Origin of the sequence: Streptomyces sp. NPDC101237 (assembly GCF_044767465.1) — a bacterium.
GTDB classification, from domain to species: domain Bacteria; phylum Actinomycetota; class Actinomycetes; order Streptomycetales; family Streptomycetaceae; genus Streptomyces; species Streptomyces gramineus.
The window spans coordinates 1-54324 of the sequence record NZ_JBIWNY010000006.1 but is presented as its reverse complement, the minus strand read 5'-3'; the positions used below and the strand labels follow the sequence as shown (position 1 = coordinate 54324).

Below are 54324 nucleotides of genomic sequence, written 5' to 3'. Positions count from 1 at the left end.
TTCGAGCTGCCGCACGCCGCTCCGCTGCCCGACCTGCTCGACTCGATCCTGGCGGGCGGCACGCTCACGCTCTGCACGCAGTGCGCGGCACGCCGGGACATCACGGAGAAGGACGTCGTCGAGGGCGTGCGGATCGCGGGTGCGCAGGTCTTCGTGCAGGAGGCGATGGCCGAGGGGACGCAGGCGCTCGTCTACTAGGGCCTGTCTGACCATTCCCGTCGTCGCCCGGCAGACGGGAATGGTCAGACAGGTCCTAGGCGCGCGGGGAGCCCGCGTCGTCGTATCGCTGCCGGGCCGCCTCGACGTGGTCGAGGTGGTCGCCGCCCCATGCGGCGAGGTGGGCGAAGAGCGGGGCCAGGGTGGCACCGAGGTCGCTGATCTCGTACTCGACGCGCGGCGGCACCTCGGGATAGTAGGTGCGTACGACCAGCCCGTCCCGTTCCAGCCGGCGCAGCCGCTGGGTGAGCACCTTCGGCGTGATGCCCTTGATCCGCCGCTCCAGCTGGACGAACCGCTGGCGGCCGAAGGTGTGCAGGGACCAGAGGATCGGCGTGGTCCACCGGCTGAACACGATGTCCACGACCGGGGAGACCGGGCAGGCCAGCTCCGGGTCGGACAGGGCGTCGGGCGCCGGGCGCCGGGTCCGGGCCGTCATGAGCCACACCCCTCCGAGGTAGTCACTTTCCTCTGGGTACCTACTATACCGACCCTGTTAGCGTCGCCGTCGTCGCGGAAGACCACCGGAGAGTACGGGAGTTGGACATGATCGTGGTGACGGGTGCGACCGGGAACGTGGGCCGGTCGCTGGTGGCGGCCCTGGCGCGGACCGGGGAACGGGTGACGGCGGTGTCCCGGGGGATCGCCTCGGCGGAGCTGCCGGACGGGGTCGTGCGGGTGCGGGCCGATCTGGCCGAGCCGGAGAGCCTGCGGCCCGCGCTCGACGGCGCCGGGGCGCTGTTCCTGCACGACGGCGGCACCGGCGGGCACGGGCTCGACGCGCGGGCGGTGCTGGCGGTCGCCCGGGACGCCGGAGTGGCGCGGGTGGTGCTGCTCTCCTCGCAGGCCGTGGTGACCAGGCCGCAGTCGCCTTCGCACGGCGGAGCGATGCGGGCGGTCGAGGACGCGGTGCGCGGATCGGGCCTGGCCTGGACGGTCCTGCGGGCCGGTGGCTTCGCGTCCAACGCCTTCGCGTGGGCCGGTTCGGTGCGCGCCGAGCGGACCGTGGCCGCGCCGTTCGGTGACGTCGGGATTCCCGTGGTCGACCCGGCGGACCTCGCGGAGGTCGCCGCGGTCGCGCTGCGCAAGGACGAACACACCGGCCGGACCTACGAGTTGACCGGACCCGCGGCCGTCACGCCCCGGCAGCAGGCGGCGGCCATCGGTGCGGCCCTCGGCGAGCCGGTGCGGTTCGTGGAGCTGACCCGGGACGCGGCGCGCGCCCGGATGGCCGCGTTCATGCCGGAGGCGGTGGTGGACACGACGCTGGCGGTGCTCGGCGAGCCGACCGCGGCCGAGCTGCGGCTCAGCCCGGACGTCCAGGACGTGCTCGGCCGCGCGCCCGGGACCTTCGCCGCGTGGGCGCGGCGCAACGCCGGGGCGTTCCGGTAGGCCGCGACGGTCGGGCCTCAGGAGCGGGGGCGCTTCTTCCCGTCCAGTTCGTCCCACCACTCGTCGGACTTGGGATCGCCGGACGGGTCGTCCCACCAGCGGTCGTCCGGGCCCCGGCGGTTCGCGACCATCGCGGCGACGGGCGGGATGACCATGGCCACCACGCACATTCCCACGGCGGCCGGGACCGACCAGATGCGCACGACTCCCCAGGCCAGGACGAAGAGACCGATGCAGATCCCCATCATGACGAAGTAGACGCGACGCCGCCGGGCCAGCATGCATCCAGGGTAGGCCGGGCGGGCGGACACGGCGAAGGGCCGCACCCCGGGTCCTCGGTCCCCAGGTGCGGCCCTCGTGTCCGTCCGGCAGGTCAGACGGCGATCGCGACCTCGGCCAGGCCGCCCTGCTGGGCGACGACCGTGCGGTCGGCGGTGGCGCCGGGGACGAGGGCGCGGACGGTCCAGGTGCCCTCCGCCGCGTAGAAGCGGAACTGTCCGGTGGCGGAGGTCGGGACCTCCGCGGTGAACTCGCCGGTCGAGTCGAGCAGGCGGACGTAGCCGACCACGGGCTCGCCGTCCTTCGTCACCTGCCCCTGGATCGTGGTCTCACCGGGCTTGATCGTCGAGGCGTCCGGGCCGCCGGCCTTCGCTCCACACATACCGAAACTCCAGAGGTCTTGAAAGGGCGGGGCTTACTTGGCGGCGCCGAGCTCGATCGGGACGCCGACGAGGCTGCCGTACTCGGTCCAGGAGCCGTCGTAGTTCTTAACGTTCTCGACACCGAGCAGCTCGTGCAGGACGAACCAGGTCAGCGCCGAGCGCTCGCCGATGCGGCAGTAGGCGATGGTGTCCTTGGCGAGGTCCACCTGCTCGGCGGCGTACAGCTCCTTGAGCTCGTCGTCCGACTTGAAGGTGCCGTCGTCGTTGGCGTTCTTCGACCACGGGATGTTCCGGGCGGACGGGACGTGGCCCGGACGCTGGGACTGCTCCTGCGGCAGGTGGGCCGGGGCGAGCAGCTTGCCGGAGAACTCGTCGGGGGACCGCACGTCGACGAGGTTCTGGCTGCCGATGGCGGCCACGACGTCGTCGCGGAAGGCACGGATCGCGGTGTTCTGCGGCTTGGCGGTGTAGGTGGTCTCGGTGCGCTCCGGGACCTCCTCGACCAGCTCGCGGGCGTCCAGCTCCCACTTCTTGCGGCCGCCGTCGAGAAGCTTGACGTTCTCGTGGCCGTAGAGCTTGAAGTACCAGTAGGCGTAGGACGCGAACCAGTTGTTGTTGCCGCCGTACAGGATCACCAGGGTGTCGTTGCCGATGCCCTTCGCCGACAGGAGCTTCTCGAAGCCCTCCTGGTCGATGAAGTCGCGGCGGACCGGGTCCTGCAGGTCCTTGGTCCAGTCGATGCGGATCGCGCCACGGATGTGGTTCTTGTCGTAGGCGGAGGTGTCCTCGTCCACCTCCACGATCGCGATGTCGGCGTTGTCCAGGTTGTCCTGGACCCAATCGGCGTCGACCAGGACGTCGCTGCGGCTCATGCTCGTTCTCCTCCGGGGCAGGTGCGGCGGTGCGTGCGAGTGCGGGGTGCGCGCGCGGACGCGCGCACGGGTCCCTCGGCAAGGGAGGGCAGGGGGGATGCGGAGGCAGCGGCCTCCACCGTCAGAAGGGGCGACAGAGCATGGCGGCGACGCGGCACAGGTCGACTGCCCGCCGCTTCGTGAGATCCGCCTGACGCTTCATGGGCTCGATCGTAGGGACGGATGACCGGGCATGTCACCGGCATGTCGCATGATGAGACACGATCGTCCGGATTGTGGGACGCACAACGGCCCCGAGGCGTGACCGGGCCGCGGCGGCCGCATCGCGACGGGTGTCGCTTCTGCGGTACGGACGCCTTCGTCTCGGCAGATGGACAGGTGCCGCCGGTCGCCGCCGAGCCGCCTTCTACCCGGCCAGCCGGACGTTCGAACCCGTCACCCCGATCTCCACACCGTCGGCCGCGGCCTCCACCTTGTCCAGCCGGATGCCGCCGGGCAGCTTGTCGATCGCCTGCTGGAAGTCGGACGCCTGCCGGAACCGGTCCTCGATCAGGCTGACCCCGGCCAGCTTGGGCAGGTTGTCGGCGTGCACCTGCACGGAGTCGTTCTTGACGGCGACCGTGCTGACGAGGTCCACCTTCTGGTGCGCGTTCACGCCGGGGACGGTGATGTCGAGGGTGACCTTGATCTTGCCGTTGCCGCCGTCGGCGAGGCCCACGACCCTGCCGGTGAACCCGAGACCGAGGTCGGTGGGCTCGGTGTCCACGTTCTTCAGCAGTTCGGCGTAGGGGATGAGCGCGCTGCCGGTGGCGGTCCGCGCGGTGGCGGAGCTGTAGTCGCCGGTGAAGGTGACGCCCTTCATGTCGGCCTTCAGGTCCTGGATCCGGATCGTCCTGCCCGCCGTACCGGTGCTGGCGTCGTAGTCCTTGATGCCGACCCGCACGTCGTCCAGCGTGCCGCCGGCGACCTGGGTGAGGAACGGGAACCCCTCGATGGAGACGTCGGGGTCGCTCGCCAGGCCCTCCGTCGTCTTCAGCTTGCCGGCGGCCTCGCCCTCGGCGAAGTGCACGGCCACCCGGTCCACGACCACGAAGAGCACGCCGAGGATCACGACGACGATCAGGAAGATACGCAGGGCTCGCATGGTGATGGGGTCCCCCGGGTCGGCGTTCGATAACGACGGGTTCACGCTAACCCCGCCACGGACGCCGACCGGGACTTTGTCGAACACCTGTGACAGGCGCCGCTAGCGCCCCAGGATCCACACCGCCGGGGCCGCCGCCGCCAGCGGCAGTGCCACGCCCGCCGTGAAGTGGACGAACCGCGACGGATAGTCGTAGCTCGCCGCACGGTGACCGGCCAGCGCGCACACCGCGGCCCCGGCCCCGATCAGCGCGCCCTTGGTGCCCACTCCGGTCATGCCGCCCACCGCGATGCCCGCTCCGGTCGCGGCCAGCACCGACACGGCCACCGAGGCCGCCGTGGGCAGCGGCAGCGCGCGGGCCACCACCGCCACCGCGACCGCCGCCGCGCCCACCGACGCCGCGTCCGGGTCGGCGCCGAGGAAACCGGTCGCGATGATCGCCAGCGCGGAGGCGGCGACCGTGGCCATCAGGCCGTACATCCGGGTGTCGGGGTCCGCGTGCGAGCGCAGCTGGAGGACCAGGGAGAGCAGGACCCAGATGCCCAGCGGGCCGAGGATCGCCGCCGGCGCCTGGTCACGGCCGGCCACCAGGACCGCGGCGTCCGCCGCCAGCGCGCCCAGGAAGGCGAGGGCGATGCCCTGCCGGGCCGGCCACATGCCGTTCAGCCGGAACCAGCCCGCCGCCGTCACCGCCTGGAGGACGACCAGCGGGACCGCCAGGACATACGGGGAGACCGGCGCCGCCACCGCCAGCAGCAGGCCCAGCAGGCCCGTCAGCAGGGCCGGCTGCATCCCCGGCTCGATGACGGGCGAGCGGCCCTCCAGGCGGGCCCGCTGCGCGTCGGTGACGCGCGCGTTGCCGGCCAGGGTGGCGGGACCGTAGCCGCTGCCGGACTCGCCGGGACCCGCCCCGGCGGCCGGAGGCGGTGTGTGCACCGGCTGCTGCGGCTGCTGGACGTGGCCGGGCTGCTGCTGGACCGGAGGCTGCTGCTGGGCCGGCGGATACGCCGACTGGGGCAGGTACGCCGTCTCGGCCGCCGGCGGCTGGGCCGCCTGCACCGGTGCGTGCGTCTGCGTCTCCCAGGTCTGGCCCTGCCACTGCTGCGTGGCGTACTGCTGCTCCTCGTAGCCCCACTGGGGCTGGGCGGGAGGCTGCTGGTACGGGTCGTAGCCCTCGTACGGCTGGTTGCTCATCGGTCTCGCTCACCCTCCTGCGAACGGCGGGAGCACCTCGACCGTGCCGCCCTCGGCCAGCCGTACCGTCTCATGTTCGCGCGTCCCCGCGGGGTCACCGTCGACGAGGAAGGAGCATCGCCGCAGAACGCGCGCGAGTTCTCCGGGGTGTCGCGCACGCACCGCGTCCAGCGCCTCGGCGAGGGTGTCCGCGTCGTACGGCTCCTCGGCGACGCCGGCCGCGGCCTTCGCGGCGGCCCAGTAGCGCACCGTGACCTTGGGCATCAGCTTCCTCTGAAGACTCGGCGGGAACCGGTGGGAACATTCGATCGGCTGTGTGGCTGTACGGGCTCAGGCTAGCCCGCCCGGGAAACCGCCCAGTCGCCGATCCTGGCGAGCAGCCGGTCGTCCGCGGCGTGTTCGGCGTGGCCCATGCCCGGTTCCAGCCAGAGTTCGGCCGCGTCACCCGCGGCGTCGGCGAGCATCCGGGGGTGGTCGACCGGGAAGTAGCCGTCGCTGTCGCCGTGCACGATCAGCAGGGGCGTGGGGGCGATCCGCGGCACCGCCTGCACCGGGGAGAGCGGCACCGGGTTCCAGTCGCGGTGGTGGATACGGGTGCGGAAGCCGTAGCGGCCGACCAGCCGGCCCGCCGGACGGGTGACGAGCCAGTGCACGCGGCGCATCGGGGCGGTGCCGCGGTAGTACCAGCGGGCCGGCGAGGACACGGAGACGACGGCGTCCGCCCCCGCGGCGTCGAGCGCCGCGTGCCGCAGCACCACGGAGCCGCCCATCGAGAAACCGACGGTCACCACCCGGTCGTGCCCGAGGCCGCGCGCCCAGCGCACCGCCGCCGCCAGGTCGAGGACCTCCCGGTCACCGACCGTGGTGCGGCCGCCGGAGCGGCCATGGCCCCGGAAGGAGAAGCTGACCACCGGGGCGAACCGGTTCAGCGCGGCCACCACCCGTCGAACATGCGGCCGGTCCACGTCGCCGGTGAAGCCGTGGGCCAGGACGAACACCAGGTCACGGGAAGGTGGCCGGGAGCCGTCGTATACAACGGAGGCGGGATCGTATACGGAATCGATGGAAATCCCGTCTTCCGTGCGCAGAAACGTCCGGATAGGGGCGCTTCTGCTCGTCTCACAGTTCGGACGAATGACGGAACGTGCCACATGACCTGCCGGACCGTTGCTCATGTGGGCTATTCTGCTGTGCAGAGGACTCGGGCAGCGCCGCCACCGGGTCCTTTTGTGCTTTCGGAAGCTCTGTATACAAAGCGGGAACCTCCAGGTGACCGCGGACGTACGGGGGCTCGGGAGCGCAGCGCAGTGTCATTGCACACAGTCCTCGCAGGGACCGAGGAGGAACCAGTCGTATGAGTTCTCTGCTGCTCCTGACCAACGCCCTCCAGCCGTCGACAGAAGTACTGCCCGCGCTCGGGCTGCTCCTGCACAATGTGCGGGTCGCCCCCGCCGAGGGCCCCGCCCTCGTCGACACCCCCGGCGCCGACGTCATCCTGATCGACGGCCGCCGCGACCTCCCGCAGGTCCGCAGCCTCTGCCAGCTGCTCCGCTCGACCGGACCCGGCTGTCCGCTGATCCTGGTCGTCACCGAGGGCGGCCTCGCCGCCGTCACCGCCGACTGGGGCATCGACGACGTGCTCCTCGACACCGCGGGACCCGCCGAGGTCGAGGCCCGGCTGCGGCTCGCCATGGGCCGCCAGCAGATCGTCAACGACGACTCGCCGATGGAGATCCGCAACGGCGACCTCTCGGTGGACGAGGCGACCTACAGCGCCAAGCTGAAGGGACGGGTCCTCGACCTCACCTTCAAGGAGTTCGAGCTCCTCAAGTACCTCGCCCAGCACCCCGGCCGGGTGTTCACACGTGCACAGCTGCTGCAGGAGGTCTGGGGGTACGACTACTTCGGCGGCACCCGGACCGTCGACGTGCACGTACGACGGCTGCGCGCGAAACTCGGCCCCGAGCACGAGTCCTTGATCGGGACCGTCCGGAACGTCGGTTATCGATTCGTTACCCCGGAGAAGGGCGACCGGGGCGAGCGCGTCGGCGACGGGTCCAGGGCACGCGCCGAGGGTCCAAAGCCGGAGGATGCGGACGCTTCGGCGGCCGTGGACGCGGCAGAGGTGCCGGCGGAGGCGTAATGGCGGTCGGGCGACGGCATGACCGCCGCCCGGACGGGGCATTGCTTCCGCAAGCCGGCCTCCGGTTTTCCCTGCCCAGAGCGGGTCCATCCGCGTAGACTCCGCGCGTGGCCAAGGTGACTCGGGATGATGTGGCGCGGCTGGCGGGAACTTCGACCGCCGTGGTCAGTTATGTCATCAACAACGGACCCCGGCCGGTCGCACCGGCCACGCGCGAGCGCGTCCTCGCCGCGATCAAGGAACTGGGGTACCGGCCGGACCGGGTCGCCCAGGCGATGGCGTCCCGGCGCACGGACCTCATAGGCCTCATCATCCCCGACGCCCGCCAGCCCTTCTTCGGGGAGATGGCGCACGCCGTGGAACAGGCCGCCTCCGAGCGCGGGAAGATGGTCCTGGTCGGCAACACCGACTACGTGGGCGAACGCGAGGTCCACTACCTGCGCGCGTTCCTCGGGATGCGGGTCTCGGGCCTCATCCTCGTCTCCCACGCCCTGAACGACCTGGCCGCCGCCGAGATAGACGCCTGGGACGCCCGGGTGGTGCTGCTGCACGAGCGGCCGGAGGCGATCGACGACGTGGCCGTGGTGACGGACGACCTGGGCGGCGCCCAGCTCGCCGTCCGGCACCTGCTGGAGCACGGCTACGAGTACGTGGCCTGCATGGGCGGCACCGCCGACACCCCGGCCGTCGGCGACCCGGTCTCCGACCACGTCGAGGGCTGGAAGCGGGCCATGGCGGAGGCGGGCCTGCCCACGGAGGGCCGGCTGGTCGAGGCGCCGTACAACCGGTACGACGCGTACCGGGTGGCCCTGGAGATGCTGGCCGGCCCCGACCGGCCGCCGGCCATCTTCTGCTCCACCGACGACCAGGCGATCGGCGTGCTGCGCGCGGCCCGCGAACTGCGCATCGAGGTGCCGGGAGAGCTGGCGGTGGCCGGCTTCGACGACATCAAGGAGGCGGCGCTCGCGGATCCGCCGCTGACGACGATCGCGTCGGACCGGCCGGCGATGGCACGTGCGGCGGTGGACCTGGTCCTTGACGACGGACTGCGGGTGGCGGGGTCGCGCCGGGAGCGGCTGAAGACGTTTCCCTCGCGGTTGGTGGTGCGGGGGTCCTGCGGCTGCGGGTAGTTCTTGGGCCGCGGGTAGTTCTTGGGCCGCGGGCAGTTCTTCGGCCGCGGGCAGTTCTTCGGCCGCGGCCCGGTGGGGGCCGTTCGCGCAGTTCCCCGCGCCCCTGAAGGGGCCGCAGCCCGCCACGAAGCCTTGATGAACGGTTTCTGAGAGACCGGCCCGACCTGCGAGAAGGTTCCTTATATCGGGCAAACGCGGTTCTCGCGGCGTTCTCAGCGGGCCCTCAGGAAGCTCTCATGGTCACGGGACAAGCTAAATGTCATGACCGAGAGCCCCCGCCGCAGCGGCGAGTACGAGAACCCCCAGGGTCCCCAGGGTGACGCCTACCAGGGCGCGTACCCCCAGCAGCAGCACGCCTCCGCTCCCGTGAACCCGGAGTGGCCCCCGCCGCCGGCCTACCAGCCGACGCCGCAGGCCACCGTCCCGGAGACGCACCCGGCCCACGCCGAGCGGAAGCGGACCCGGGGCCCGATAGCTCTGCTCGCCGCGGTGGCGATCGTCGCGGCGGCCGTCGGCGGCGGCACGGCCTACGCCTTCCAGGAGCTGGCCGGCAGGAACGACACGGTCTCCTCCTCCTCCACCACCACCAGCGTGGTGCCCTCCAGCAAGAAGGGCGACGTCGCCACCATCGCCGCGGCCGTCAGCCCGAGCGTCGTGGAGATCACCGCCACCCTCGACAACGGCACCTCCACCGGCGCGGGCGTCGTCATCAGCGGCAACGGCGAGATCGTGACCAACAACCACGTGATCTCCGGCGCCCAGTCGATCAAGGCGACGACCAGCACCGGCAAGACCTACACCGCCGAGGTCGTCGGCACCGACAGCACCAAGGACCTCGCCCTCGTCAAGCTCCAGGGCGCCTCCGGCCTCAAGGCCGCCACCCTGGGCAACTCCAACGGCGTCCAGGTCGGTGACACGGTCGTCGCCATCGGCTCCCCCGAGGGCCTCAGCGGCACCGTCACCAGCGGTATCGTCTCCGCGCTCGACCGGGACGTGACCGTCTCCACCGACGAGGGCCAGGACCAGCAGAGCCAGGGCGGCGGCGACGGCCAGTGGCCGTTCTCCTTCGGCGGCCGGCAGTTCAACGGCGACACGGGCTCGTCCACGACGACCTACAAGGCGATCCAGACCGACGCCTCGCTGAACCCCGGCAACTCCGGCGGCGCGCTGATCGACGCCGGCGGCACCATCATCGGCATCAACTCGGCCATGTACTCGGCCAGTTCCGCCTCCTCCTCGTCCTCGTCGGACGCGGGCAGCGTCGGCCTCGGCTTCGCCATCCCGATCAACACGGTCAAGTCCGACCTGGCCAAGCTGCGGGCGGGCTCCACCAGCTGAAGCACGGCACCACCAGCACACCGAGCGCAAGGGAGTACGTCATGATCGAGCAGGTTATGCACTACACCAGCGGTGACGACCCGGCCGGCTTCGACCTCGCCCTCGAGGTGGCGTACGAGCTGAACGCGCCGACCGCCACCCCGGCCCCGGCCCCGCGCGTCCCGGAGATCGTGCCGGCCCCGGAGCTGATGGGCCTGCGCGTCACCGCGGCCCGCACGCACCAGCGCAAGGTGCCGCTGAGCCGCATGACCCTGGTACGCGGTTAGGGGCGTACCACCCCACCGGCGTGCATACCCGACAGCCCGGAAACATGCGAGGCTGAGGAGCACCCGCCCCACCCAGGACCACCACACCCCGAGGAATCGCGAGCGATGAGCCCCGCCGAAGGCGACCGTGACCCCCAGCGCATCCTGATCGTCGACGACGAACCGGCCGTACGCGAAGCGCTCCAGCGCAGCCTCGCCTTCGAGGGGTACGAGACCGAGGTCGCCGTCGACGGGGCGGACGCGCTGGAGAAGGCCACGGCGTACAAGCCGGACCTGATCGTCCTCGACATCCAGATGCCGCGGATGGACGGCATGACCGCGGCCCGCCGCATCCGCGGGGCGGGCGACACGACTCCGATCCTGATGCTGACGGCCCGCGACACCGTCGGCGACCGCGTCACCGGCCTCGACGCCGGCGCGGACGACTACCTGGTCAAGCCCTTCGAACTCGACGAACTCTTCGCCCGTATCCGTGCCCTCCTGCGCCGCAGCTCCTACGCGGGCAGCATGACCGAAGGCGGCCAGGAGGACGAGGCGCTCACCTTCGCCGACCTGCGCATGGACCTCGCGACACGCGAGGTCACCCGGGCCGGCCGGCCGGTGGAACTGACCCGCACGGAGTTCACGCTCCTGGAGATGTTCATGGCCCACCCACGCCAGGTCCTCACCCGCGAGCAGATCCTCAAGGCCGTCTGGGGCTTCGACTTCGAGCCTTCCTCCAACTCCCTCGACGTCTACGTCATGTACCTCCGCCGCAAGACCGAGGCGGGCAACGAGTCCCGGCTCGTCCACACCGTGCGCGGCGTCGGGTACGTCCTGCGCCAGGGCGGCGCCGAGTGACCGGGCTCGCCCGTCGCTTCCGCACCCTCCCGCTCCGCGCCCGCCTGTCGATGCTGGTCGCGGCGGCGGTCGCGTTCGCGGTGGCGGCGGTCTCGGTGACGTGCTGGTTCATCGTGCAGGGGAAGCTGTACGAGCAGCTGGACAACGACCTCGGCAGGGGGCTGCTGCACGGAGTCGCCCAGTCCACGCAGTTCGGCCGCACGCTCGCCGACTGCACGGACGTCGTGCCCAAGACCCCGGGGTTCCGGACGAGCTACGGCCAGCTGGTCACGCAGGACGGCACCGTCTGTCTGCTCGGGGACTCCACGGGCAAGGTGAAGGTCACCTCCGCCGACCTGGACATCATCAAGGGCGGCGACCTCCGCCGGCTCACCTTCCGCAACGGCACCGACGAGGACGGCGACGCGCTGCGCGTGATGACGCTGGCCCTGGCCACTCAGAACGGCATCGGAGAGCAGGGCCCCAACGTCGGCCTGATCATCGCCGTACCACTGCGGAACACCCAGGACACCCTCAAGGACCTCGCCCTCATCCTGCTCCTCGTCTCCGGTATCGGAGTCGTCGGTGCCGGAGCCGCCGGACTGGCCGTCGCCCGCGCCGGGCTGCGGCCCGTCGACAAGCTCACCGAGGCCGTCGAACACGTGGCCAGGACCGAGGACCTGAGCGTCCGCATCCCCGTGGAGGGCGAGTCGGACGACGAGATCGCCCGCCTGTCCCGGTCGTTCAACTCGATGACGACCTCCCTGGCGAGTTCCCGCGAGCTCCAGCAGCAGCTCATCGCCGACGCCGGCCACGAACTCCGCACGCCCCTCACCTCGCTGCGCACGAACATAGAGCTGCTCACCCGCAGCGAGGAGACCGGCCGCCCGATCCCTCCCGCGGACCGCAAGGCACTGCTCGCGTCGGTGAAGGCGCAGATGACGGAGCTGGCGTCGCTGATCGGCGACCTCCAGGAGCTGTCCCGCTCGGAGGGCCAGCGCGGCGAACGCGTCCAGGTGGTCGCCCTCCAGGACACGCTCGACGCGGCCCTGCGCCGCGCCCGCCTGCGCGGCCCGGAGCTGAAGATCACGGCGGACGTGCAGCCGTGGTTCGTGCGCGCCGAACCCTCCGCCCTGGAGCGGGCCTTCGTCAACATCCTCGACAACGCGGTGAAGTTCAGCCCCGAGGGCGGCACGGTGGACGTCGTACTCGACCACGGTGTCCTCACGGTCCGCGACCACGGTCCCGGCATCCCCGAGGACGAACTCCCGCACGTCTTCGACCGCTTCTGGCGCTCCCCGAGCGCACGCGCCCTCCCCGGCTCCGGCCTCGGCCTGTCCATCGTGGCCCGCACCGTCCAGCAGGCCGGCGGCGAGGTGACCCTGGCCCGCGCGAGCGGCGGCGGCACGGTGGCGACCGTCCGTCTGCCGGGCGCGCCCGTCCCGCCGCCGGAGACCGCGTAGCGGCCCTCCGGCCTGCCGGAAAACCCCTTGCACGGGCGGCTTATCCTCTCCCCAGCAGCGCACCCGTCCGGTGCGTCGGGGGAGGGGTTCGGGCGTGGACGAGAGCGGGTTCGAGCGGGAGTACCGCAAGCGGCGCAGGCCGCCCGTGGCGTATCTCCTCGTGCTGGGGGTCGTGTTGCTCAACGCTCTCGCGCAGACCCGCATGGACGAGAGCGGCGGCGGGCCCCGGTGGGCGCCGCCGGTGACGGTCCTGCTGGTCGTCGTGGCCCTGGTCAGGGTCCTGCTGGAGCAGTACCTGGCGTACACCAGGGTCACCGGGGCCGGGATCACCGCCCGTCGGCCGCTGCGGACCCGCACCTGGGCCTGGTCCGAGGTGTACGACATCCGGGTCGAACCGCTCCCGCGCGGCTCCGGTGCCAACGGTCCCCGCTGGTTCACCTACCTGTACGACTTCGAGGGCCGGCGCTTCCTGCTCCCGCACCTCGACGACTGGCAGCTGGCCGACCCCTACGCGGAGGTCTCGGAGGTGTGCCTGGCCGCCGCACCGCAGCGCAGCCTCAGCTGGGGTCGGCGGCCGGACGTGGAGCGGCGCATCCTGCGCGGGGCGGTGCGGCGCAAGGCGCTGCTGTGGGGCTGGTACGGCGCGGTCGCCATGCTGCTGGTGATGTTCGTCGTCAGCGTGGCGCTGGTGTTCGGGGACTGGACGGGCCACCCCTTCCTGCTCATGGTGTGCGTTCCGGTGGCCTCGGGCGCCGCACTCACGGCCGTCCTCCAGTGGCACTGGAACGCCAGACCGCCCCGTTCCCTGGCCGGGCGAACCGACTGAGGCCACGGCGGGACGGAGGAGGGGGCGGAGGATTCCGAGGGAAAGGGCCCGGCGCGCGGAGTGCGCACCGGGCCCGTACGGAGGTCGCGGCTACCGCACGACCGTGATCCGGTCCGCGGCCGGCGGCGCGAGCGGGGCCGAGGCCGAGGAGTTGGCCGTCAGGTAGTCCGCCAGGGCCGTCAGGTCGTCGCTGCCGACGACGTCACCGGTGCCCTGCCCGAGGGTCGTGAAGCCGTCGCCGCCGCCCGCGAGGAAGGAGTTGGTGGCGACGCGGTAGGTGGCCGCCGGGTCGATGGCGGTGCCGTTCAGCTTCACGGATCCGGTGACCACCCGGTCCGCGCCCGTCTTCGTCAGGTCCAGCGTGTAGGTGAGGCCCGAGGACGGCAGCAGGATCTTCGGCGCGGCCGCGTTGGCTCCGCTCACCTGCTCCTTGAGCACCTGGAGGACCTGCGCGCCGGTGAAGTCCTGGAGGTTCACGGTGTTGGCGAACGGCTGGACCGTGAAGCCCTCGGCGTAGGTCACCACGCCGTCGCCCTCGCTCCCCTGGGCCGCGTAGGTCAGCCCGGCCCGCACCCCGCCCGGGTTCATCAGCGCCAGGTCGGTCTCAGGGTCCAGCTTCCTGCCGTACGCCAGCTGCGCGTCGGCGATCAGGTCGCCCATCGGGGACTCGGTGCCGATGCTGTTCACGTCGGCGGAGATGTAGCCGATGGGGCGGTTGCCGATCGGGGCGGCCAGCGTGTTCCACCTGCTGATCAGCGCGGTCATGTCGGGCGCCTTGGCGACGTCCCGGCTGACCACGTGATTGGCCGACTTCACGGCCGTACGCGCGATGTCGCCGGTACGGCGGTCGTAGGTCAGCGTGGTGTCGGTGTAGAGACGGCCGAAGGAGGCGGCGGACGTGACCATGCGGGGCCGGCCGGCCGGGTCGTCGATCGTGCAGACGTACGCCGTGTGGGTGTGGCCGGTGACGAGCGCGTCCACGGCCGGCGTCACGTTCTTCGCGATGTCGACGATCGGGCCGGAGATGCCGCTGCCGGCGCCCGGGGAGTCGCAGTCGTAGTTGTAGTTCGCCGAGGCCGGGAAGCCGCCCTCGTGCACCAGCGCCACGATCGACTGGACGCCCTGGCGCTGGAGCACCTTGGCGTACTTGTCGATCGTCTCGACCTCGTCCTTGAACGCCAGGCCCTTGACGCCGTCGGCGGAGACGATCCCGGGCGTGCCCTCCAGGGTGACGCCGATGAAGCCGATCTTGACGTCCTTCTTCTTCCACACCCAGTACGGCTTCAGGATCGGCCGCTGCGTCTTCTCGTCGAGGACGTTGGCGGCCAGGTAGGGGAAGTCGGCACCCTTGAACTTCTTGTCCGTGTAGCAGCCGTCGGTGGGGTGGCAGCCGCCGTTCTGCAGCCGTGCCAGCTCCCTGGCGCCCTCGTCGAACTCGTGGTTGCCGACCGTCGTCACGTCCAGGTCGAGCTTGTCGAGCGCCTCGATGGTGGGCTCGTCGTGGAAGAGCCCGGAGATCAGCGGGGAGGCGCCGACCATGTCGCCGCCGGCGGCCGTGACGGAGTACGGGTTGCCCCGGCGCGCCTCGCGCAGATGCGTGGCGAGGTACTCCACGCCGCCCGCGTCGACGGTCTTCGTCGTGCCGTCGGCCTGCTGCTCGGTGACCCGGCCCGACGAGCCCGACGGCGGCTCCAGGTTGCCGTGCAGGTCGTTGAAGGAGAGCAGCTGGACGTCCTGGTACCGGCTGGGGCCGTGCTGCCCGTGCCCCCCGCCGGTGTGCGCGTCGGCAGGCAGCGCGCTCGCCAGCGCGGCGGCGGTGGCGAGCCCGGCGGCGGACGCGAGCAGAACGTACGCGCGGCGCCCGGCCGGTCTGGACTTCGCTTGCATGGGACCCCCCTGTGGGTCTGCTGATAAGTGGCTCGGTCCGGCGCACGTTAGGGTCAACGCGCGTAGCACAACAGGGGTTTCATGGTTAAAATCTGGTTTCCTTTTGCCCCGCCCTTTACCTACGCCCTTGCCGCCACTTTGCCGCTCCGGCCCCGTACCCTCGTACGCATGACCAGCGACGACACCGCACGGCCGACCCTGCACTCCCACTCCATCGACACCTACGCCGCGCTCGCCCCGGACCAGGCCGAGGCCGTGCTGGAACTGCTGGACGAGGCGGCCCGGTCCGACGGCCAGCAGCCGGTGTCCGAGCAGGGCCGTATCAGGATCCGCGGCGGCGCCCGCGAAGGCGTCTCCCACCTGCTGCTGACCGTCGGCGACGAACTCGTCGGCTACGCCCAGCTGGAGGACACCGACCCGGTGGAGGCGCCGGCCGCGGAACTCGTCGTCCACCCCGCGCACCGCGGCCACGGCCACGGCCGCGCGCTCGGCTCCACGCTGCTCGCCGTCTCCGGCAAGCGGCTGCGCGTATGGGCCCACGGCGGCCACTCGGCGGCCCGCCACCTCGCCCAGGTGCTCGGTCTCACCCTGTTCCGCGAACTGCGGCAGATGCGCCGCCCGTTGACCGGCCTGGACCTGCCCGACCCGAAGCTCCCCGAGGGCGTGACGGTCCGCGCCTTCGTGCCCGGCCAGGACGACACGGCCTGGCTCGCCCTGAACGCGGCCGCCTTCGCCCACCACCCCGAACAGGGCTCGCTGACCCAGCGCGACCTGGACGACCGCACGTCCCAGCCCTGGTTCGACCCGGCCGGGTTCTTCCTCGCCGAGCGGGACGGCGAACTGCTCGGCTTCCACTGGACCAAGGTCCACGACCAGGAACGCCTGGGCGAGGTCTACGTCCTCGGCGTCTCCCCGGCCGCCCAGGGCGGCGGCCTCGGCAAGTCCCTCACCACCATCGGCCTGCGCCACCTCGCCGGGCGCGGCCTGCCGACCGCGATGCTCTACGTCGACGCGGACAACACGGCCGCGGTGGCGGTCTACGAGCGGCTCGGCTTCACGACCCACGAGACGGACCTGATGTACCGCACGGAGACGTGAGCGGCCCCGGCGCGTGAACCGGGCCCGCCGTCCGTCCGGCTCCGGGCCCGGTCAGCCGTCGCCGCAGTCGTCCTTGCCCCGGGGCACCGGCACGCCCAGCAGCCGGGCCGCCCGGGACACGGGCGTCCGTGCCGAGGTCAGCTCCGCCCAGTGGGCCCTCACCCGGGCCGCGACCGTGTCGTGCGGCGCGCGGAACAGGTCCCGTACGACGTCGGTGGCCTGCGACGAGACGCTCATGCTGCCGCCGTCCGGGGTGAGGACCGCGGCCGGGCCGGTGAGGCTGTCGTCGATGCGGAGCCGGCGGAAGGTGTCCTCCGGCGTGGGGTCGGTGGCCAGGGCCAGCCACATCGTCGTGACCGCGCGGGCGTCGCACATCTCGATCGTGGCCATCTCGTTCCCCGCCACCAGGACCCGGGCGACGCCGACCGCGAACTCGGGCACCCGGTTGCCGCCCCACTGGGTGCCGACCGTGACCGTGTTCCGGACCGAACCGGTCGGCAGGGTGGCGTCCGTGCTCAGGTCGGCGATCTCCTGGATGCGCTGGCGGACCGTCAGGCGGGTGGTGGCCGCCTCGCCGCCGGCCTCCGCCCGCACCCGGCGCACCACCGCCGCCCAGTCGGCCGCCCAGCCCGTCCAGTCCGGGTAGGCGCAGTACCGGGACCCGTCGCGCGTCACGCACGTCTGGTACGCCGCCGGGTGGTCCGCCTCCGCCTTCCGCGCGGCCTGGACGGCGCCGGAGACGGCCGGGCTCTGGCCGGTCACGCCGGCCACCGTCGCGGCCAGGGCCACGGCCGCCGCCACCTGGAGCACGCGGGTCCGGCCGCCCGCCACCAGCAGCGCGGCGCTGCCCGCCAGCACCGTCAGCCCCGCCAGGTACAGCGCGTGCCAGCCCGCCGGGCGGCCCAGCAGCTCGCCCGGGACCGGGGTGCCGCCGCTCTCCTGCACCGTCGGCCACAGCCACTGCACGGCGTGCCCGCCGCCCGAGACGCCGTCGGCCACGGTGAGGACGACCGCGAGGGCGATCACGAACAGCACCGGGGCCGCCGCGTGCGGCAGGACGCGGGCCAGCAGGACACCGACCGCGCCGGAGAGCAGCACCGTCAGCGGGGCGACGGCGAGTTCGGCGAGCGAGCCGTGGCCGGCCGCGCCCGGCCGCAGCGCCGCCCGTCCGAACTGCGCGCCCACCACCAGGGCCACGCCGACGGCGAACGGCACCACCGACAGGGCGTGTGCCAGCGTGCGCCGCGGCAGCGGCATGACCAGCACCGAGAACTGCTCCCGCAGCCCGTGCCGCCGGTCCAGCAGGGCGGCGCGGTGCACGCAGACCAGCAGGGCGACGCAGAGCAGGACCGGACCGCCCTGGGTGGCGCGGTCGGCGTCGTGCAGCACCGGGTAGGCGTCCATGCCCTCGTCCCGGCCGAACAACTGGTAGCCGACATAGGCCAGATAGGCCAGGCCCCACAGCACCACCGGTATCTGGAGGGCGAGCTGGCGGGCTTCGAAGGCCGCGAGGGCCAGCACGGAACCGGTGCGGCGGCCGGTGCCGCCGTCTTCCGGGGCGGCCGGTTTCACCAGGGTCGTCGTCATGCGGCCGCGGCCTCCGGGGTCTCGTCGTCGAGGACCAGCAGATAGCCGTCCTCCAGGGTCGGTTCGAGCAGGTCGGCGCCGGCCGGCGGGTCGCCCACGTTGCGGTAGGAGCCGCTGCCGGTGCGCCAGCCCGCCCGGGCGCCGGGCGCCCGTTCGCCGCTGCTCCACACCCGGCCCGCGGCCCGCGCGGTCAGTTCGGCGGGGGTGCCGTCGAAGCGGACCCGGCCGCCGGCCAGGACGATCACGTGGTGGCAGAGCATCGCCACGTCCTCGGTCTGGTGCGTGGAGAGCAGGACCGTGCGGCCCTCCCCCGCCTGGGCGACCAGCTCGCGGAACCGCATGCGCTGCTCGGGGTCGAGGTGGACGGTCGGCTCGTCCAGGACCAGGAAGGCGGGATCGCCGACCAGGGCCGCGGCCAGGGCGACCCGCCGGCGCATGCCGCCGGAGAGCCGCTTGATGCGCAGGCCGCGGACGTCGGCGAGATCGACCAGGTCCAGGACGCGCCGCACCTCGCGATGGCGTGCGGTGCGGCCGGTCAGTTCCTTGAGGACGGCCACGTAGTCGACGAACTCGAAGGCCGTGAAGTCCGGGGGGAAACCGGGGTTCTGCGGGAGATAGCCGAGCGAGCGGCGCACGGCCGGCCGGCCGGCCGGGGTCGACGGGTCCTGGCCGCCGACGGTGAAGCCGCCGCCGTCCGGCGGCACCGCGGTGGCCAGCACCCTCAACAGGGTCGTCTTCCCGGCGCCGTTCGGGCCCAGCAGGCCCGTCACGCCGTCCGTCAGACGCAGCCCGACGCCGTCCAGGGCCCGGGTGCCGCCGTAGCGCACGGTGAGGCCCGCGGCGGAGACAGTGGTGTGCACGGATGACTCCAGATCAGTAGGGCCGGGCGTCGAAGCGGTCCCGCGCCCGGTGCAGCAGGAAGGTCGCCAGCGCGGCCAGCGCCGCGGCCGCCGACTGGCCCGCCGCCGTGAACGCGAACGGCGTGCCGGCGGGGTGCCGCGCGGCCACCACCATCAGCAGGGTCCAGGCCCCGCCGACCAGGCCGGGGCCGAGCAGCGGGCCGAGCCGCGCGGAGAGCGCGAGACCGGCCGCGGTGAGCGCGAGGGCGGGCAGCAGCCAGCCGAAGGCGAGCAGCCCGTAACCCGGCAGCGCCAGCGCGGCGAGGCAGTTGAAGCCGAGCGAGGCGGTCAGCGCCGCCACCGTACGGATCATCAGCAGCCGGAAGCCGTGCGTCGGGGCGACCGCGGCGATCTCGTACGCCGGATCGAGCGCCGGTCCGTACGACAGCGCCACCGCGGCCAGCGGCAGCAGCGGGGCCAGCGCCAGGAACAGGGCCGGGGCGTCCACGAGGTGCACCACGGTGACCGTCACGGCCAGCACGAACGCGACCGACGCCAGCCAGGAGCGGCGCAGCGCCGGGGTCGCGGTGAGCAGCCGCACGGTGTGCTCGGCGACGCCCAGCCGGGTCAGCAGCCGTTCGCCGCGGCCGGGCCGCGGCGCGTCCAGCTCGGCGTCCAGGCGGTCCCAGCCGGCGTCCAGCGCGACCGGGTCGCAGACCGCCGCGAGCACCGCACGGCACTCGGCGCAGACGCCGACGTGGGTGTCGGCCGACCACAGCAGCGGCGGTGCCAGCTCGCCGCGCGCGTAGGCCCGTAGTTCTTCCTCAGCGACATGCCAGGTCATGCCAGCTCCTCCCGCAACTGCTTGCGCGCCCGCATCGCCCGTGTCTTGACCGTCCCCGGCGGGATGCCGAGCAGGACCGCCGCCTCCCGGGTGGTCAGCCCGTCGATCACCGTCGCCTGGAGCACCGCCCGCAGCTCCGGCGAGAGCCGGACCAGGGCCCCGGCGAGATCCCCGTGCTCCACCCCCGCGAGCACGCGTTCCTCCGCCGAGACCTCGTCCCGGTGGCGCAGCCGCGCCAGCGCCTGCCGCAGCCGGCCCCGGGCGCCGTCACCGCGCAGCGCGTCGACCAGCCGCCGCGACCCGATCCGCCACAGCCATCCGGCGGCGTCGCCCTCCTCGTGGTAGCGGGCCGTTCCCCGCCACACCGCGAGGAACGTCTCCTGCACGACGTCGTCGACGACCGCCGGATCGGCGCACCGGCCGCGCAGCCGCGCGGACAGCCACGGCGCGTACCGCCGGTACAGCTCCTCGAAGGCACGCCGGTCGGAGTCCGCGGCGATGGCCCGCAGCAGCTCCCCGTCGCTTCTCGTTCCGCTCACGTCCCCTCATCGCACGAGCCCGGCCGATCGGTTCACCCGTCCCGGGTTGACTTTCCGGCGGGTCTTCCACCACCCTTTCACTACTCAATTAGTGAAAGGGTGGTTGTACGGGTGGTCGAGTACCGCATCGACCGGCGCTCCGGCGTCGCCACCTACGTCCAGATCGTGCAGCAGACCAAGCAGGCGCTGCGCCTCGGTCACCTGCGGCCGGGAGACAAGCTGCCGACCGCCCGCGAGGTGGTCGAGGCCACCGCCATCAACCCCAACACGGTCCTCAAGGCCTACCGGGAGCTGGAGCGGGAGGGCCTGGTCGAGGCCAGGCGCGGACTGGGCACGTTCGTGAAGCGCTCGCTCGGCACCGCACCGGCCCCCGAGTCCCCGCTCCACGCGGAGCTGGCGGACTGGGCGGCCAGGGCCCGCGCGGCCGGCCTGGACCGCGACGACATGGCCGCGCTCTTCACCGCCGTACTCGAGAAGCACTTCGAGCACCCCGAGAAGCACTTGCAAGGAGAGAGTTCATGACCGACACCGCGATAGCGGCGTCCGCGCTCGGCAAACGGTTCGGCCGGCGCGGGAGCTGGGCGCTGCGCGACTGCGGCTTCCGGCTGCCGGCCGGCCGCGTCTGTGCCGTCGTAGGCCCCAACGGGGCGGGCAAGTCCACCCTCCTCGCCCTCGCCGCCGGACTGCTGGGCCCGACCGAGGGCGAGCTGACCGTCCTCGGGACCAGCCCGGCCGAGGCCCGCGGCCGGGTCGGTTACGTCGCCCAGGACAAGCCGCTGTACCCGCAGCTCACCATCGCCGAGACGCTCCGGATGGGCGCCGGCCTCAACCCGGGACGCTGGAACGCGGCCGCCGCCGAGCACGTCGTGGCCGGCGGCGACCTGGACCCCGACTCCCGCATCCGGGCCCTCTCCGGCGGCCAGCGCACCCGGATCGCCCTCGCCCTCGCGCTCGGCAAGCGCCCCGAACTGCTGCTCCTGGACGAGCCCATGGCCGACCTCGACCCGCTGGCACGGCACGAACTGATGGGCCTGCTCATGGTGGAGGCCGCCCAGCACGGCACCACGATCGCGATGTCCTCGCACGTGGTCGCCGAACTGGAGGACTCCTGCGACCACCTGCTGCTGATCGGCGGCGGCCGGGTCCGGCTGGCCGGCGAGATCGACGACCTGCTGGCCGCGCACGCCCGGGTCAGCGCGGCCGCCGACGCCGACCTCGCCCCGCACACCGTCGTGGACTCCCGGACCACCGGCCGGCAGCTCAGCGCCCTGGTCCGCCCGGCGGGCCCGCTGCCCGCCGACTGGAGCGCCGCCACCCCCTCCCTGGAGGAACTGGTCCTCGCCCACCTGCGCAACCCCGAGGCCCCGGCCCTGACCGCGGTGGAGGCCGCCGTATGACCACCCGCACCGCACCCGCGCCCGAACACGCCGCCCGGCCCCACCTCACCCGCTGGGTGCTGCGCCTGCACCGGCCCGCGCTGTACGTCTGGACGGGCCTGGTCGTGGCCCTCACCGCCCTGCTCCTCCTGCTGCACGGCCCGCTGACCGACGCCGCGGCCGACGCCTGGCGCCACTACGACGCCTGCACGGACTTGCAGCGCTGCCGGTACGACCAGAAGGCGATCCTGCGCTACAAGGACTGGTACAACTACGCCACGCTCGCCGTCGCCGCGGCGCCCTTCCTGACGGCCGCCTGGGCCGGCGGGATGTTCGGCAAGGAGCTGGAGTCCGGCACCGCCCGGCTGGCCTGGACCCAGTCCAGCACCCCGGTGCGCTGGCTGACCGTACGGCTCGCGGTACCGGCCGCGGCCGTCGCCGCCGGAACCGCGCTGCTGGTGTGGCTGCACCGCCTGGCCTGGACCGCGGGCGAGGGCCGGATCGACACCGCCAAGCCCTGGTTCGACGTCTGGACCTTCCACACCAACGGCCCCACCCTCGTCGCCCTGGCCCTGTGCGGCCTGGCGGCGGGCGCGCTCACCGGCCTGCTGACCCGCCGCACCCTGCCCGCCCTGGGCCTCGGCCTGCTCCTCACCGGCGCGCTCTGGGCCGGCGCCCAGTCGCTCCTGCCGCACCTGTGGCCGACGCGGGCCGCCGCGGGCGACGCCTTCCGCGCCCTGCACAGCAGCGACTGGACGGTGCGCTCGGGCGAGCAGGCCGGCATCCCCTACGGCGACTACCACCCCGCCTCGCACACCTGGCCGCTCCAGCTGACCGCCGGCGCCCTGCTGCTCGCCGTGGCGGCCCTGCTGACCCTGGGCTGCTTCCTGGCACTGCGCCGCCTCACCGGAAAGACCACCGCCTGATGACCGCCCTGTCCACCGCACCCGTCTCCGCCCGCCGCTCCCTGCTCCGGCTGCACCGCCCGGCCCTGCTCGTGTGGACCGCCTTCGTCCTGCTCGCGACGGGCTGGCTGCTGTGGCTGCACGTCTCCGAGGTGCCCGCCGAGCGGGCCTGCCGCGCCGCCCGGCACTCCGCCGCCGGCGACCTGCCCGGCTGCGCCTACTCGGCGCTCACGGACGCCAACAACCTCTTCAACGCGCTCGGCGAGGTGCTCGGCTGGTCCGCCGTCGCGGTCGCCGCCTGGGCGGGCGCCGCGCTGATCGGCCGGGAGCTGGAGTCCGGCACCGCGCGGCTGGCCTGGACCCAGTCCGTCTCCCCGGCCCGCTGGCTGGCCGCGAAGCTGACCACGGCCGCCGTCCCGCTGCTCGCCGGGGGCGGGCTGCTGGCCCTGGTCTTCGGCCTGGTGTGGACCTCCGACCAGAACGCCCTGGTCACGCGGTGGACCTGGGACCGTGTCTTCATCCCGCGCGGCCCGCTGCTGCCGGCCCTGCTGCTGCTCGGCCTCGCCGTCGGCGCGCTCGCCGGCATCGCCCTGCGCCGCACCCTGCCCGCGCTCGCCGCGGCCGCCGCCGTGACCCTGCTGATCAGGCTCTGCCTGCGCACCGCGTGGCAGCCGCTGCACGGCCCCCTGCACGGTTTCTGGCCCGTTCACCTCGCGGCCACCGCCATGGTGCTCGTCCTGGCCGCCGCGGCCTTCGTCGGCGCGTTCTCCCTCTTGCGCCGCCAGGCCCGCTGAGGGACCGTCGGACCCGTGCGTCCCCCCGCCGGTGGCAGGGCGCACGGCGTCCGTGGGAAGGTCGTACCCGAACGTCGCTTTCGTGATCCCGCGGAACCCCGCGGCCCGATCTTCGACGTCCGTGAGCCTCCCGCAGCTATCCCGTACGCCATGTCTTCGTAACCATTGGTTCAGGCTGACTTGCGAGGCTCGGCCAATGCAGCCAGCCGCGCCAGAGCCGTCGCCGAGCCCGCAGGGGTTCGCGGGAAACGGGGCCGTCAAGCTCCCGCCCGCACGTTCCGACGCGCCTGTCACGCCCCGGGCGCGGAAGAATGGGTTCATGAGTCAGCAGAACGCCCAGGCAGCCGAGGTCCAGCACGCCCAGCCCTCCGTAGGCTCCATAGCCGCGCACCGCCCGCACACCGTGGCCGCGGCGGTCTCCGATCTCGAACCCGACATCGACGCGGACCTCGACGCGTACGAGGAGGCCCCCCACGACGGGCCCCAGCTGCCCCAGGGCCGCTTCCTGGACCGGGAGCGCAGCTGGCTCGCGTTCAACGAGCGGGTCCTGGAACTCGCCGAGGACCCGAACACGCCCCTGCTGGAGCGGGCCAACTTCCTGGCGATCTTCGCGAGCAACCTGGACGAGTTCTTCATGGTCCGGGTCGCGGGACTGAAGCGCCGCATCGCCACCGGCGTGGCCACCCGGTCCGCCTCCGGGCTGCAGCCCCGCGAGGTGCTGGAGATGATCTGGGCCCGCTCCCGCGAGCTGATGGCCCGGCACGCCGCCTGCTACCACGAGGACATCGCGCCCGCACTCGCGGAGGAGGGCATCCACCTGGTCCGCTGGTCGGAGCTGACCGAGAAGGAGCAGGCGCGGCTCTTCACGCTCTTCCGGCACCAGATCTTCCCGGTCCTGACCCCGCTGGCGGTCGACCCGGCGCACCCCTTCCCGTACATCTCGGGCCTCTCGCTGAACCTGGCCGTGGTCGTCCGCAACCCGGTCAGCGGCCACAAGCACTTCGCCCGGGTCAAGGTGCCGCCGTCGCTGTCCCGCTTCCTGGAGAGCAGCAGCGGCCGGTACGTCCCCATCGAGGACGTCATCGGCGCCCACCTGGAGGAGCTGTTCCCCGGCATGGAGGTCGTGGAGCACCACGCCTTCCGCCTCACCAGGAACGAGGACCTGGAGGTGGAGGAGGACGACGCCGAGAACCTGCTCCAGGCCCTGGAGAAGGAACTCATGCGGCGCCGCTTCGGACCGCCGGTGCGCCTGGAGGTCGAGGAGTCCATCGGCCGCGAGGTCCTGGACCTGCTGGTCCGCGAGCTGAAGGTGTCCGAGGCCGAGGTCTACCCGCTGCCCGGCCCGCTCGACCTGACCGGCCTGTTCCGCATCCACGGCCTGGACCGGCCGGAGCTGAAGTACCGCAAGTTCGTCGCGGGCACCCATCGCGATCTCGCCGAGGTCGAGTCGGCGTCCGCGCCCGACATCTTCGCGGCGCTGCGCGAGCGGGACGTCCTGCTGCACCACCCGTACGACAGCTTCTCCACCTCCGTGCAGGCCTTCATCGAACAGGCCGCCGAGGACCCGGACGTCCTCGCCATCAAGCAGACCCTGTACCGGACCTCCGGCGACTCCCCGATCGTCAACGCGCTCGTGGACGCCGCCGAGGCCGGCAAGCAGGTCCTCGTCCTGGTCGAGATCAAGGCCCGCTTCGACGAGCACGCCAACATCAAGTGGGCCAAGCGCCTCGAAGAGGCCGGCTGCCACGTCGTCTACGGCCTGGTGGGCCTCAAGACGCACTGCAAGCTGTCCCTGGTGGTCCGCCAGGAGGGCGAGACGCTCCGCCGCTACAGCCACGTCGGCACCGGCAACTACCACCCGAAGACGGCACGGCTCTACGAGGACCTCGGCCTGCTGACCGCCGACACCCAGGTCGGCGCCGACCTGTCCGACCTGTTCAACCGGCTCTCCGGCTACTCACGCCGGGAGACCTACCGCCGCCTGCTGGTGGCACCCAAGTCGCTGCGCGACGGACTGATCGCGCGGATCGACAAGGAAGTACAGCACCACCGGGCCGGCCGTCCCGCGTTCATCCGCATCAAGGTCAACTCGATGGTCGACGAGGCGATCATCGACGCCCTGTACCGCGCGTCCATGGCGGGCGTGCCGGTCGACATCTGGGTCCGCGGCATCTGCGCGATCCGGCCGGGCGTCACGGGGCTCTCGGAGAACGTCCGGGTCCGCTCGATCCTCGGCCGCTTCCTTGAGCACTCCCGGCTCTTCGCCTTCGGCAACGGCGGCGAACCCGAGGTGTGGATAGGCAGCGCCGACATGATGCACCGCAACCTCGACCGCCGGATAGAGGCGCTGGTCCGGGTCACCGACCCGGCCCACCGCGCATCGCTCATCCGGCTCCTCGAAACCGGTATGTCCGACTCCACCTCTTCCTGGCACCTGGCCGCGGACGGCGAGTGGACCCGGCACGCGACCGACGCGGACGGACAGCCCCTGCGCAACATCCAGGAGATGCTCATAGACGCCCGGAGGCGCCGGCGTGGCACAGCAACACCTTGAACCGACGGACCCGACGGCCCGGGTCGTGACCGGGGACGCCCTCGCGGGCTACCTGCGCGCCCAGGCCACGGAGTTCCTCCGCGCGCTGCGCCTGCACCGGGAGACCGGGACGGCGAGCACGGCGGAGGAGTCCGTCGACGCGGCCCGCGCGCTGCGCCGTTCCGCCCGGCGCATCAGCGGCAGCCTGCACACCTTCCGCCCGCTCCTCGAAACCGACTGGTCGGAGGAGATCCGTCCCGAACTGGCCTGGCTGTCGGGCACTTTGGGTCTTGAACACGCCTATGAGGCAAGACTGGAGCGGCTGTTGCTGGCGCTCCACCGGCTCTCCGGTTCGACGACCCTGCCCGGCCAGGGCGGTTCGCAGGGCACCGTCGAGCGCGGCAGCCTCACCGTCGGCGCGGCCAAGGCGGGCGCCCTGCTCGACCGCCAGCTCACCCTCGCCCGCACCCGGGCCCACTCCACGGCGCTCCAGGCACTGGGTTCCTCCCGCTTCCACGCGGTCGCCGACAAGGTCGCGGTCCTGGCCAGCGAGGTCCCGCTGACCGCCGCGGCCCCGACGGCCGACCTGCGCCCGCTCGCCTCGGCGGCGGAGGAACGCCTCACCGACGCCGTCGCCGCCCTCCCGCTGGTCACCGCCGGCCACCCGTACAACGCCGAGGCCCTGGTCCACGGCCTGTCCCCGGACCCGGCACCGCACCCGCAGGACGGCCCCTGGCACCAGGTCCGCCTGCTGCTGCGGCTGCACCGCTACGCCCGCGAGGTGCTGTGCGGCCCGGGCGCGCCGGTGGACGTACGGCTGCTCTCCGCGGGCCAGGCCCTGAACCGGCACCGCGACGCCTCCGAAGCGGCGGCGGCCGCGGCGGCCGCCGCCCGGACCCCGCGCATCGCGCCGGCGACCGCCTACGCCCTCGGCGTGCTCCACGCCGACCAGCGCCACGAGGTGGAGGCGGCCCGGTTCGCGTTCCAGCAGGCGTGGCAGAAGCAGCCGGTGGAGGCGGTGTGAACGACACCGCGGTACTGGCGGCCGGCTGCGTCCTGTGGCGCCGGTCACCGGTGGACGGGGACCTGGAGGTCTGCCTCGTCCACCGCCCCAAGTACGACGACTGGTCCCACCCGAAGGGCAAGCTCAAGCGCGGCGAGGACGCGGTGACGGGCGCGCTGCGCGAGGTGGCGGAGGAGACGGGGTACGCGGCCCACCTCGGCGGCGAGCTGTCCACGGCCCTCTACTACGCCAACGGCCGTCCCAAGCAGGTCCGTTACTGGGCGGGAGAGGCGGGAGAGGGGCACTTCACGCCGAACCACGAGGTGGACCGGATCCTGTGGCTGCGTCCTCAGGAGGCCCGGCGGCGGCTCACCCAGCCCAGGGACGCCGAACTGGTGGACGAACTCCTGGCCTCGCTCCACAACGCCCCCTAGGGCAGGGGACGGGCGCCTTCCTCAGCCGCCCTCGGCCACGTGCCCCGCGCCGTCCGTCCGCGCGAGGCTCCGGGCCCGGCGCGCCGGACCGCGCCACCCGCACGTGCACCGCGCGTAACAGAACGGCCCGTGCTCCACCAGGCTCGTGTCGTGCCTCTGTGCCTGCAAACCCCGATCGGAACCGTCCTTCTGCGCCACTCCGACAACGTTACCCACCCTCGGTAAAGGGCCGGTATGCGTGACGGGCCCTTCCACCCCTCGTTAAGCGGAACGACAGGGGGCCCGTGACGGAGTACCCGGCTTGGGGGTAGGCAGGCGATGGATCGGCGGCAGCACAGGCGCGTCGGAAGGACGGCCGTCACCGTGGGGATCGTGGTCGGACTCGGCACGTGCGCGACCGGTTGCGGCGGGGCCGCGGCCGAGGGCGCCGGCGGCGGGCCGGGTGACACCGCGGTCGCCGTCCTCAGGCGTGCGGCGGACACCCTGCGTGCCGCCGCCACCTCCCGGGCGACGACGTCGATGGAGATGGCGGCCGGCGGCACCCGGGTCACCATCCGCGGCGAAGGCCGCTACGACTACCGCCATCAGCTCGGCGAACTCACGGTCGTCCTGCCGCAGGATCCCGCCGGCACCCCCGAGCACCGCCCGATCACCGAACTCCTCGCGCCGGGCGCCCTGTTCATGAAGAACAGGGGGGCCGGGGTGCCCGCCGACAAGTGGGTCCGGGTGGAGACCGCGAGCCTCTCCGACGGCAACCTGGTCACCGGCGGCGCGACCGACCCGTTCGCCGCGGCCGAGCTGCTCCTCGGCACCCGCACCGCGGCCTACCTGGGCAGGACCGAGGTCGCCGGGACCGAGGTCCGGCACTACCGGGGCACCGCCGACCTGGCGGCCGCCGCCCGCGCCGCCTCCCTGGGCAACCGGCCGGCCCTGGCCGCCGCGGCGAAAGGGTTCGCCACGGCCGAGGTGCCCTTCGACGTGTACCTCGACGACCAGGGCCGCGTCCGCAAGCTGCGGGAGCGCTTCAGCTTCGTCAACGACAGCAGCAAGGGCACGGTGGCGGTCGCCTCGACGACCCTGCTGTACGACTTCGGCACCCCGGTGGACGTAAAGTTGCCGCGTTCCCGGGACATCTACGCCGGCAGGATCGCCGAAAACCAGCCAGCGCACTAGTCCGGGACCGGCTCTGTACAACCTGTGAACTAGCCCGTCCGTGCCATGCGCGGTGTGTAGACCGCTCCCTACTCTAGGAAGTCGGTGACGGCAGAGAAGAGGTGACGCACGTGGCTCCGGTCGGCGGTACGGCAGTTCAGGACCACGTGGCCCTCGCCGAGATCGAGCTGTGCGGAGAGCTGATCATCGCCGCGTCCGCCGCCCGGGAGCGGCTCAGCCTGGAGAGCATCGACGAGGTGCTGCGCGTCGCCGAGGAGCGCGAGGACGGCTGACTTCGGCCAGGCCCGCCACCTCGGGCCGACGGGCCGGGCCGGCGCCCGGTCGGCGGTTTCAGGTCAGGCGGCCGCGGCTCCGGGGCGGCGGCTCCGGATCCGGGTTCTCAGGTCCGCAGCAGGCGGGCGATGGCCTGGGTGGCCTCCTCCACCTTCGCGTCGATCTCCGCACCACCCTTGACGGCCGCGTCGGCGACGCAGTGCCGCAGGTGTTCCTCCAGCAACTGCAGCGCGAACGACTGCAGGGCCTTGGTGGAGGCGGAGACCTGGGTGAGTATGTCGATGCAGTAGGTGTCCTCGTCGACCATGCGCTGCAGGCCACGGATCTGGCCCTCGATCCGGCGCAGCCGCTTGAGGTGCTCGTCCTTCTGCTTGTGGTAGCCGTGCGTGGCCGCCGGAGCCCCGTTGCCGGAGGGCTTCGTGGCGCCGGCCTCGGTGGTCGTCATCGCGTCCTCCGCTGTGCCGATTCCTATACCCCTAGCGGGTATATGGTAACGAACTTTGCTGGGTATAGGGCCCTCGGGACGCCCCCGTGCTGATCACCTCGCCCGATGGGTGACACTGGAGGACGGCCCATTAGCCGTGGCCGGATGATGCGCCTAGCATCACCCTGACCGAAACCCATGCATACCGAGGACCCCACGTGCGCTTTCGTCTGACCCCCAGGGAGACGAGCTTCTACGACATGTTCGCCGCGTCCGCGGACAACATCGTCACGGGCTCGAAGCTCCTGATGGAACTGCTCGGGGCGGACACGTCTGCCCGGGCCGAGATCGCGGAGCGCATGCGGGCAGCGGAACACGCGGGTGACGACGCCACGCACGCGATCTTCCACCAGCTGAACTCCTCGTTCATCACGCCCTTCGACCGCGAGGACATCTACACCCTCGCGTCCTGCCTCGACGACATCATGGACTTCATGGAGGAGGCCGTCGACCTGGTCGTCCTCTACAACGTCGAGGAGCTGCCCAAGGGCGTCGAGCAGCAGATCGAGGTGCTGGCGCGGGCCGCCGACCTCACCGCCGAGGCGATGCCCAACCTGCGCACGATGGAGAACCTCACCGAGTACTGGATCGAGGTCAACCGTCTGGAGAACCAGGCCGACCAGATCCACCGCAAGCTGCTCGCCCACCTCTTCAACGGCAAGTACGACGCGATCGAGGTGCTGAAGCTGAAGCAGATCGTGGACGTCCTGGAAGAGGCGGCGGACGCGTTCGAGCACGTGGCGAACACGGTGGAGACCATCGCGGTCAAGGAGTCCTGAGGCGTCGATGGACACCTTCGCGCTCGTCGTGACCATCCTGGTCGCGCTCTTCTTCACGTACACGAACGGCTTCCACGACTCCGCGAACGCGATCGCGACCTCGGTCTCCACCCGGGCACTGACACCGCGTGCGGCGCTCGCCATGGCCGCGGTGATGAACCTCGCGGGCGCCTTCCTGGGCTCCGGGGTCGCCAAGACGGTCAGCGAGGGCCTGATCGAGACCCCCAAGGGCTCCAGCGGCCTGGGCATCCTGTTCGCGGCGCTGGTCGGCGCGATCGTCTGGAACCTCGTCACCTGGTACTTCGGCCTGCCCTCGTCCTCCTCGCACGCGCTCTTCGGCGGCCTGGTGGGCGCGGCCCTGGCCGGCGGCACGGACGTCCTGTGGAACGGCGTCGTGGACAAGGTCATCATCCCGATGTTCCTGTCGCCCGTGGTCGGCCTGTTCCTCGGCTACCTGGTCATGACCGCCATCATGTGGCTGTTCCGCCGCTCCAACCCGCACAAGGCGAAGCGGGGCTTCCGGATCGCCCAGACCGTCTCCGCGGCCGGCATGGCCCTCGGCCACGGCCTCCAGGACGCCCAGAAGACGATGGGCGTCGTCGTCATGGCACTGGTGATTTCCGGCCACGAGACGTACGGCGACCCGATCCCGGTCTGGGTCAAGATCGTCTGCGCCATGATGCTCTCCCTGGGCACCTACGCCGGCGGCTGGCGCATCATGCGCACCCTCGGCCGCAAGATCATCGAACTCGACCCCCCGCAGGGCTTCGCGGCCGAGGCGACGGGCGCGTCGATCATGTTCACCACGGCGTTCCTCTTCAAGGCGCCGATCTCCACGACCCACGTCATCACCTCGGCCATCATGGGCGTCGGCGCGACGAAGCGCGTGAACGCGGTCCGCTGGGGCGTGGCCAAGAACATCGTCCTGGGCTGGTTCATCACGATGCCCGCCGCCGCCCTGGTGGCGGCCGCGGCCTTCGGCCTGGTGGACCTCGCGTTCCTGTAGCGACCGCGCCCGGCACGCCGTCCGCGCCCGCCGCCGTCCGCCTTCCGATGTGATCATGCCGGTGGGAGGCCGCGCGTCCGGCGCGGCCGCGGAGACGGGGACCGGTGAGGCGTCCGGTGGGTCAGCGGACAGGGACGATGCATGTCATGGCCGGCAACGGCCTCGGGGACTTCGCGGCCGTGGCGATGGCGCGGCGGACCGGCGCGCCGCAGCGGGTGCCGACCGTCGTGCTCGTCGGTGACGAGGGCCGGGCCGTACCCGGACCGGCCGGCGGCCCGGAGGGCGTCGTACGGCTGACTCCCGAGCTGCTGGCCGGGCTCTCGCGGGACCTGGACTGGGTCCGGGCGGCGTACGCGACGCCCGTGCGGCTGGTGCTGGTGGACCGGGAGCTGCCGACCGCCGCCGTCCTCGACACGCTCGCCGCGCTGCGCCGCGAGCTGGACGGCCCGGCCGTCGAGGTGGTGTCCGTCGGCGGGCCGTTCCCGTGCCCCTGCGGCGCGGAGCGGCTGCTGCCGCCCGGACCGGCGGGCGACGCCGTGCAGGCCCTCCTCGACCCGCTGGAGCACGCCACCGTCTGCCTGGTGGGCCCCGGGGCCACGGCCGGCCACTGGGCGTTCGTGTCCGCCCTGACCTCGGCCGAGGGGACGACGGTCCCGGCGGGGACCGCGCGGGAGTACGCCACGTGCGCCGTGCACGACTGCTCGGACGCGCTGGCGCTGGTCTGCGCGGGCGCGCTGGGCTTCGAGGGCGCTGTGGCGACGTTTCCCGGCGGCCGGATCACGCGGGTGGACCGGAGCACGGCCTCGGTGGTCCGGTTCGCGGCCGCGGACGAACCGCTCGCCCTGGTGCCGCACCCGTGCGGCGCGGCACCTGAGCCGGGACCGCCCGCCCCGGACGTAGCCGCCGGACGGCCGGACGCGGTGACCTGGCGGCGGCTCGCGCAGGACATGGGAGTGACCGGACCCCGGATGGTCGAACGGGCCGTGGCCCGGCTGCGGGAGTCGGGCACGGAACCGGCCGCGTTCCCCGTCCACAGGCTGTGGACGGGCGACTGACGATCCCGGAGCCGCCCGCGGACGCGGACGGGCCCGCCCCCGGGAGCCAGGGGCGGGCCCTTTTGCCTCCTCGCGGTGGCACCGCCATGCAGCACCGCGAGGGGTCAGGTCCGGCTCAGCCGAAGCGGCCGGAGATGTAGTCCTCGGTCGCCTGGACCGACGGGTTGGAGAAGATGCGCTCCGTGTCGTCGATCTCGATCAGCCGGCCGGGCTGGCCGACGGCGGCCAGGTTGAAGAAGGCGGTGCGGTCGGAGACACGCGCGGCCTGCTGCATGTTGTGCGTCACGATGACGATCGTGAAGCGCTCCTTGAGCTCACCGATCAGGTCCTCGATGGCGAGGGTCGAGATCGGGTCGAGGGCCGAGCAGGGCTCGTCCATGAGCAGCACCTTGGGCTCGACCGCGATCGCGCGGGCGATGCACAGACGCTGCTGCTGACCGCCGGAGAGGCCGGAGCCCGGCTTGTTGAGGCGGTCCTTGACCTCGTTCCAGAGGTTCGCGCCCTTGAGCGACTTCTCGACGATGTCGTTGAGCTGGCTCTTCTTGTAGTTGCCGTTCAGCCTCAGACCCGCGGCCACGTTGTCGAAGATCGACATGGTGGGGAACGGGTTCGGACGCTGGAAGACCATGCCGATCTCGCGGCGGACCGACACGGGGTCGATGCCGGGACCGTAGAGGTTCTCGTCGTCGAGGAGGACCTTGCCCTCGACGCGGCCGCCGGGCGTCACCTCGTGCATGCGGTTGAGCGTGCGCAGGAACGTCGACTTGCCGCAGCCGGAGGGGCCGATGAACGCCGTGACGGTGCGCGGCTCGATGTTCATCGAGATGTCGTCGATGGCCTTGTGGGAGCCGTAGTAGGCGGTGAGTCCGCTTACGTCGATTCGCTTGGACATTACTTCTTCACTTCCAGGGAGTCGGTCGCCGTAGGCCGCGGTCAGCGACCGGTCTTCGGGGCCTTCCAGCGGGCGATGCCGCGGGCCACCAGGTTCAGGATCATCACAAAGGCGATCAGCGTCAGCGACGCCGCCCACGCACGGTCGTACGCGGCGTTGGCACCCGCGCTGTTCGCGTACTGCTGGTAGATGAACAGCGGCAGCGACGACTGCGCACCCTCGAAGGGGTTGTTGTTGATGAACGGGTTGCCGAACACCAGCAGCAGGACCGGGGCGGTCTCACCCGCGATACGGGCGATGGCCAGCATGACGCCGGTGGTGATGCCGCCGATGGAGGTCGGCAGGACCACCTTCAGGATCGTGCGCCACTTCGGCACGCCCAGGGCCAGCGAGGCCTCGCGCAGCTCGTTGGGCACGAGCTTGAGCATCTCCTCGGTGGAGCGGACCACGACCGGCATCATCAGGATGGCCAGGGCCAGCGATCCGGCGAAGCCGAAGGGCTGCATGTCGAAGATCAGCATGAGGCTGAGGATGAACAGACCCGCGACGATCGACGGGATGCCCGTCATCACGTCCACGAAGAAGGTGACCGCCTTGGCGAGCCGGCCGCGGCCGTACTCGACGAGGTAGACGGCGGTGAGGATGCCGATGGGGGCACCGATCACGGTGGCGAGACCGACCTGCTCCAGGGAGCCGATGATCGCGGCATAGGCGCCGCCACCGGCCTCGGAGTCGGCGACCACACCCATGGAGTGGCTGAGGAAGTAGAAGTCCAGGACCTTCACGCCGCGCGAGATGGTCACCCAGATCAGGGAGACCAGCGGGATGACGGCGATGATGAACGCGACCCAGACCAGCGAGGTCGCGATCCGGTCCTTGGCCTGGCGACGGCCCTCGACCCTGGCGGCGATGGCGAAGGTGCCGAGGATGTACAGGAGGGCGGCGATCAGACCCCACTGGATCTTGCTGTCCAGGCCGCCGACGAGGCCGATGACCACACCGAGGACGATGGACCCGCCGACGATGGCGTAGGGGGACCACTTGGGAAGGGTCGCGCCCTGCAGGCTGCTGCGGCGGTCGACTGCTGCGGTGCTCATGCGTTGGCCCCCGAGTACTCCGCACGGCGCTGGATGATGAAGCGGGCCGCGCCGTTGACCAGCAGGGTGATGACGAACAGGACCAGACCGGACGCGATCAGCGCGTCACGGCCGTCCGCGGTCGCCTCGCTGAACTTGCTGGCGATGTTCTGGGCGAAGGTGCCGCCGCCCGGGTTGAGCAGGCTGGCGTGGATGTCGAAGTCGGGGGAGAGCACGGTGGCGACGGCCATCGTCTCGCCGAGCGCGCGGCCGAGGCCGAGCATCGAGGCGGAGATCACGCCGGAGCGGCCGAAGGGCAGCACCGACATGCGGATGACCTCCCAGCGCGTGGCGCCGAGGGCCAGGGCCGCCTCCTCGTGCATCTGCGGGACCTGGCGGAAGACCTCGCGGCTCACGTTGGTGATGATCGGCAGGATCATGATCGCGAGCAGGATGCCGACGGTCAGCATCGAACGCGGTGCGCCGCCGTCCCAGGAGAAGATCCCGGTCCAGCCGAGGTACTTGTCGAGCCAGCCGAACAGCCCGGTCATGTGCGGTACGAGGACCAGGGCGCCCCACAGGCCGTACACGATGGACGGCACGGCGGCGAGCAGGTCGATCACGTAGCCGATGGTGCCGCCGAGCCTGCGCGGCGAGTAGTGCGTGATGAACAGCGCGATCGCGACGGCGATCGGGACCGCGACGGCCATGGCGATGATCGAGGAGACCACCGTGCCGAAGGCCAGCACCGCGATGCCGAAGGTCGGCGGGACGAGGTTGGTGTTCCACTCGAAGGTGGTGAGGAAGTTGCCGTGGTCGCGGCTGATCGCGAGGGCGGCACGGTAGGTGAGGAAGACCGCGATCGCGGCCATGATCACCAGCAGCAGGATGCCGGAACCACGGGAGAGACCGAGGAAGACCCGGTCACCCGCGCGGGAGGCGCCCCGGGCGTTGCGCTTCTGCTCGGCCGCGCCGGGTCGTGGGGTGGGTGGAGATGCGTCTGTCGTCTGCGTAGATATGTCCATCGGGTTCTCCGGTCTGCGGAGCCGCCTCGGCGGGCGGCTCGGAGGAGCCGTACCCCCCCGGTGTGCGGGCGTACGGCTCCGGGCGGCGGTGCACCGGACGGTGCGGCCGGGCTCCTCACGGAACTCGGCCGCACTCGCGGATCTTTAGCTCAGGCCCTCGATGGTGGAGCGGACCTTGGTGATGATGGCGTCGGGAACCGGGGCGTAGTCGATCGTGGAGAGGACCTTCTGGCCGTCCTCGGAGGCGATGTAGCGCAGGAACGCCTTGGTCGCCGGGAGGGTGTCGGCCTTGTTGCCCTTGTCGCAGACGATCTCGTAGGTGACCAGGGTGATCGGGTAGGCACCCTCCGCCTTGGTCTTGTAGTCCAGCTGCAGCGCCAGGTCCTGGCCGGTGCCGACGACCTTGGCGGCCGCGATGTCGGCGGTGGCGGAATCGGTGGACGGGGCGACCGGCTTGCTGGCACCCGTGTCGATCGAGACGGCCTTGATGCCGTCCGAGACGTAGGAGAGCTCGAAGTAGCCGATGGCGCCGGAGGTCTGCTTGACCTGCTGGGCGACACCCGCGGACTGCGGAGCGGACTGGCCGCCCTTGGCCTGCCAGGCCTTGCCGCCGGAGTACTTCCAGTCGGACGGGGCGGTGGCGATCAGGTACTTGGTGAAGTTGTCCGTCGTGCCCGACTCGTCCGAGCGGTGGAACGCCTGGATCTTGAGGTCGGGGAGCTTCGCGTCGGGGTTCAGCTTCTTGATCGCCGCGTCGTTCCACTTGGTGATCTTGCTGTCGAAGATCTTGGCGAGGGTCGGCGCGTCCAGGACCAGGTTGTCGACACCCGGGACGTTGTAACCGAGGGCGATCGGGCCGCCGACCATCGGGAGGTCGATGCCCTGGCCGCCGGCGCAGACCTTCTTGGAGGCGGTGACCTCTTCCGGCTTCAGCGCGGAGTCGGAGCCGGCGAAGGCGACCTGACCCTGCGTGAAGGCGGTCACACCGGCGCCGGAGCCGGAGCCCTTGTAGTTGATCTGCACACCACAGGCCTGGGAGAAGGCCTTGACCCAGGCGTCGATCGCGTTCTTCTGCGCGGACGAGCCGTCGGCGAGCAGCTGGCCCTTGGCGTCGTCGCACTTGATCGAGCTGGCGTTCGCGGAGGCCGAGGCGGTGCTCGAAGAACCGCTGCCGCCACCGTTGTCGTCCGAGCCGCACGCCGAGAGGGTCAGGGCACCGGTGACGGCGACAGCACCGAGAGACAGGGCGCGCAGCCGGTTCTTGCGCTGAAGCTTCACTTTCGGGAGTTCCTTCCAGATGCGCCACCGTCGGCGGCGTGCGAGGTAATCGTGGTGGGGTGAGGGCCTCCTGTCTGTGCATTCATGGCCGCTCACCGCACCGGGTAAGGCCGAAATTAGGCAGAACAGGTGAAGGCGCCGATGGCCATAGGTAAACGGAGGGTGAACCCCTGCCGTCAACCCGGTTAGGTCACGGAACGCTCACGGGGAGGGCACGCGCCGGTTCCAACCACCGGGTTACGCGAACATTTATTCGCCGTTCGCCATCGCAGTCGGTATGACGTCACAGCGCTCGTCGCCCCGACACGGGAACCCGTGTGCGACGCACGCCGTCTCGTCCCACGAGAGCCGACGAAAGGCACGGGCATGGAACGGCGTTCCTTCATATCGGGCGGGGCCGCCGCCCTCGCGGCGAGCGCACTGGCGGGGTGCGGCTCCGGCGGCACCCCCACGTCCCGCGCGACCGGGGCGCCACCCGCGTCCACATCCTCTCGTACGCCGCTGAAGACCACCAGCGCAGCGGCCGCCGCCAACTGGACCGCCCTGGCCCACGCCCTGTGCGGCACCCTGGTCCGCCCCGGCGACGCGAACTGGACGACCGCCCACCAGCTCTACAACACCCGCTTCGACGGACTGAAGCCGTCCGCCGTGGCCTACGTGGCCCACGCCGACGACATCCGCACCACGCTGGCGTACGCCCAGGCCCACCACCTGAAGGTCTCCGTCCGCAACGGCGGCCACTCCTACGCGGGCTACTCCTCCGGCGACGGCCGCCTGATCTTCGACGTCTCCAAGCTCAACCGCATCCGGGTCTCCGGCGGCACCGCGGTCGTCGGCGCGGGCGCCAAGCTGATCGACGTCTACCGCGGCCTCGCCGCCAAGGGCGTGACCGTCCCGGCGGGCTCCTGCCCCACCGTCGGCGTCTCCGGCCTGGTCCTCGGCGGCGGCCACGGCGTCGCCTCCCGCGCCTACGGCCTGACCTGCGACAGCCTCACCCGGGCCACGCTGGTCACGGCGGACGGCACACAGGTCGTCGCCGACGCGACGACGAACAAGGACCTCTTCTGGGCGCTGCGCGGCGCCGGCAACGGCAACTTCGGCGTCGTCACCGAGCTGCAGTTCACCACGCACCCGACCCCGCAGGGCGTGACGGCGTACCTCACCTGGCCGTGGGCGAAGGCCGCGCAGGTCCTGAAGGCCTGGCAGGAGTGGGGGCCGTCCCAGCCCGACGAGATCTGGTCGTCGCTGCACCTGGAGAACTCGGGCAGCGCCCCGCGCGTCTCGGTCGCCTGCTTCTCCATGGGCACGTACGGCGAACTCCAGAACGCGGTGGACGCGCTCGCCCACCAGGCCGGTGCCGACGCCACCTCGGTCTCCCTGCGCCGCCACGGCTACGAGGAGGCCATGGAGATCTACGCAGGCTGCTCCTCCTTCGCCACCGAGCCCCAGTGCCACCTGCCCGGTGCCACGCCGGGCCGCTCCACTGCGGGCAGGCTGGGCCGCGAGACCTACGCGGCCCGCTCCGACTTCTTCGACCGCTCGCTCTCGGCGGCCGGCATCCAGACCGTGCTGCGGCAGATCGGCGCGGTGCGGGGCGGCGCCGGAAGCATCGCGTTCACGGCGCTCGGCGGCGCGGTCAACCGGGTCTCCCCGACGGCGACCGCGTTCGTGCACCGGCGGTCGCGGATGCTGGCGCAGTACATCGTGTCGTGGGGCGCCGGATCCTCCGGGAGCACCGGCCGGTCCTGGCTGGACGCCGCGCACACCGCGATGCGGCCGTACGCCTCCGGCGCGGCCTACCAGAACTACGCGGACCCGACGCTGACCGGCTGGAAGAAGGCGTACTACGGGGACGCGGTGACGAAGCTCGGCAAGGTGAAGGCGCAGTACGACCCGAACCGGTTCTTCTCCTACGCGCAGGGGCTGTAACCGGCCGCGGGGGTCGCGGCGGGTCTTCCCGGCCGCGGCCCCCGGTGGGGCGGCGGCCCCGCGCCACCGACGGGGCGGGCCCGACCTCCCGGCTACGCCGCGAGGTCCCGTTCCTCCGACTCGACCGGCGTCCGGGCGCCCGGCACCAGGCCGACCCCCGCCGGCCGCCGCCGCACGATCCACCCCATCCGGGGGGACCCCTCCAGCGCCTTCGTCACCGGCGTCAGCAGGGCGGTCGCCAGCGGGGACAGCAGCAGCACGACCGCGGTGCCGAGGGCGAACCCGCCGACCACGTCCGTCGGGTAGTGCACCCCCATGTACACCCGGCAGAACCCTTCCAGCAGCGCCAGGCCGATGCCCACGAGACCGAACCTGCGGTGCGCGACGAACAGGCCGACGCCCAGCGCCATGGTGATCGTCGCGTGGTCGCTGACGAACGAGTAGTCGGTCTTGCCGGAGACCAGGACGTCCAGCCCCTGATGGGTGAGGAAGGGCCTCGGCCGCTCGACGAAGCCGCGGATGGGGACGTTCACGAGGACGGCGATCGCGGCGGCGAGCGGCGCCCACACCAGCGCGGCCAGCGTGCCCGCCGCGTCCTCGTCGCCCCGGCGCCGCACGGACCACCAGCACCACAGCACCAGCAGCACCATCGCGACCAGCAGCCCGTACTCGCCGACGAACTCCATGACCCGGTCGAACCAGTGCGGTGCGTCCCTGGCCAGGCCGTTGATGTCGTAGAGCAGGTCGACGTCGGGGTTGGACCCGGATTCGGCGAGTACAGCCATCGTGCCTGCGGCCCCTTCGTCGTCGTCCCGGACGCACCTCGTGTGCGCCGCTCGCGGCCACCCCCGTGGTCGGCTACGTCAACAGGAACGCACGGCCCCCATGAGTACGTTCCACCTTCCACCGAATGATCACGCAGACGTTACCGAAGAGAGACACAAACCCCCAGCTCAGGGGGTGGGTTATACGCTCCGTTCACACCGTGGTCGGGAGCGCTTTCGCGCCATCCTCGGTGACCCGGGTCGCCCCGAAGTAGTCGGCGCCGTCGATGGGGTCGAACCGGATGACCGCCCCGGTGAACGGCGCGTCGATCATGTAGCCGCCGCCGACGTAGATGCCCACGTGGTGGATGGCGCGGGAGTTGGACAGGTCGGTGGAGAAGAAGACCAGGTCCCCCGGGAGCAGCTCGTTGCGCGCGGGGTGCGGACCGGCGTTGTACTGATCGTTGGCGACACGCGGCAGCGTGATCCCGACACTCTCGTACGCCGCCTTCGTCAGGCCGGAGCAGTCGAACCGCCCACCGTCCTGAGCTGTGCCGTTGCCGCCCCACTTGTACGGGGTGCCGAGCTTGTTCTGGGCGTACTCGATGGCGCCGGCGGCCTGCCTGGTCGGGGAGAGCCGGCTGACGGGCGCGGCGAAGCTGTCCGCCAGCGTGGTGATCGTCCTGACGTAGTTCTGGGTCTCCTTGTACGGCGGCACACCCTTGTACTTGATGACCGCGTACGCGCCCGCGTTGTAGGCCGCGAGCATGTTGTCCGAGATGTTGCCGGGGACGTCCTTGACGTACGAGGCGAGCTGGCAGTCGTAGGAGGCGGCCGACGGAATCGCGTCATTCGGGTCCCAGACGTCCCGGTCGCCGTCCCCGTCTCCGTCGATGCCGTGGGTGGCCCAGGTGCCCGGGATGAACTGAGCTATCCCCTGCGCGGCCGCCGGGCTCTGCGCCCTCGGGTTGAACCCGCTCTCCTGGTAGAGCTGCGCCGCGAGCAGGGCCGGGTTGATCGCGGAGCACAGGTTGCCCCACTTCTGCACGAGCGTGGAGTAGGCAGCCGGTACCGCGCCCTTGGCCAACGCCTTGCCGGCCCCGCCGGCGCCGCCCAGCAGGTTCCCGGCGACGATGTACACCCCGACCACGAGCAGCATGACGAAGCTCAGCCCGACGCCGACCGCCGCGCCACCGATCACCCAGACTTTCCGCACGCCCCAACCCTCCCCCATGCCAGGGCTGTTCAACGCCATTTCGGCCGAGAGTGGCGCTATTTAGCGGCAGGACGGCGTGGCTGACGCCGTTTCAACCGGTCACGACGTCCTTGTACAGCTCGCCGGCCTCGCTCCCGAGCACCACGCTGTAGGACGTGTCGGCGGTCGAACCGCCCTGCTCGTGCCCGCCCAGCACCCCGACCACCTGGTGGTCGCCGTTCACCCAGGGACTCCCGCTGGTGCCGCCGGTGAACTCGGGGCAGTCGATCCGCTGCTGCGTGGCGCTGTGCGCGACCGGCTTGTTGGTGCAACTGACGGGCACCTCACGGGAGTCGGGATATCCGGTGACGGTCACCGCGGTGGCCCCGGTCGCCATGCCGCTGACGAACCGGTTGGCGCCGGTCACCTCCTCGACCTGCCTGCCGCCTCGTGCCTCCACGGCGGCGAAGGCCACGTCGCTGTCCTCGTCCCGCCCCTTCGCCCAGCCGTCGGGCAGGTACCGCTCCGCCACCTTCCACACCCCGTAGGGCGCCTGCCCGTCCCGGTACCCCGGTACGAAGACGAGCCCGCCCGCGTCGTCGCCGTCCACGCAGTGCGCGGCGGTGACGATCAGGTCGCGGCGCGGGCTGTGCACGACGGAGGCGGTGCAGAAGTGGTGCCCGGCCAGGTTCCCCGCCTGGTCGGCGCTGAACAGCGCCCCGACCCGCGCGCTCTCCGCGGTCGGCCCGACCAGCGCGGTCACTCCGAACGGGCCGGGGCCGTCGTCGGCGGCCGCCACGGACGCCGAGGTGGCGGCCAGCACGGCGGCCGCGCCGAGCGCGAGGCGGCGCGAGACGGAAGAGATGCGTGAGGTGCTCTTCATCAGCGCCCACTGTGTCCCAGGAAAGTGAGAAACGGTTCCCTCTTTCGCTGAGATTTTTCTGTGAACCTCGCCTCAGAACGTCGTCGTCATCCCGCCGTCCACCGCGATCGTCTGGCCCGTGATGAAGGAGGCCGCCCCGCTCGCCAGGAAGACGACGATGCCGGCGATCTCGGCGGGGCGCCCCCAGCGGCCCAGTGCCGTGCGCGTGCGCAGCCACCGCTCCCCCTCCGGGTCCTCGGCGAGTTCCGCGTCGACGTCCGTGACGAACGTGCCCGGGGCCACCGAGTTCACCGTCGTGCCGCTGGGTCCCAGGTCGGCCGCCAGCGCCCGGGTCAGCCCGTCCAGACCGGCCTTCGCGGTGGCGTAGGCGACGTCGCCGGTACGGCCCAGCCGGCCGACGACCGAGGAGACGTTGATGACGCGGCCCGGGGTGTCCCGTGCGGCCAGGCCCCGGGCGACCGTCTGGCTCAGCGCGTACGCCGAGGTCAGGTGGAGGTCCAGGAGCGCGGACAGCTCGTCCGGGGTCATCTCGTGGACCCCGCGCCGGTCGCGGTGGCCCACGTTGTTGACCAGGATGTCGATCGCGCCGAGGGCGTCCACGGCCTCCTCGGCCGCCTGCCGGTCGGTGACGTCGAACGCCGAGCCCACCGCGTCGAGGCCCTCGTCGCGAAGGCGCCCGGCCACCGCCTCCAGCGCCGCCGGGTCACGGCCGTTGAGGATCACCCGCGCGCCCGCGCCCGCCAGCCCCCGGGCCATCTCCAGACCCAGTCCGCACACGGAGCCGGTCACCAGGGCGGTGCGCCCGCCGAGCGCGAAGTCCACGCCACCGCTCATCCGGCCGCCTCCCGGAAAACCGTCGTATCCGTCGTGCCCGTCGTGTCCCGCTCACCGTATCCGGCGGCCGCGGGCGGTCCGGCGGCCGTCCGGGGGCGGGAGGCGGTCACCGGCTCTGTGGCACGGTCACCGGCGCTGTGGCACGGTCACCGCCGGGGCCCGCCCGTCGGTGGCGTGCGGCCTCATCCGCCGGTCACGGTCCGTACTGCCCCGGCCCCGAGCGGCCACGTCACTCCGGTCATCTCCTCCGACAGCGTCCACAGCCTGCGGGCCGCCACCGGATCGCTCGCCGCCGGGCTGCGGCCGGCCAGCGCCGGTGCGCCCCGCATGCCGCCCATGCCGTCCGGGCCGACGTAGCTGGCGCCGGGCAGGTCCTGGGTCGCCGCGTACAGCGTGGGAAGGGCGCCCGCCCGGTCGTCCTGCGCGACGACCAGGTTGCCCAGGCGCAAGCCGAGCCGGGCCAGCGGGTTGGCCGTGCGGCTCTGGAGGTTGGTGGCCGCGTAGCCGGGGTGGGCGGCCAGCGCGCGGACCGGGGAGCCCGCCTCGGTGAGCCGGCGCTGGAGTTCCAGGGTGAACAGCAGGTTGGCCAGCTTGGACTGGGCGTAGGCGCGGGTCGGGCTGTAGCCGCCGCGGAGGTTGACGTCGGCGAAGTGGATCACGCCGTCGCCGCCGCGGTGCAGGCCGGAGGAGAGCGTCACCACCCGGTCCGTGAGATACGGCAGCAGCAGGTTGGTCAGCGCGAAGTGGCCCAGGTGGTTGGTGCCGAACTGCATCTCGAAGCCGTCCGCGGTGGACTGCTCGGGGAGCATCATCACGCCCGCGTTGTTGATCAGCAGGTCCAGCGGGCGGTCCCAGCCGGCCGCGAACTCCCGTACCGAGGCGAGGTCCGCCAGGTCCAGGCGGCGCACCTCCGTGCTGCCGGCCAGCCCCGCGGCGGCGGCGCGCCCGCGCTCGGGGTCCCGCACCGCGAGGACGACGTGCGCACCGGCCCGGGCCAGCGCGTCCGCCGTGGTGCGGCCGATGCCGCTGTTGGCGCCGGTGACCACGGCCGTGCGGCCGGCGAGATCGGGGAGGTCGGATGTGTTCCATGTGCCAGTTTTCTCAGCCATGGCGGTCAATGTAGGCGTCGACAACAATGCTGTCAACGACAACAAAGATGCCAGCGCCAACATACGGGTTACGATGCCCTCCATGCCGCACAGCCGCCCCTACCACCACGGAGACCTGCGCGCCGCGCTGCTCACCAGCGCCGAGCGCACCCTGCGCGAGAAGGGCGCCGCCGCGCTGTCCCTGCGCGAACTGGCCCGCGACATCGGCGTCAGCCACGCCGCGCCCGGCCGCCACTTCAAGGACAAGCAGGCCCTGCTGGACGCGCTCGCGCTGAGCGGGTACGAGCGCCTGCAGCGCGCCCTGGACGCGGCCGACGACCCCACCGCCCCCCTGGAGCCGCGGGTCACCGCGCTCGCGCAGGCCTACCTCACCTTCGCGGTGGACCATCCGGAGCTGCTGGAGCTGATGTTCGCGCGCAAGCACGACCCGGAGAGCTCCGTGCAGACCGCCGAGGTCATCGACGCCTCCCTGGGGTCCTTCACCCGCCTGGTCGCCGACGCGCAGTCCCGGGGCGAGATCATCGAGGGCGACCCGGAGCGGCTCACGCTCGTCGCGGCCGCGAGCATCCACGGCCTCGCCGCCCTCATCGCCGGCTGCGCGCTGCCGGCCCACGAGGCCATGGCCGGACTGGACGAACACGTCCACCACGTCCTGCACGGCCTGAAGCCCCGCTGACGACGGCCCACCCCGCCCCGGTCGACGCGCGTCGACGGCCGTCCCCGCGCCCCGGGTCAATCGGACCCCAACGTCCGGCCATCCACGGCCCAATGATCAGTATTCCGCGGCCGTCCTTGAGTAACGCGGAAGTCAGAATTCCGACACCCACCTTGTTGTCGCGTACTGAACAAGGCGATGGTCGTCGCGGGCCGCCGCCCCCACTGGCAACCACGCCGGTGGCCCCCACCCGCAGGCCTCTGCCCCCCTCTTCCAGGAGGCTGTACGTTGCGCACGACCACCCCCGACACCCCCCACATACGCGGCAGATGGCGCCGCGCCGGCTCGGCAGCCGCGGCCACCGCCGCCCTGCTCGCGGCCGGACTCGGCACCGCGGCCCACGCCACCGCGGCCACCGCGACGGCCCACGGGGTCAGCGCCCGGACCGTCGCCGCCCAGGTCGCCAAGGCACATGTGCGGTACGAGAAGGCCGGCTGCGGAGCCACCCCGAAGAAGGGCTTCGCCGCGTGCGACGCCCTGCGGGTCACCGGCGGCACCACCGCGTTCATGGAGAAGCAGGCCGCGCTCAAGGGCGTGACCCCGAAGACCGTCCGGCCGGACGCCGCGTCCGACTCCCCCACCGGATACGGCCCGAACGACATCCAGTCGGCCTACGGCCTCACCTCCGCCGCCGCCTCCGCCGGCTCGGGCGAGACGGTCGCCATCGTCGACGCCTACGACGACCCGAACGCCGCCGCGGACCTCGCGACCTACCGCTCGCACTACGGCCTGCCCGCCTGCACGACGTCCAACGGCTGCTTCAAGAAGGTCTCCCAGACCGGCTCCACCACCTCGCTGCCCTCCGCCGACAGCGGCTGGGCCGGAGAGGAGTCCCTCGACCTCGACATGGTCAGCGCGACCTGCCCCCAGTGCAGCATCCTGCTCGTCGAGGCCAAGTCGGCCTCCGACGCCAACCTGGGCACCGCGGTGAACGAAGCCGTCAAGCTGGGCGCGAAGTTCGTCTCCAACAGCTACGGCGGCTCCGAGTCGTCCTCGGACACGTCGTACGACACCTCGTACTACAAGCACCCGGGCGTGGCCATCACCGCGAGCGCCGGTGACGAGGGCTACGGCGCCGAGTACCCGGCCGGCTCCCGCTACGTGACGGCCGTCGGCGGTACCGCCCTGAAGTCCTCCTCCACCGGCCGCGGCTGGACCGAGTCGGTCTGGAGGACGTCGAGCACCGAGGGCACCGGCTCCGGCTGCTCCGCCTACGACGCCAAGCCCACCTGGCAGACCGACACCGGCTGCGCCAAGCGCATGATCGCCGACGTCTCCGCGGTCGCCGACCCCGCCACCGGCGTCTCCGTCTACGACTCCTACGGCGCGGACGGCACCGGCTGGAACACCTACGGCGGCACCAGCGCCTCCTCGCCGATCATCGCCTCGGTCTACGCCCTGGCCGGCACCCCCGCCGGCAGCGACTACCCGGCCCAGTACCCCTACACGGCGGCCGGCACCTCCGCACTGAACGACGTCACGAGCGGATCCAACGGCTCGTGCTCCACGTCGTACTTCTGCACCGCCCGGTCGGGCTACGACGGCCCGACCGGCTGGGGCACCCCTGAAGGGACCGACGCCTTCACCGGCTGAGCCCCGGCAGGACCTCCCCGTCGGGTCACGGGGAGCCGCCACCGTGAGGGGGACGTGGGGTCCCCTCGGCGGCACGCAAAAGGGAAACGGGTCACGGCAGCCGGCCGCGGCCCGTTTTTCCTCGTCCTCACCCACCCGGCCAACTCCCCTGAGCGCTCACCGCCTTCACCGGCTGACCGCCCGTCACCATCCCCGTGGGCCCCGACAGCAGCCGGGGCCCACCGGCCGCTTCCGCACGGCCACCGTGAGAACATCGTCTCGACCCCTCACCCGACCGGCCCTCATCCAACGCGCCAGGTCATAAAGGGGGTCAACGACGGAACCACACGACAGGTTCCGCTCAGGCCTCATTGCCCGGCGTGACCTGCCGTGATACACAGAGTGACCGTACGATCCCTTCGTACGAAACCCGCCAATCGATGACGTCAAGTCGACATACTCCGGCGACGTTTTCGGCGAGAATGATGCGTGACCTCTGCACCCGGCAGGGGCGAACGGAACTACCCACCAGGGGCGGTGACTTACGTGTTCTATGCGGCCGACAAGGGAGACATCAACACCATCATCGGCGGGATCGCTCCGGACTGGGGCCCCTTCGGCAGCCTGGGCAACGAGGCGAAGACGATGATCCAGGTGGTCATGGCCGTCGCCATCCTGCTCTGCCTCGGCATCGCCGTCTGGGGTGCCGCCAAACAGCGCATCGGCGCCACGGCCCTCCGCGACACCTTCAGTGCCGAACAGGGCAAGGGCCTCATCATCGCCGGACTGACCGGAGTCTTCATCATCGGCTCACTCGGCACCCTGTTCACGATCGTGTACGGCATGGCCGTCTAGCCAATCTGCACCTCCCTTTCCCCCGCTCCGAGGTTGCGTCTCCCTGATGTCGAGTCAACACACCGCGCCCGCGCGGGAACCAGCACGGCTACCGTCGTACTGCTACGCGTTCCGGTACGACGTGGAGGGGGAGTACCCGGCATGAGCCTCGGAGACGAGCCCGGCTACCCGGAGACCGGCCACACCCGCACCCGGCTGCCCGAGAGCGACCCCTACGGCGGCGCGTCCCGCCGCGGCGGCCGCTCCTCCTCCAGAAGCCTGGTGACGGTCGTCGGCGTGGTCGTCCTGCTCATCGCGGCGATCGCCTTCGCGAACAGAGGCGGCGGCGGGGACGCACCCGCGGCGAAGACGACCGGCGGCAACGGATCCCAGCCCAGCAGCAACTCCACGGCGGCGAGCGGGACACGGCCGGTGGAGACGAAGAGCACCGAGGGAATCCCGACCGGCTTCGCCCACAGCGAGCAGGGCGCGCAGAGCGCGGCGGCCAACTACTCGGTCGCCCTTGGCTCGACGGACATGTTCGTCACGGCCAAACGGCACGCGATCGTGGACACCATCTACTCTCCCGACGCCGCCGCCAACAGACAGGCCGGGCTGGACAGCGCCTACTCCAGCGCGAAGTTCCTCGCGAACATCGGCCTCAACAAGGACGGCAGCGCACCGGCCGGCCAGACCTTCGTCTCCCGGGTCGTCCCGGTCGGCACGAAGGTCACCCTGTTCAGCACGGACACCGCCACGGTCGAGGTCTGGTACACCTCACTCTTCGGTCTGTCCGGCGCGGCCTCGACCAACCCGGTGACCGAGAGTTGGTACACCACCTCCTACGAACTGACATGGGCCGACAACGACTGGAAGATCACCGACTTTCAGCAGAAGGACGGGCCGGTTCCCGTCGGTCGTGACCAGCAGGCCGCCACGGCCGACGACATGACCCGGGCCGTGGAGGAATTCGGAGGGTTCACGTATGCGCGCTAGCCACCGGCTCCTCAAACTCGGCGTGGTCCTCGGCACCCTTCAAACGGCCGCGGTACTACAGGCCACCTATGCCGCCGCCGCACCCTCGCCCTCCCCCACACCGAGCGGTGACGCCTGCGACCTCATTCGCGGCCCTGCCAAGGACTACTGCGAGAAAGGCGGCGGCAGCGGAGGCGGTGGCTCCACCACCGACCCCCTCACCTCCACCCTCGACCCCCTCTCCTCCCTCGCTCAAGGCTGTGCCAAGGCCGCCTCCTGGACCGTCGACAAGCTCAGCGCAGCCGTGAAGGAGACCGCCAACGTCGACTTCACCAACGAGAAGTTCCTCCAGCAGTACGCCGTCGTCTTCGCCGCCTCGACGATCCTCACGCTCCTGCTCTGGCTCCTGGCCGTCGCCAAGCGCGCGGTGCGAGGCGTCCCCCTCAGCACCGCCCTCTCCGAAGCCATCGGCTTCCTCTGGCTCACCGTCCTGGCGTCCGCCTTCACGCCCCTCATCCTTTACACCGTCGTCTCGGCCACCGACGGCGTCACCGACGTCCTCGCCAAGACCACCGGCAACCAGACGGACACGTTCTTCGGCACCTTCTCCGGCGCCCTCGGCAAGGGCGACGACATCGGCGGCGGCCCGATCATGCTGATCGTCGTCTCCCTGGTCAGCATCCTCGCCGCCGGCGTCCTCTGGCTGGAGCTCGTCATCAGGGCCGCCCTGCTCTACGTCGGCGCCCTCCTCGGCACCGTCGTCTACGCCGGCCTCGTCGACAAGAACCTGTGGGGCCACGTCCGCCGCTGGGCCGGCATCATGATCGCCGTCATCCTCGTCAAGCCCGTCATCGTGATAGTGCTCGGCCTCGCCGGCGCCCTGTCCTCCGACGGCGGCCCCGACGCGTTCTCCGCCGTCGTCTCCGGCCTCGCGATCATCCTCCTAGCCATCTTCGCCAGCGCGATGATCTACCGGTTCGTCCCCGGCTTCGGCGACGAGATCGCCGCCGGCCGCAGCAACCGCATCATGTCGGGCGCCGAGGGCAAGGCCGCAGCGGTCATCAGCAGCCCCGCCAACCTGGTCGCCCAGGGCATCAGGACGCACAGCGCCCGCGCCGACAACAACGGCGGTGGCGGGGGCGGCGGTTCCGGCGCCTCCGGTGCCCGCCCGTCCAACCCCGCCTCGGGCGGCGTCGCCGCGCACAGCACCCGCACCCCGACCGGTGGTGGCGGATCTGTCCCCTCCGCCGCACCCGCACCGCGCACGCCCAGCCCGGTGAACACCCCGCACGCCGGCAACACCCGCAACAACAGCTCGGGAGGTGAAGGGCGTTGACGACCGAGTCCCACCTGTCCCATCCGGTCACGCCCCGCCGTACGTATCTGATCGGCCGCGCCAGGCCGAACGCGATCGTCGGCAGGAACCGTGAATCCGGCGAGATCGTGCTGATCATCGCGGGCGCGTTCCTCGGCATGATGTGCGGGCTCCTCGTCCCCGTCCTCTCCCTGCGGATCGTGCTCCTCATGGGCTTCCCGCTGCTCGCGCTCGCGGCGGTCTACGTGCCGTACAAGCGCCGCACGTTCTACAAGTGGTTCGAGATCAACCGCAGTTTCAAGCGCACCCTGCGCCGGGGCACCGTCTACCGGTCATCGGCCGCCGAGGCCGGCACCCGGATCGACGGCCGCGAGGTCGAGATCGGCCCGCCGCCCGGCATCGGCCGGATCAGCTGGCTCGCCGCGCCCTTCGGCCCCGACGAGATCGCCGTCCTCCTGCACGCCGACCGCAAGACGGTGACCGCCGCGATCGAGATCGAGGGTCCGGGCGTCGGCCTGCGCGACTCCGAGGACCAGGAAGCCCTCGTCGACCGCTTCGGCACCCTGCTCAAGCACGTGGCCAACGGCGACGGCTTCGTCACCCGCCTGCAGATGCTCGCCCGCACCCTCCCCGCCGACCCCGACGCCCACGCCAAGGACGTCGCCCAGCGCGGCGACGAGAAGGCACCGGGCTGGCTGTCGCAGTCGTACGACCAGCTGCAGTCCATGGTCTCCACCAGCAGCGAGCAGCACCGCGCCTACCTCGTCGCCTGCATGCACTACTCACGCGAACTGGCCGCCGAGGCCCAGGCGATGGCCCGCGCCGCCCGCCCGCAGTCCGGCCGCAAACTGGACCGCGACGCCGGACTCGCCGTCGTCATGGCCCGCGAACTCACCGACATCTGCTCCCGCCTCCAGGAAGCGGACATCCGCGTCCGCCAGCCCCTCGGCCAGGGCCGCCTCGCCTCCCTCATCCACTCCATGTACGACCCGGACCACCCCATCGACCACATCCAGGCGATGACCCAGCGCAACGCCTGGCCGGCCGAACTGGACGCCATGGAGCCCACGTTCCTCCAGGCGAAGACCCGCGAGTCGAGCACCCGCGCGCCCTGGTGCCACGCCACCGCCTGGGTCAAGGAGTGGCCGATGACCCCCGTCGGCGTCAACTTCCTCGCCCCGCTGCTCGTCCACACCCCGGACGTCATCCGCACGGTGGCGGTCACCATGGACCTCGAACCCACCGAGGTCGCCATCGAACGCATGCTGACCGAGAAGACCAACGACGAGGCCGAGGCGTCCCGCGCCGCCAAGATGAACCGCACCGTCGACCCGCGCGACATCGCCGCCCACAACCGCCTCGACCAGCGCGGCGAGGACCTCGCCAGCGGCGCCGCCGGCGTCAACCTGGTCGGCTACATCACGGTCTCCTCCCGCACCCCGGAGGCCCTCAACCGCGACAAGCGCACGATAAGGGCGTCCGCGGGAAAGTCGTACCTCAAACTGGAATGGTGCGACCGCGAGCACCACCGCGCCTTCGTGAACACACTTCCCTTCGCCACCGGAATCCGAAGGTAGAGGCTGATGCGCTGATGAGGGACCCGCTGTCCGTCCTCACCGAAGCCTTCACGTCCTTCCTGTTCGGGAAGGTCGAGACGACCCGCTCCCCGGTCCGCACCTCGACCGGCCAGGCCCAGGCGGTCTACCTGCCCACCGCCGCCCCCGGCCTCGGCGACTCGGGCGTCATCATCGGCCGCGAGGTGTACTCCGGCAAGGGCTACATCTACGACCCCTTCCAGCTCTACGGCCAGCAGCTCCCGGCCCCGCACTGGCTGGTCCTCGGCGAGTCCGGCAACGGCAAGTCGGCCCTGGAGAAGACGTACGTCCTCCGGCAACTGCGCTTCCGCGACCGGCAGGTCGTCGTCCTGGACGCCCAGGGCGAGGACGGCGTCGGCGAGTGGAACCTCATCGCGGAAGAGCTGGGGATAACCCCCATCCGGCTCGACCCGGCGGCCGCCCTGAACCACGGCATCCGCCTCAACCCGCTGGACCCCTCCATCACCACCACGGGCCAGCTGGCGCTGCTGCGCACCATCATCGAGGTGGCGATGGGCCACGGCCTCGACGAACGCTCGGGCTTCGCCCTCAAGGTCGCCCACTCCTACGTCAACGAGACGATCCTGGACCGCCAGCCGGTCCTGACGGACATCGTCGAGCAGCTGCGGCACCCCGAACCGGAGTCCGCCGAGGCGATGAACGTCGCCATAGACGACGTACGGGCCTGGGGCCTGGACGTCGCCCTGGTCCTGGACCGCCTGGTCGACGGTGACCTGCGCGGCATGTTCGACGGCCCGACGACCGTCGGCATCGACCTCGACGCGCCGCTCATCGTCTTCGACCTCTCCCACATCGACCGCAACTCCATCGCCATGCCCATCCTCATGGCGATCGTCGGCGTGTGGCTGGAGCACACCTGGATCCGCCCCGACCGGAAGAAGCGCATCTTCCTGGTCGAGGAGGCCTGGCACATCATCAACAGCCCGTTCGTCGCCCAGCTCTTCCAGCGACTGCTGAAGTTCGGCCGCCGGCTCGGCCTCTCCTTCGTCGCGGTCGTCCACCACCTCTCCGACGTCGTGGACGGCGCGGCCGCCAAGGAGGCGGCGGCGATCCTGAAGATGGCGTCGACCCGGACGATCTACGCCCAGAAAGCGGACGAGGCGCGCGCCACCGGCCGGGTCCTCGGCCTGCCACGCTGGGCGGTCGAGATCATCCCGACCCTCACGCCGGGCATCGCCGTCTGGGACGTCAACGGCAACGTCCAGGTGGTCAAACACCTGGTCACCGAGACGGAACGGCCGCTCGTCTTCACGGACCGCGCGATGACCGAGTCGTCCGCCGACCAGCTCGCCGCCGACGACGCCCTGCGCGCCGCCGAACTGGAGGCGGAACAGCGGGCGGCGGCCTTCGTCGAGCAGCACCTCGGCGACTCGGAATCGACGGTGGCGTAGGGAGGACCCGATCGTGAGACCGGACCCCCGGCAGGAGCGCGAGCAGCTCAGCGGCGGCGGCATCCCCGACGGCCTGCTGATCGGCATACTCGCGTTCCTGCTCGGCATCACGGCACTGGTGTGGACGGCGACCGGCCTGGCGGCCTGGTTCGCGCAGGGCGCCTGGCCGTCGTCCGTCGACCTGACCCGCACCCCGCTCGCGATGCGCCACCTCATCGGCGCACCGCACGACGTCGCGGGCGCCTGGCCGGACACACCGCCCGCCCAGCTGTCCGGATGGGGGCTGTTCTGGGGCCTGTTCATCGGCCAGCTGATGATCCTGCTGGTCCTGACGGTCTTCGTGATGGGCACGGTGGCCCGCTGGCGTGCCGGCAGAAGACGACGAGCGGCGGAGAGGCACGCCGCCGCCACGGCACCACCGCTCCCGGAGCCCCGCACGGCACCGCTACCGGCGCCGCCACCAGCACCGGCTCTCGCACCGGAAGCGACACCCGAAGCCGGCCCGGCACCGGCCGTCCCCGCCGTGACCGAGCCGCTCCCGGCGGCCCCCGTCCTCATCGAGTCGACGGCCGCCTTCCTTCCCGCGGTCGCCGCCCAGGCCGGAGGATGGACGGACATCCACATCGCGCCCAGGGACAGCCGCCGCGCCACCGCGGCCCAGGCCATCCGAGACGCGGCCGGCCCCGCCCTCGTCGTCACCTCGAACCCGGCCCTGTGGTCCGACACCAAGGACGCCCGCGCCAAGCTCGGCCCGATCCTCCTCTACGACCCCCACCACCTCTGCGACACCCCGGCCCGCTTCCACTGGTCCCCCACGGCCCACTGCGACGACAAGCAGACCGCGGTGCACCGCGCCCAGGCACTCCTGACCCCCGTGAAACCCACCGCCAGGATCGACCAGGCCGTCACCGACACGGCCGAGACGCTCCTGCGCAGCTACCTGCACGCCGCCGCCCTGGAGAACCGCACGATCCGGCACGTCCACCGCTGGGCACAGGGCACCGGCGTCCAGGACGCCGTCCGGACCCTCCGCACCCACCCGAAGGCGGCTCCCGGCGCGGCCGGCGAACTCGAGGCCGCCCTCACCTCCCACCCCGAACGCCGCGACATCGCGCAGGAGTTGACGGCCCGCGCGCTCGCCGCCCTGTTCACGGTCAACATCCGCGAGGCGTGCACGCCGAACCGATCCGATGCCCTCGCCCTGGATTCCTTCGTCTCCGAAGGGGGCACGCTTTACCTGGTGGGTGAATCCATCGAAGACCCCAGGACCAACCCGGGCGCGATGCCTCTCGTGACGGCACTCGCCTCCAGCGTGGTCGAGCGCGGCCGGCGCATGGCCGAACGGTCATCCTCCGGTCGGCTCGACCCACCACTCACCCTGGTCCTGGACGACGTGGCGGCCGTCGCTCCGCTTCCTCAGCTGCCCGATCTGCTCGCCACCGGCGTCGACCAGGGCCTGCCGACGCTCGCGCTGATCCGCTCCCACGAACAGGCCCGCTCCCGCTGGCCGCACCGGGAGCTGCCGGTCCGCCCGACCGCCTAGGAAGCCCACTCCAGGACGAACTCGAACTCGTCTTCCGAGTCGTCCTTGTCGAACGGCACGGTCACCCCGCTCGGTACGAACCCCGCCTTGCGGTAGGCCCCTTGGGCGCGCGGGTTGTCCTGGTGCACCAGCAGCCGCACCCGCTCGACGCCCTGTTCCCGCGCCCAGGCCACACCGGCGTCGAACAACGCCTTGATCAGACCGTTCCCGCGGTGCTCGGGCCGGACGAACACGCCGACCACATGTCCCTGCCGCCGCTCGACCGGGGCTCCGGCCCAGTCCGTCGAGCCGGCCTCTTCGACCAGCACGGTCAGGCTCCCGGCCCACGTCCCGTCCGCCGCCTCGGCGATGAACTGCCGCGCCCCGCTCGGCTCCTCGGCCGATCGCTCGGCCCGCTCCCGGTAGAAGGAGTCCGGCCGTGCCACGGCGTCCTCGTAGGTCTCCATGAAGGCGATACGCGCCACCGGGTCCCGCAACGCGACGAGCCGCAACCGCTTCACGGCCTCCCACTCGTCGGCCCGTATCGCGCGAACAACGTAGTCACCGCCGGTGATCCCATCCATACGGCCACGGTAGCCGCAGCCGTCCACACGCCTCACCTCGTTTACGACGGCTCGCACGGCGCCCGTTGTCAGTGCCCCGGCCTACTGTGGAGGCCATGACGACTCTGCCGAACCGCCCGCACACCGCCCTGCTGATCGTGGACGTGCAGAACGGAGTGGTGGATGGCTCCCCTCATCGCGACGAGGTCATCGCCAACATCAACACCCTGCTCGCCAAGGCCCGTTCCGAGTCGGTCCCGGTGATCTGGATCCAGCACTCCAGCGACGAGCTGAAGCCGGACAGCGCTCCCTGGCAGTACGTCCCGGAGCTGGTCCGTGAGGAGGACACCGAGGCCCTCGTCCCCAAGCGGTACGGCGACTCCTTCGAGGACACCGAGCTGGAGTCCGTCCTGGCCCGGCACGGCGTGGGCCGCGTGGTCGTCACGGGCGCCCAGACCGACGCCTGTATCCGCTCCACGCTGCACGGGGCGATGGTCCGCGGTTACGACGTCACGCTGGTCGGAGACGCGCACACCACGGAGGACCTCACCGCGTACGGTGCGCCGGCGCCGGAGCTGGTCATCTCCCATACGAACCTCTACTGGCAGTGGCAGGAGGCTCCGGGCCGAAAAGGCGGCACGGTCGCCACATCGGACGTAGTGTTCTAGAAATGCGGAAAGGCCCACACCATACGGTGTGGGCCTTTCCCAATGATTGTTCGGCGGTGTCCTACTCTCCCACAGGGTCCCCCCTGCAGTACCA

57 protein-coding genes (1 of these 57 only partly in view) are annotated in these 54324 nt (G+C 71.8%); 32 read left to right on the top strand and 25 right to left on the bottom strand.

Translation table 11 applies throughout. The annotated features are described in order from the left end of the window. Window positions 1-198: the 3' portion of a DsrE family protein gene (locus ACIRQ9_RS11435; protein WP_404170075.1), read on the top strand. It extends 165 nt beyond the left edge of the window; the window shows 198 of its 363 coding nt (coding positions 166-363); its start codon lies off the left edge, out of view; the stop codon is at window positions 196-198. Window positions 199-253: 55 nt separating this feature from the next. Here the strand turns inward: ACIRQ9_RS11435 and ACIRQ9_RS11430 are convergent, their stop codons facing one another. After that, complete coding sequence (locus ACIRQ9_RS11430; RefSeq protein WP_404170072.1) at window positions 254-655, bottom strand: winged helix-turn-helix transcriptional regulator; 402 nt, start codon at window positions 653-655, stop codon at window positions 254-256. A 107-nt stretch (window positions 656-762) separates the two neighbouring features. On the opposite strand from ACIRQ9_RS11430, the gene ACIRQ9_RS11425 reads away from it, so the two are divergent. Continuing rightward, complete coding sequence (locus tag ACIRQ9_RS11425; protein WP_404170069.1) at window positions 763-1608, top strand: SDR family oxidoreductase; 846 nt, start codon at window positions 763-765, stop codon at window positions 1606-1608. A 17-nt stretch (window positions 1609-1625) separates the two neighbouring features. Here the strand turns inward: ACIRQ9_RS11425 and ACIRQ9_RS11420 are convergent, their stop codons facing one another. The 8 genes from ACIRQ9_RS11420 to ACIRQ9_RS11385 form a co-directional block, all read right to left on the bottom strand. After that, on the bottom strand, window positions 1626-1889 hold the full coding sequence (locus ACIRQ9_RS11420; protein ID WP_351328377.1) for a DUF3099 domain-containing protein: 264 nt from the start codon (window positions 1887-1889) through the stop codon (window positions 1626-1628). 92 nt (window positions 1890-1981) lie between these two features. After that, on the bottom strand, window positions 1982-2269 hold the full coding sequence (locus ACIRQ9_RS11415) for a DUF1416 domain-containing protein (protein WP_003991226.1): 288 nt from the start codon (window positions 2267-2269) through the stop codon (window positions 1982-1984). Between the two features lie 33 nt (window positions 2270-2302). Next, window positions 2303-3142 carry a sulfurtransferase gene (locus tag ACIRQ9_RS11410; protein WP_404170065.1) on the bottom strand — a complete coding sequence of 280 codons (840 nt, stop codon included), beginning with the start codon at window positions 3140-3142 and terminating at the stop codon, window positions 2303-2305. A 121-nt stretch (window positions 3143-3263) separates the two neighbouring features. Beyond that, window positions 3264-3344 carry an Ms5788A family Cys-rich leader peptide gene (locus tag ACIRQ9_RS11405; protein WP_350751515.1) on the bottom strand — a complete coding sequence of 27 codons (81 nt, stop codon included), beginning with the start codon at window positions 3342-3344 and terminating at the stop codon, window positions 3264-3266. A gap of 204 nt (window positions 3345-3548) precedes the next feature. Further along, window positions 3549-4286 (bottom strand): DUF2993 domain-containing protein, encoded by a 738-nt coding sequence (locus tag ACIRQ9_RS11400; protein WP_404170062.1) that lies wholly within the window; start codon window positions 4284-4286, stop codon window positions 3549-3551. A 102-nt stretch (window positions 4287-4388) separates the two neighbouring features. Beyond that, window positions 4389-5480, bottom strand: a complete 1092-nt coding sequence (locus ACIRQ9_RS11395; RefSeq protein ID WP_404170059.1) for a hypothetical protein — start codon at window positions 5478-5480, stop codon at window positions 4389-4391. A gap of 9 nt (window positions 5481-5489) precedes the next feature. Further along, entirely contained in the window at window positions 5490-5744 is a 255-nt protein-coding gene (locus ACIRQ9_RS11390) for a MoaD/ThiS family protein (RefSeq protein ID WP_351328385.1), read from the bottom strand. 71 nt (window positions 5745-5815) lie between these two features. Continuing rightward, window positions 5816-6655, bottom strand: coding sequence for an alpha/beta hydrolase family protein (locus tag ACIRQ9_RS11385; RefSeq protein WP_404170056.1), 840 nt, complete (start codon window positions 6653-6655; stop codon window positions 5816-5818). Window positions 6656-6834: 179 nt separating this feature from the next. Between ACIRQ9_RS11385 and ACIRQ9_RS11380 the strand changes: the two genes are divergently transcribed. The 7 genes from ACIRQ9_RS11380 to ACIRQ9_RS11350 all read left to right on the top strand — a co-directional run bounded on the left by ACIRQ9_RS11380 (window position 6835) and on the right by ACIRQ9_RS11350 (window position 13465). Further along, window positions 6835-7623, top strand: a complete 789-nt coding sequence (locus ACIRQ9_RS11380) for a response regulator transcription factor (RefSeq protein WP_404170053.1) — start codon at window positions 6835-6837, stop codon at window positions 7621-7623. A 107-nt stretch (window positions 7624-7730) separates the two neighbouring features. Then, on the top strand, window positions 7731-8753 hold the full coding sequence (locus ACIRQ9_RS11375; RefSeq protein ID WP_404170050.1) for a LacI family DNA-binding transcriptional regulator: 1023 nt from the start codon (window positions 7731-7733) through the stop codon (window positions 8751-8753). A 261-nt stretch (window positions 8754-9014) separates the two neighbouring features. Next, on the top strand, window positions 9015-10091 hold the full coding sequence (locus ACIRQ9_RS11370) for a S1C family serine protease (protein WP_404170047.1): 1077 nt from the start codon (window positions 9015-9017) through the stop codon (window positions 10089-10091). Window positions 10092-10132: 41 nt separating this feature from the next. Continuing rightward, window positions 10133-10357 carry a hypothetical protein gene (locus tag ACIRQ9_RS11365; RefSeq protein WP_351328394.1) on the top strand — a complete coding sequence of 75 codons (225 nt, stop codon included), beginning with the start codon at window positions 10133-10135 and terminating at the stop codon, window positions 10355-10357. Between the two features lie 105 nt (window positions 10358-10462). Next, window positions 10463-11197, top strand: a complete 735-nt coding sequence (locus ACIRQ9_RS11360) for a response regulator transcription factor (RefSeq protein ID WP_404170043.1) — start codon at window positions 10463-10465, stop codon at window positions 11195-11197. Then, complete coding sequence (locus ACIRQ9_RS11355; RefSeq protein ID WP_404170040.1) at window positions 11194-12639, top strand: sensor histidine kinase; 1446 nt, start codon at window positions 11194-11196, stop codon at window positions 12637-12639. Before ACIRQ9_RS11360 ends, ACIRQ9_RS11355 begins: the two co-directional genes overlap by 4 nt. A gap of 94 nt (window positions 12640-12733) precedes the next feature. After that, window positions 12734-13465, top strand: a complete 732-nt coding sequence (locus tag ACIRQ9_RS11350; protein WP_404170037.1) for a PH domain-containing protein — start codon at window positions 12734-12736, stop codon at window positions 13463-13465. A gap of 90 nt (window positions 13466-13555) precedes the next feature. Here the strand turns inward: ACIRQ9_RS11350 and ACIRQ9_RS11345 are convergent, their stop codons facing one another. Then, on the bottom strand, window positions 13556-15352 hold the full coding sequence (locus ACIRQ9_RS11345; protein WP_404170034.1) for a bifunctional metallophosphatase/5'-nucleotidase: 1797 nt from the start codon (window positions 15350-15352) through the stop codon (window positions 13556-13558). Between the two features lie 168 nt (window positions 15353-15520). On the opposite strand from ACIRQ9_RS11345, the gene mshD reads away from it, so the two are divergent. After that, a complete protein-coding gene (gene mshD / locus ACIRQ9_RS11340) occupies window positions 15521-16450 on the top strand; it encodes a mycothiol synthase (protein WP_404170031.1) in 930 nt (309 codons plus the stop codon). A gap of 51 nt (window positions 16451-16501) precedes the next feature. On the opposite strand, the gene ACIRQ9_RS11335 is transcribed toward mshD, so the two are convergent. From ACIRQ9_RS11335 to ACIRQ9_RS11320, 4 genes are read right to left on the bottom strand one after another with little or no spacing between them, the layout of a single operon-like run. Further along, window positions 16502-18037, bottom strand: a complete 1536-nt coding sequence (locus tag ACIRQ9_RS11335) for an ABC transporter permease (RefSeq protein ID WP_404170028.1) — start codon at window positions 18035-18037, stop codon at window positions 16502-16504. Continuing rightward, window positions 18034-18897, bottom strand: coding sequence for an ABC transporter ATP-binding protein (locus ACIRQ9_RS11330; protein WP_404170025.1), 864 nt, complete (start codon window positions 18895-18897; stop codon window positions 18034-18036). The genes ACIRQ9_RS11335 and ACIRQ9_RS11330 overlap by 4 nt, the downstream gene beginning before the upstream one ends. Before the next feature lie 13 nt (window positions 18898-18910). Beyond that, window positions 18911-19720, bottom strand: coding sequence for a zf-HC2 domain-containing protein (locus tag ACIRQ9_RS11325; protein ID WP_404170022.1), 810 nt, complete (start codon window positions 19718-19720; stop codon window positions 18911-18913). Continuing rightward, window positions 19717-20259 (bottom strand): RNA polymerase sigma factor, encoded by a 543-nt coding sequence (locus tag ACIRQ9_RS11320; RefSeq protein ID WP_404170019.1) that lies wholly within the window; start codon window positions 20257-20259, stop codon window positions 19717-19719. Before ACIRQ9_RS11320 ends, ACIRQ9_RS11325 begins: the two co-directional genes overlap by 4 nt. A gap of 111 nt (window positions 20260-20370) precedes the next feature. Here ACIRQ9_RS11320 and ACIRQ9_RS11315 point away from each other — a divergent pair, with 111 nt between their 5' ends. From ACIRQ9_RS11315 to ACIRQ9_RS11275, 9 genes are all read left to right on the top strand, one after another. Then, on the top strand, window positions 20371-20781 hold the full coding sequence (locus ACIRQ9_RS11315; RefSeq protein ID WP_404170889.1) for a GntR family transcriptional regulator: 411 nt from the start codon (window positions 20371-20373) through the stop codon (window positions 20779-20781). Further along, window positions 20778-21656: an ABC transporter ATP-binding protein gene (locus ACIRQ9_RS11310; protein ID WP_404170016.1), complete on the top strand. Its 879-nt coding sequence runs from the start codon at window positions 20778-20780 to the stop codon at window positions 21654-21656. Before ACIRQ9_RS11315 ends, ACIRQ9_RS11310 begins: the two co-directional genes overlap by 4 nt. Then, window positions 21653-22561 carry an ABC transporter permease gene (locus tag ACIRQ9_RS11305; RefSeq protein ID WP_404170013.1) on the top strand — a complete coding sequence of 303 codons (909 nt, stop codon included), beginning with the start codon at window positions 21653-21655 and terminating at the stop codon, window positions 22559-22561. The genes ACIRQ9_RS11310 and ACIRQ9_RS11305 overlap by 4 nt, the downstream gene beginning before the upstream one ends. Then, window positions 22561-23334, top strand: a complete 774-nt coding sequence (locus tag ACIRQ9_RS11300) for a hypothetical protein (RefSeq protein WP_404170010.1) — start codon at window positions 22561-22563, stop codon at window positions 23332-23334. The genes ACIRQ9_RS11305 and ACIRQ9_RS11300 overlap by 1 nt, the downstream gene beginning before the upstream one ends. A 196-nt stretch (window positions 23335-23530) precedes the next feature. After that, entirely contained in the window at window positions 23531-25888 is a 2358-nt protein-coding gene (locus tag ACIRQ9_RS11295; RefSeq protein WP_404170007.1) for an RNA degradosome polyphosphate kinase, read from the top strand. Beyond that, a complete protein-coding gene (locus ACIRQ9_RS11290) occupies window positions 25869-26891 on the top strand; it encodes a CHAD domain-containing protein (protein WP_404170004.1) in 1023 nt (340 codons plus the stop codon). The genes ACIRQ9_RS11295 and ACIRQ9_RS11290 overlap by 20 nt, the downstream gene beginning before the upstream one ends. Beyond that, a complete protein-coding gene (locus ACIRQ9_RS11285) occupies window positions 26888-27304 on the top strand; it encodes an NUDIX hydrolase (protein WP_404170001.1) in 417 nt (138 codons plus the stop codon). Before ACIRQ9_RS11290 ends, ACIRQ9_RS11285 begins: the two co-directional genes overlap by 4 nt. 318 nt (window positions 27305-27622) lie before the next feature. Further along, window positions 27623-28477 carry a hypothetical protein gene (locus ACIRQ9_RS11280; RefSeq protein ID WP_404169998.1) on the top strand — a complete coding sequence of 285 codons (855 nt, stop codon included), beginning with the start codon at window positions 27623-27625 and terminating at the stop codon, window positions 28475-28477. A 110-nt stretch (window positions 28478-28587) separates the two neighbouring features. After that, entirely contained in the window at window positions 28588-28749 is a 162-nt protein-coding gene (locus ACIRQ9_RS11275; protein WP_404170943.1) for a hypothetical protein, read from the top strand. A gap of 107 nt (window positions 28750-28856) precedes the next feature. Here ACIRQ9_RS11275 and ACIRQ9_RS11270 read toward each other — a convergent pair whose 3' ends face one another. Continuing rightward, complete coding sequence (locus ACIRQ9_RS11270; protein WP_365289887.1) at window positions 28857-29195, bottom strand: metal-sensitive transcriptional regulator; 339 nt, start codon at window positions 29193-29195, stop codon at window positions 28857-28859. A 197-nt stretch (window positions 29196-29392) separates the two neighbouring features. On the opposite strand from ACIRQ9_RS11270, the gene ACIRQ9_RS11265 reads away from it, so the two are divergent. From ACIRQ9_RS11265 to ACIRQ9_RS11255, 3 genes are all read left to right on the top strand, one after another. Further along, the gene (locus ACIRQ9_RS11265; protein WP_404169994.1) at window positions 29393-30013 is read left to right on the top strand and encodes a DUF47 domain-containing protein; all 621 of its coding nucleotides are present in this window, start codon (window positions 29393-29395) and stop codon (window positions 30011-30013) included. A 7-nt stretch (window positions 30014-30020) separates the two neighbouring features. Further along, window positions 30021-31019, top strand: a complete 999-nt coding sequence (locus ACIRQ9_RS11260) for an anion permease (protein ID WP_404169991.1) — start codon at window positions 30021-30023, stop codon at window positions 31017-31019. A gap of 146 nt (window positions 31020-31165) precedes the next feature. Then, window positions 31166-32074: a hypothetical protein gene (locus ACIRQ9_RS11255; protein WP_404169988.1), complete on the top strand. Its 909-nt coding sequence runs from the start codon at window positions 31166-31168 to the stop codon at window positions 32072-32074. 115 nt (window positions 32075-32189) lie between these two features. Here ACIRQ9_RS11255 and pstB read toward each other — a convergent pair whose 3' ends face one another. The 4 genes from pstB to pstS form a co-directional block, all read right to left on the bottom strand. Next, window positions 32190-32966: a phosphate ABC transporter ATP-binding protein PstB gene (gene pstB / locus ACIRQ9_RS11250; RefSeq protein ID WP_404169985.1), complete on the bottom strand. Its 777-nt coding sequence runs from the start codon at window positions 32964-32966 to the stop codon at window positions 32190-32192. Between the two features lie 41 nt (window positions 32967-33007). After that, window positions 33008-34063, bottom strand: a complete 1056-nt coding sequence (pstA, locus tag ACIRQ9_RS11245) for a phosphate ABC transporter permease PstA (RefSeq protein WP_404169982.1) — start codon at window positions 34061-34063, stop codon at window positions 33008-33010. After that, a complete protein-coding gene (pstC, locus tag ACIRQ9_RS11240; protein WP_404169979.1) occupies window positions 34060-35067 on the bottom strand; it encodes a phosphate ABC transporter permease subunit PstC in 1008 nt (335 codons plus the stop codon). Before pstC ends, pstA begins: the two co-directional genes overlap by 4 nt. A 144-nt stretch (window positions 35068-35211) precedes the next feature. Then, a complete protein-coding gene (pstS, locus tag ACIRQ9_RS11235; RefSeq protein ID WP_404169976.1) occupies window positions 35212-36345 on the bottom strand; it encodes a phosphate ABC transporter substrate-binding protein PstS in 1134 nt (377 codons plus the stop codon). A 366-nt stretch (window positions 36346-36711) separates the two neighbouring features. On the opposite strand from pstS, the gene ACIRQ9_RS11230 reads away from it, so the two are divergent. Further along, window positions 36712-38274 (top strand): FAD-binding oxidoreductase, encoded by a 1563-nt coding sequence (locus ACIRQ9_RS11230; protein WP_404169973.1) that lies wholly within the window; start codon window positions 36712-36714, stop codon window positions 38272-38274. A gap of 92 nt (window positions 38275-38366) precedes the next feature. On the opposite strand, the gene ACIRQ9_RS11225 is transcribed toward ACIRQ9_RS11230, so the two are convergent. From ACIRQ9_RS11225 to ACIRQ9_RS11205, 5 genes are all read right to left on the bottom strand, one after another. Continuing rightward, window positions 38367-39059, bottom strand: coding sequence for a phosphatase PAP2 family protein (locus ACIRQ9_RS11225; RefSeq protein ID WP_404169970.1), 693 nt, complete (start codon window positions 39057-39059; stop codon window positions 38367-38369). Between the two features lie 193 nt (window positions 39060-39252). Next, entirely contained in the window at window positions 39253-40272 is a 1020-nt protein-coding gene (locus ACIRQ9_RS11220) for an NlpC/P60 family protein (RefSeq protein ID WP_404169967.1), read from the bottom strand. A gap of 73 nt (window positions 40273-40345) precedes the next feature. Then, window positions 40346-41116, bottom strand: a complete 771-nt coding sequence (locus tag ACIRQ9_RS11215; protein WP_404169964.1) for a trypsin-like serine peptidase — start codon at window positions 41114-41116, stop codon at window positions 40346-40348. Window positions 41117-41188: 72 nt separating this feature from the next. After that, entirely contained in the window at window positions 41189-41950 is a 762-nt protein-coding gene (locus ACIRQ9_RS11210; RefSeq protein WP_404169961.1) for an SDR family oxidoreductase, read from the bottom strand. Between the two features lie 182 nt (window positions 41951-42132). Continuing rightward, on the bottom strand, window positions 42133-43059 hold the full coding sequence (locus ACIRQ9_RS11205) for an oxidoreductase (protein WP_404169958.1): 927 nt from the start codon (window positions 43057-43059) through the stop codon (window positions 42133-42135). Window positions 43060-43132: 73 nt separating this feature from the next. Between ACIRQ9_RS11205 and ACIRQ9_RS11200 the strand changes: the two genes are divergently transcribed. The 8 genes from ACIRQ9_RS11200 to ACIRQ9_RS11165 all read left to right on the top strand — a co-directional run bounded on the left by ACIRQ9_RS11200 (window position 43133) and on the right by ACIRQ9_RS11165 (window position 53020). Then, window positions 43133-43735 (top strand): TetR/AcrR family transcriptional regulator, encoded by a 603-nt coding sequence (locus ACIRQ9_RS11200; RefSeq protein ID WP_404169955.1) that lies wholly within the window; start codon window positions 43133-43135, stop codon window positions 43733-43735. A gap of 267 nt (window positions 43736-44002) precedes the next feature. Then, entirely contained in the window at window positions 44003-45367 is a 1365-nt protein-coding gene (locus tag ACIRQ9_RS11195) for a peptidase S8 (protein ID WP_404169952.1), read from the top strand. 525 nt (window positions 45368-45892) lie between these two features. Continuing rightward, window positions 45893-46201: a hypothetical protein gene (locus tag ACIRQ9_RS11190; RefSeq protein ID WP_351328461.1), complete on the top strand. Its 309-nt coding sequence runs from the start codon at window positions 45893-45895 to the stop codon at window positions 46199-46201. Window positions 46202-46342: 141 nt separating this feature from the next. Next, window positions 46343-47176 (top strand): hypothetical protein, encoded by an 834-nt coding sequence (locus ACIRQ9_RS11185; RefSeq protein ID WP_404169949.1) that lies wholly within the window; start codon window positions 46343-46345, stop codon window positions 47174-47176. Beyond that, window positions 47166-48491 (top strand): hypothetical protein, encoded by a 1326-nt coding sequence (locus ACIRQ9_RS11180; RefSeq protein ID WP_404169946.1) that lies wholly within the window; start codon window positions 47166-47168, stop codon window positions 48489-48491. Before ACIRQ9_RS11185 ends, ACIRQ9_RS11180 begins: the two co-directional genes overlap by 11 nt. Then, window positions 48488-50047 (top strand): SCO6880 family protein, encoded by a 1560-nt coding sequence (locus ACIRQ9_RS11175; protein WP_404169943.1) that lies wholly within the window; start codon window positions 48488-48490, stop codon window positions 50045-50047. The genes ACIRQ9_RS11180 and ACIRQ9_RS11175 overlap by 4 nt, the downstream gene beginning before the upstream one ends. A gap of 14 nt (window positions 50048-50061) precedes the next feature. Then, window positions 50062-51477: an ATP-binding protein gene (locus ACIRQ9_RS11170; RefSeq protein WP_404169940.1), complete on the top strand. Its 1416-nt coding sequence runs from the start codon at window positions 50062-50064 to the stop codon at window positions 51475-51477. A gap of 13 nt (window positions 51478-51490) precedes the next feature. Continuing rightward, window positions 51491-53020, top strand: a complete 1530-nt coding sequence (locus tag ACIRQ9_RS11165; protein WP_404169937.1) for a type IV secretory system conjugative DNA transfer family protein — start codon at window positions 51491-51493, stop codon at window positions 53018-53020. Here the strand turns inward: ACIRQ9_RS11165 and ACIRQ9_RS11160 are convergent. Continuing rightward, window positions 53017-53583: a GNAT family N-acetyltransferase gene (locus ACIRQ9_RS11160; RefSeq protein WP_404169934.1), complete on the bottom strand. Its 567-nt coding sequence runs from the start codon at window positions 53581-53583 to the stop codon at window positions 53017-53019. The genes ACIRQ9_RS11165 and ACIRQ9_RS11160 overlap by 4 nt on opposite strands. Before the next feature lie 95 nt (window positions 53584-53678). Between ACIRQ9_RS11160 and ACIRQ9_RS11155 the strand changes: the two genes are divergently transcribed. After that, window positions 53679-54230, top strand: a complete 552-nt coding sequence (locus tag ACIRQ9_RS11155; protein ID WP_404169930.1) for an isochorismatase family protein — start codon at window positions 53679-53681, stop codon at window positions 54228-54230. Window positions 54231-54324: the final 94 nt, after the last annotated feature.

Coding starts and splice junctions, on each gene's coding strand:
- ACIRQ9_RS11430 (WP_404170072.1), bottom strand. CDS start 655: ATGACGGCCCGGACCCGGCGCCCGGCGCCCGACGCCCTGTCCGACCCG.
- ACIRQ9_RS11425 (WP_404170069.1), top strand. CDS start 763: ATGATCGTGGTGACGGGTGCGACCGGGAACGTGGGCCGGTCGCTGGTG.
- ACIRQ9_RS11420 (WP_351328377.1), bottom strand. CDS start 1,889: ATGCTGGCCCGGCGGCGTCGCGTCTACTTCGTCATGATGGGGATCTGC.
- ACIRQ9_RS11415 (WP_003991226.1), bottom strand. CDS start 2,269: ATGTGTGGAGCGAAGGCCGGCGGCCCGGACGCCTCGACGATCAAGCCC.
- ACIRQ9_RS11410 (WP_404170065.1), bottom strand. CDS start 3,142: ATGAGCCGCAGCGACGTCCTGGTCGACGCCGATTGGGTCCAGGACAAC.
- ACIRQ9_RS11405 (WP_350751515.1), bottom strand. CDS start 3,344: ATGAAGCGTCAGGCGGATCTCACGAAGCGGCGGGCAGTCGACCTGTGC.
- ACIRQ9_RS11400 (WP_404170062.1), bottom strand. CDS start 4,286: ATGCGAGCCCTGCGTATCTTCCTGATCGTCGTCGTGATCCTCGGCGTG.
- ACIRQ9_RS11395 (WP_404170059.1), bottom strand. CDS start 5,480: ATGAGCAACCAGCCGTACGAGGGCTACGACCCGTACCAGCAGCCTCCC.
- ACIRQ9_RS11390 (WP_351328385.1), bottom strand. CDS start 5,744: ATGCCCAAGGTCACGGTGCGCTACTGGGCCGCCGCGAAGGCCGCGGCC.
- ACIRQ9_RS11385 (WP_404170056.1), bottom strand. CDS start 6,655: ATGAGCAACGGTCCGGCAGGTCATGTGGCACGTTCCGTCATTCGTCCG.
- ACIRQ9_RS11380 (WP_404170053.1), top strand. CDS start 6,835: ATGAGTTCTCTGCTGCTCCTGACCAACGCCCTCCAGCCGTCGACAGAA.
- ACIRQ9_RS11370 (WP_404170047.1), top strand. CDS start 9,015: ATGACCGAGAGCCCCCGCCGCAGCGGCGAGTACGAGAACCCCCAGGGT.
- ACIRQ9_RS11365 (WP_351328394.1), top strand. CDS start 10,133: ATGATCGAGCAGGTTATGCACTACACCAGCGGTGACGACCCGGCCGGC.
- ACIRQ9_RS11360 (WP_404170043.1), top strand. CDS start 10,463: ATGAGCCCCGCCGAAGGCGACCGTGACCCCCAGCGCATCCTGATCGTC.
- ACIRQ9_RS11345 (WP_404170034.1), bottom strand. CDS start 15,352: ATGCAAGCGAAGTCCAGACCGGCCGGGCGCCGCGCGTACGTTCTGCTC.
- mshD (WP_404170031.1), top strand. CDS start 15,521: ATGACCAGCGACGACACCGCACGGCCGACCCTGCACTCCCACTCCATC.
- ACIRQ9_RS11335 (WP_404170028.1), bottom strand. CDS start 18,037: ATGACGACGACCCTGGTGAAACCGGCCGCCCCGGAAGACGGCGGCACC.
- ACIRQ9_RS11325 (WP_404170022.1), bottom strand. CDS start 19,720: ATGACCTGGCATGTCGCTGAGGAAGAACTACGGGCCTACGCGCGCGGC.
- ACIRQ9_RS11310 (WP_404170016.1), top strand. CDS start 20,778: ATGACCGACACCGCGATAGCGGCGTCCGCGCTCGGCAAACGGTTCGGC.
- ACIRQ9_RS11305 (WP_404170013.1), top strand. CDS start 21,653: ATGACCACCCGCACCGCACCCGCGCCCGAACACGCCGCCCGGCCCCAC.
- ACIRQ9_RS11300 (WP_404170010.1), top strand. CDS start 22,561: ATGACCGCCCTGTCCACCGCACCCGTCTCCGCCCGCCGCTCCCTGCTC.
- ACIRQ9_RS11295 (WP_404170007.1), top strand. CDS start 23,531: ATGCAGCCAGCCGCGCCAGAGCCGTCGCCGAGCCCGCAGGGGTTCGCG.
- ACIRQ9_RS11280 (WP_404169998.1), top strand. CDS start 27,623: ATGGATCGGCGGCAGCACAGGCGCGTCGGAAGGACGGCCGTCACCGTG.
- ACIRQ9_RS11270 (WP_365289887.1), bottom strand. CDS start 29,195: ATGACGACCACCGAGGCCGGCGCCACGAAGCCCTCCGGCAACGGGGCT.
- ACIRQ9_RS11260 (WP_404169991.1), top strand. CDS start 30,021: ATGGACACCTTCGCGCTCGTCGTGACCATCCTGGTCGCGCTCTTCTTC.
- ACIRQ9_RS11255 (WP_404169988.1), top strand. CDS start 31,166: ATGGCCGGCAACGGCCTCGGGGACTTCGCGGCCGTGGCGATGGCGCGG.
- pstB (WP_404169985.1), bottom strand. CDS start 32,966: ATGTCCAAGCGAATCGACGTAAGCGGACTCACCGCCTACTACGGCTCC.
- pstA (WP_404169982.1), bottom strand. CDS start 34,063: ATGAGCACCGCAGCAGTCGACCGCCGCAGCAGCCTGCAGGGCGCGACC.
- pstC (WP_404169979.1), bottom strand. CDS start 35,067: ATGGACATATCTACGCAGACGACAGACGCATCTCCACCCACCCCACGA.
- ACIRQ9_RS11230 (WP_404169973.1), top strand. CDS start 36,712: ATGGAACGGCGTTCCTTCATATCGGGCGGGGCCGCCGCCCTCGCGGCG.
- ACIRQ9_RS11225 (WP_404169970.1), bottom strand. CDS start 39,059: ATGGCTGTACTCGCCGAATCCGGGTCCAACCCCGACGTCGACCTGCTC.
- ACIRQ9_RS11220 (WP_404169967.1), bottom strand. CDS start 40,272: ATGGGGGAGGGTTGGGGCGTGCGGAAAGTCTGGGTGATCGGTGGCGCG.
- ACIRQ9_RS11215 (WP_404169964.1), bottom strand. CDS start 41,116: ATGAAGAGCACCTCACGCATCTCTTCCGTCTCGCGCCGCCTCGCGCTC.
- ACIRQ9_RS11210 (WP_404169961.1), bottom strand. CDS start 41,950: ATGAGCGGTGGCGTGGACTTCGCGCTCGGCGGGCGCACCGCCCTGGTG.
- ACIRQ9_RS11205 (WP_404169958.1), bottom strand. CDS start 43,059: ATGGCTGAGAAAACTGGCACATGGAACACATCCGACCTCCCCGATCTC.
- ACIRQ9_RS11200 (WP_404169955.1), top strand. CDS start 43,133: ATGCCCTCCATGCCGCACAGCCGCCCCTACCACCACGGAGACCTGCGC.
- ACIRQ9_RS11185 (WP_404169949.1), top strand. CDS start 46,343: ATGAGCCTCGGAGACGAGCCCGGCTACCCGGAGACCGGCCACACCCGC.
- ACIRQ9_RS11180 (WP_404169946.1), top strand. CDS start 47,166: ATGCGCGCTAGCCACCGGCTCCTCAAACTCGGCGTGGTCCTCGGCACC.
- ACIRQ9_RS11170 (WP_404169940.1), top strand. CDS start 50,062: ATGAGGGACCCGCTGTCCGTCCTCACCGAAGCCTTCACGTCCTTCCTG.
- ACIRQ9_RS11160 (WP_404169934.1), bottom strand. CDS start 53,583: ATGGATGGGATCACCGGCGGTGACTACGTTGTTCGCGCGATACGGGCC.
- ACIRQ9_RS11155 (WP_404169930.1), top strand. CDS start 53,679: ATGACGACTCTGCCGAACCGCCCGCACACCGCCCTGCTGATCGTGGAC.